The 57,143-nt window shown below is 74.8% G+C and carries 44 protein-coding genes (1 of these 44 running past the window's edge); 19 read left to right on the forward strand and 25 right to left on the reverse strand.

Annotated features, from left to right (window positions below; all coding sequences use genetic code 11):
• Together J5Y04_RS26930 and J5Y04_RS26935 are read right to left on the reverse strand one after the other, a co-directional pair.
• Positions 1-4,234 (reverse strand): non-ribosomal peptide synthetase (locus tag J5Y04_RS26930; protein ID WP_209414993.1); only part of this gene is annotated, 4,234 nt, incomplete at its 3' end.
• A complete protein-coding gene (locus J5Y04_RS26935; protein ID WP_209414994.1) occupies positions 4,231-9,219 on the reverse strand; it encodes a non-ribosomal peptide synthetase in 4,989 nt (1,662 codons plus the stop codon). The genes J5Y04_RS26935 and J5Y04_RS26930, both read right to left, overlap by 4 nt.
• 522 nt (positions 9,220-9,741) lie before the next feature.
• On the opposite strand from J5Y04_RS26935, the gene J5Y04_RS26940 reads away from it, so the two are divergent.
• Entirely contained in the window at positions 9,742-10,179 is a 438-nt protein-coding gene (locus J5Y04_RS26940; protein WP_209414995.1) for a YchJ family protein, read from the forward strand.
• Positions 10,180-10,224: 45 nt separating this feature from the next.
• Here J5Y04_RS26940 and J5Y04_RS26945 read toward each other — a convergent pair whose 3' ends face one another.
• Positions 10,225-11,193, reverse strand: coding sequence for a polysaccharide deacetylase family protein (locus J5Y04_RS26945; RefSeq protein ID WP_209415108.1), 969 nt, complete (start codon positions 11,191-11,193; stop codon positions 10,225-10,227).
• 249 nt (positions 11,194-11,442) lie between these two features.
• Here J5Y04_RS26945 and J5Y04_RS26950 point away from each other — a divergent pair, with 249 nt between their 5' ends.
• Positions 11,443-11,985 carry a GNAT family N-acetyltransferase gene (locus J5Y04_RS26950; RefSeq protein WP_209414996.1) on the forward strand — a complete coding sequence of 181 codons (543 nt, stop codon included), beginning with the start codon at positions 11,443-11,445 and terminating at the stop codon, positions 11,983-11,985.
• 74 nt (positions 11,986-12,059) lie between these two features.
• Here the strand turns inward: J5Y04_RS26950 and J5Y04_RS26955 are convergent, their stop codons facing one another.
• On the reverse strand, positions 12,060-13,307 hold the full coding sequence (locus J5Y04_RS26955; RefSeq protein ID WP_245205506.1) for an MFS transporter: 1,248 nt from the start codon (positions 13,305-13,307) through the stop codon (positions 12,060-12,062).
• Positions 13,308-13,364: 57 nt separating this feature from the next.
• On the opposite strand from J5Y04_RS26955, the gene J5Y04_RS26960 reads away from it, so the two are divergent.
• The 4 genes from J5Y04_RS26960 (at position 13,365) to J5Y04_RS26975 (ending at position 18,357) form a co-directional block, all read left to right on the forward strand.
• A complete protein-coding gene (locus J5Y04_RS26960) occupies positions 13,365-14,333 on the forward strand; it encodes a helix-turn-helix transcriptional regulator (protein ID WP_209414997.1) in 969 nt (322 codons plus the stop codon).
• A gap of 513 nt (positions 14,334-14,846) precedes the next feature.
• On the forward strand, positions 14,847-16,430 hold the full coding sequence (locus tag J5Y04_RS26965) for a M1 family metallopeptidase (protein WP_307853325.1): 1,584 nt from the start codon (positions 14,847-14,849) through the stop codon (positions 16,428-16,430).
• Between the two features lie 531 nt (positions 16,431-16,961).
• On the forward strand, positions 16,962-17,483 hold the full coding sequence (locus J5Y04_RS26970) for a SigE family RNA polymerase sigma factor (protein ID WP_209415110.1): 522 nt from the start codon (positions 16,962-16,964) through the stop codon (positions 17,481-17,483).
• Positions 17,470-18,357 carry a hypothetical protein gene (locus tag J5Y04_RS26975; protein WP_209414998.1) on the forward strand — a complete coding sequence of 296 codons (888 nt, stop codon included), beginning with the start codon at positions 17,470-17,472 and terminating at the stop codon, positions 18,355-18,357. The genes J5Y04_RS26970 and J5Y04_RS26975 overlap by 14 nt, the downstream gene beginning before the upstream one ends.
• A gap of 79 nt (positions 18,358-18,436) precedes the next feature.
• On the opposite strand, the gene J5Y04_RS43280 is transcribed toward J5Y04_RS26975, so the two are convergent.
• The 4 genes from J5Y04_RS43280 to J5Y04_RS26995 are packed head-to-tail and all read right to left on the reverse strand — an operon-like array spanning position 18,437 to position 27,066.
• Positions 18,437-22,465 (reverse strand): TIR-like protein FxsC, encoded by a 4,029-nt coding sequence (locus J5Y04_RS43280; protein ID WP_209414999.1) that lies wholly within the window; start codon positions 22,463-22,465, stop codon positions 18,437-18,439.
• Positions 22,462-23,580: a MoxR family ATPase gene (locus J5Y04_RS26985; RefSeq protein ID WP_209415000.1), complete on the reverse strand. Its 1,119-nt coding sequence runs from the start codon at positions 23,578-23,580 to the stop codon at positions 22,462-22,464. Before J5Y04_RS26985 ends, J5Y04_RS43280 begins: the two co-directional genes overlap by 4 nt.
• A 40-nt stretch (positions 23,581-23,620) precedes the next feature.
• Complete coding sequence (locus tag J5Y04_RS42180) at positions 23,621-25,735, reverse strand: caspase family protein (RefSeq protein ID WP_307853310.1); 2,115 nt, start codon at positions 25,733-25,735, stop codon at positions 23,621-23,623.
• Entirely contained in the window at positions 25,732-27,066 is a 1,335-nt protein-coding gene (locus J5Y04_RS26995) for a hypothetical protein (protein ID WP_209415001.1), read from the reverse strand. Before J5Y04_RS26995 ends, J5Y04_RS42180 begins: the two co-directional genes overlap by 4 nt.
• A gap of 343 nt (positions 27,067-27,409) precedes the next feature.
• Between J5Y04_RS26995 and J5Y04_RS27000 the strand changes: the two genes are divergently transcribed.
• Positions 27,410-27,835 (forward strand): hypothetical protein, encoded by a 426-nt coding sequence (locus J5Y04_RS27000; RefSeq protein WP_209415002.1) that lies wholly within the window; start codon positions 27,410-27,412, stop codon positions 27,833-27,835.
• Between the two features lie 52 nt (positions 27,836-27,887).
• On the opposite strand, the gene J5Y04_RS27005 is transcribed toward J5Y04_RS27000, so the two are convergent.
• Positions 27,888-28,988 carry a chemotaxis protein gene (locus J5Y04_RS27005; RefSeq protein WP_209415003.1) on the reverse strand — a complete coding sequence of 367 codons (1,101 nt, stop codon included), beginning with the start codon at positions 28,986-28,988 and terminating at the stop codon, positions 27,888-27,890.
• A gap of 257 nt (positions 28,989-29,245) precedes the next feature.
• On the opposite strand from J5Y04_RS27005, the gene J5Y04_RS27010 reads away from it, so the two are divergent.
• Positions 29,246-29,500: a hypothetical protein gene (locus J5Y04_RS27010; RefSeq protein WP_209415004.1), complete on the forward strand. Its 255-nt coding sequence runs from the start codon at positions 29,246-29,248 to the stop codon at positions 29,498-29,500.
• A 131-nt stretch (positions 29,501-29,631) separates the two neighbouring features.
• Here J5Y04_RS27010 and J5Y04_RS27015 read toward each other — a convergent pair whose 3' ends face one another.
• The 3 genes from J5Y04_RS27015 to J5Y04_RS27025 all read right to left on the reverse strand — a co-directional run bounded on the left by J5Y04_RS27015 (position 29,632) and on the right by J5Y04_RS27025 (position 33,346).
• On the reverse strand, positions 29,632-31,344 hold the full coding sequence (locus tag J5Y04_RS27015) for a sigma-70 family RNA polymerase sigma factor (protein WP_209415005.1): 1,713 nt from the start codon (positions 31,342-31,344) through the stop codon (positions 29,632-29,634).
• Positions 31,345-31,603: 259 nt separating this feature from the next.
• Positions 31,604-32,587 carry a CAP domain-containing protein gene (locus J5Y04_RS43645; RefSeq protein ID WP_209415006.1) on the reverse strand — a complete coding sequence of 328 codons (984 nt, stop codon included), beginning with the start codon at positions 32,585-32,587 and terminating at the stop codon, positions 31,604-31,606.
• 219 nt (positions 32,588-32,806) lie between these two features.
• Complete coding sequence (locus J5Y04_RS27025) at positions 32,807-33,346, reverse strand: GNAT family N-acetyltransferase (RefSeq protein ID WP_209415007.1); 540 nt, start codon at positions 33,344-33,346, stop codon at positions 32,807-32,809.
• 335 nt (positions 33,347-33,681) lie between these two features.
• Between J5Y04_RS27025 and J5Y04_RS27030 the strand changes: the two genes are divergently transcribed.
• Positions 33,682-35,226, forward strand: coding sequence for an ATP-dependent DNA ligase (locus tag J5Y04_RS27030; protein WP_209415008.1), 1,545 nt, complete (start codon positions 33,682-33,684; stop codon positions 35,224-35,226).
• An 81-nt stretch (positions 35,227-35,307) separates the two neighbouring features.
• Positions 35,308-35,820 (forward strand): hypothetical protein, encoded by a 513-nt coding sequence (locus J5Y04_RS27035; RefSeq protein ID WP_209415009.1) that lies wholly within the window; start codon positions 35,308-35,310, stop codon positions 35,818-35,820.
• Between the two features lie 132 nt (positions 35,821-35,952).
• On the opposite strand, the gene J5Y04_RS27040 is transcribed toward J5Y04_RS27035, so the two are convergent.
• A complete protein-coding gene (locus J5Y04_RS27040; RefSeq protein ID WP_209415010.1) occupies positions 35,953-36,564 on the reverse strand; it encodes a TetR/AcrR family transcriptional regulator in 612 nt (203 codons plus the stop codon).
• Positions 36,565-36,918: 354 nt separating this feature from the next.
• On the opposite strand from J5Y04_RS27040, the gene J5Y04_RS27045 reads away from it, so the two are divergent.
• Positions 36,919-37,860 (forward strand): alpha/beta fold hydrolase, encoded by a 942-nt coding sequence (locus J5Y04_RS27045; RefSeq protein WP_209415011.1) that lies wholly within the window; start codon positions 36,919-36,921, stop codon positions 37,858-37,860.
• Positions 37,861-37,965: 105 nt separating this feature from the next.
• Here the strand turns inward: J5Y04_RS27045 and J5Y04_RS27050 are convergent, their stop codons facing one another.
• Positions 37,966-39,183, reverse strand: a complete 1,218-nt coding sequence (locus tag J5Y04_RS27050; protein ID WP_209415012.1) for an erythromycin esterase family protein — start codon at positions 39,181-39,183, stop codon at positions 37,966-37,968.
• 58 nt (positions 39,184-39,241) lie between these two features.
• On the opposite strand from J5Y04_RS27050, the gene J5Y04_RS27055 reads away from it, so the two are divergent.
• Positions 39,242-40,093 (forward strand): TioE family transcriptional regulator, encoded by an 852-nt coding sequence (locus J5Y04_RS27055; protein ID WP_209415013.1) that lies wholly within the window; start codon positions 39,242-39,244, stop codon positions 40,091-40,093.
• Between the two features lie 43 nt (positions 40,094-40,136).
• Here the strand turns inward: J5Y04_RS27055 and J5Y04_RS27060 are convergent, their stop codons facing one another.
• Positions 40,137-40,670 (reverse strand): NUDIX domain-containing protein, encoded by a 534-nt coding sequence (locus J5Y04_RS27060; RefSeq protein WP_209415014.1) that lies wholly within the window; start codon positions 40,668-40,670, stop codon positions 40,137-40,139.
• A 532-nt stretch (positions 40,671-41,202) separates the two neighbouring features.
• On the opposite strand from J5Y04_RS27060, the gene J5Y04_RS27065 reads away from it, so the two are divergent.
• From J5Y04_RS27065 to J5Y04_RS27080, 4 genes are all read left to right on the forward strand, one after another.
• Positions 41,203-41,412, forward strand: coding sequence for a ferredoxin (locus tag J5Y04_RS27065; RefSeq protein ID WP_209415015.1), 210 nt, complete (start codon positions 41,203-41,205; stop codon positions 41,410-41,412).
• A 90-nt stretch (positions 41,413-41,502) separates the two neighbouring features.
• Positions 41,503-42,717, forward strand: coding sequence for a cytochrome P450 (locus J5Y04_RS27070; protein ID WP_374106112.1), 1,215 nt, complete (start codon positions 41,503-41,505; stop codon positions 42,715-42,717).
• A gap of 357 nt (positions 42,718-43,074) precedes the next feature.
• On the forward strand, positions 43,075-43,227 hold the full coding sequence (locus J5Y04_RS27075; RefSeq protein WP_209415016.1) for a hypothetical protein: 153 nt from the start codon (positions 43,075-43,077) through the stop codon (positions 43,225-43,227).
• Positions 43,228-43,407: 180 nt separating this feature from the next.
• On the forward strand, positions 43,408-43,692 hold the full coding sequence (locus J5Y04_RS27080; RefSeq protein WP_148647228.1) for a hypothetical protein: 285 nt from the start codon (positions 43,408-43,410) through the stop codon (positions 43,690-43,692).
• 378 nt (positions 43,693-44,070) lie between these two features.
• Here the strand turns inward: J5Y04_RS27080 and J5Y04_RS27085 are convergent, their stop codons facing one another.
• The 4 genes from J5Y04_RS27085 to J5Y04_RS27100 all read right to left on the reverse strand — a co-directional run bounded on the left by J5Y04_RS27085 (position 44,071) and on the right by J5Y04_RS27100 (position 45,892).
• Positions 44,071-44,955 carry a hypothetical protein gene (locus J5Y04_RS27085; RefSeq protein ID WP_209415017.1) on the reverse strand — a complete coding sequence of 295 codons (885 nt, stop codon included), beginning with the start codon at positions 44,953-44,955 and terminating at the stop codon, positions 44,071-44,073.
• Between the two features lie 36 nt (positions 44,956-44,991).
• Positions 44,992-45,276, reverse strand: coding sequence for a DUF427 domain-containing protein (locus J5Y04_RS27090; RefSeq protein WP_209415018.1), 285 nt, complete (start codon positions 45,274-45,276; stop codon positions 44,992-44,994).
• Between the two features lie 73 nt (positions 45,277-45,349).
• The gene (locus J5Y04_RS27095; protein WP_148646957.1) at positions 45,350-45,586 is read right to left on the reverse strand and encodes a DUF6296 family protein; all 237 of its coding nucleotides are present in this window, start codon (positions 45,584-45,586) and stop codon (positions 45,350-45,352) included.
• Positions 45,587-45,655: 69 nt separating this feature from the next.
• The gene (locus J5Y04_RS27100) at positions 45,656-45,892 is read right to left on the reverse strand and encodes a DUF2277 domain-containing protein (protein ID WP_209415019.1); all 237 of its coding nucleotides are present in this window, start codon (positions 45,890-45,892) and stop codon (positions 45,656-45,658) included.
• Between the two features lie 328 nt (positions 45,893-46,220).
• Here J5Y04_RS27100 and J5Y04_RS27105 point away from each other — a divergent pair, with 328 nt between their 5' ends.
• On the forward strand, positions 46,221-47,552 hold the full coding sequence (locus J5Y04_RS27105; RefSeq protein WP_209415020.1) for an MFS transporter: 1,332 nt from the start codon (positions 46,221-46,223) through the stop codon (positions 47,550-47,552).
• A gap of 82 nt (positions 47,553-47,634) precedes the next feature.
• Here J5Y04_RS27105 and J5Y04_RS27110 read toward each other — a convergent pair whose 3' ends face one another.
• The 3 genes from J5Y04_RS27110 to J5Y04_RS27120 form a co-directional block, all read right to left on the reverse strand.
• Positions 47,635-48,222: a gamma carbonic anhydrase family protein gene (locus J5Y04_RS27110; RefSeq protein ID WP_209415021.1), complete on the reverse strand. Its 588-nt coding sequence runs from the start codon at positions 48,220-48,222 to the stop codon at positions 47,635-47,637.
• 88 nt (positions 48,223-48,310) lie between these two features.
• On the reverse strand, positions 48,311-49,795 hold the full coding sequence (locus J5Y04_RS27115) for a serine hydrolase (protein WP_209415022.1): 1,485 nt from the start codon (positions 49,793-49,795) through the stop codon (positions 48,311-48,313).
• A gap of 472 nt (positions 49,796-50,267) precedes the next feature.
• Positions 50,268-50,834: a DJ-1/PfpI family protein gene (locus tag J5Y04_RS27120; protein ID WP_209415023.1), complete on the reverse strand. Its 567-nt coding sequence runs from the start codon at positions 50,832-50,834 to the stop codon at positions 50,268-50,270.
• A 262-nt stretch (positions 50,835-51,096) separates the two neighbouring features.
• Here J5Y04_RS27120 and J5Y04_RS27125 point away from each other — a divergent pair, with 262 nt between their 5' ends.
• Positions 51,097-51,645 carry an alpha/beta hydrolase gene (locus J5Y04_RS27125; RefSeq protein ID WP_209415024.1) on the forward strand — a complete coding sequence of 183 codons (549 nt, stop codon included), beginning with the start codon at positions 51,097-51,099 and terminating at the stop codon, positions 51,643-51,645.
• A gap of 204 nt (positions 51,646-51,849) precedes the next feature.
• On the opposite strand, the gene J5Y04_RS27130 is transcribed toward J5Y04_RS27125, so the two are convergent.
• A complete protein-coding gene (locus J5Y04_RS27130) occupies positions 51,850-52,284 on the reverse strand; it encodes a hypothetical protein (protein ID WP_209415025.1) in 435 nt (144 codons plus the stop codon).
• A gap of 423 nt (positions 52,285-52,707) precedes the next feature.
• Here J5Y04_RS27130 and J5Y04_RS27135 point away from each other — a divergent pair, with 423 nt between their 5' ends.
• Positions 52,708-53,976 (forward strand): glycerophosphodiester phosphodiesterase, encoded by a 1,269-nt coding sequence (locus J5Y04_RS27135; RefSeq protein ID WP_209415026.1) that lies wholly within the window; start codon positions 52,708-52,710, stop codon positions 53,974-53,976.
• Positions 53,977-54,057: 81 nt separating this feature from the next.
• Here the strand turns inward: J5Y04_RS27135 and J5Y04_RS27140 are convergent, their stop codons facing one another.
• Both J5Y04_RS27140 and J5Y04_RS27145 read right to left on the reverse strand, forming a co-directional pair.
• Positions 54,058-56,358 (reverse strand): transglycosylase domain-containing protein, encoded by a 2,301-nt coding sequence (locus tag J5Y04_RS27140; RefSeq protein WP_209415027.1) that lies wholly within the window; start codon positions 56,356-56,358, stop codon positions 54,058-54,060.
• Between the two features lie 184 nt (positions 56,359-56,542).
• Positions 56,543-57,143 carry the 3' portion of a hypothetical protein gene (locus tag J5Y04_RS27145; RefSeq protein ID WP_209415028.1) on the reverse strand. Its footprint extends 482 nt past the window's final position, so only the last 601 of its 1,083 coding nucleotides appear in the window; the start codon falls outside the window, past its right edge; the stop codon is at positions 56,543-56,545.

Consider the following 57,143-nt stretch of genomic DNA (forward strand, 5'->3'; position numbering starts at 1 on the left):
CCACCGAGATCATCGCGAAGTCGAAGGCGGAGCCGGTCTGCTGGTACACCCAGACGCCGAGCGCGAAGGTGGAGAGACTGGTGCCGATCATCGAGACGAACTGCCCGATCGCCACCTTCGCGAAGGTGCCCAGGTCGGCCCGGGCGGCCGGGCGCTTGGCCGCGACCTCCTCGGCCACCGTTCCACTGGCTGTGAACTCGGCTATCACCCGGGCGAGTTCGTTCGCCTGGTGCTTGAGGAAGTAGTGCCCGGCACGCGGGATGACCGCCAGGTCGACGGTCTCGCCGAAGTGCTCCCACTCGGCGTAGCGCTCCTCGTACAGCTGGGTGGCACGGTCCTTCTCGCCGACCACGCAGAGGATCGGCGCCGATATCCGGGCCGGGCGGGCGTCCCCGTACGCCCGGGTGTAGAACTCCTCGGCCTGCCGGACGTCGTGGCGCAGCGCCCGGACCAGGAAGTCCTGTTCCTCCTGGTCGTAGACGTCGGTGAAGCCGCCCATCGCCCGCAGGTAGTCGAGGTAGGAGCGGTTGGAGAGCATCCGGTCGCCGGGCAGGCGCTTGGCCATCCACTCGGCGAACCGGCCGGGGAGCCGGGCCGCGGGGAAGGTCCCACCGAGGGCGACGCCGCGCAGGTCGACGCCGGCCGCCTCCAGCCGGGCGCCGAGTGCGGTGGCGAGCGCACCGCCGAGGCAGTGTCCGTAGAGCACCACCGGGCCGTCGATGCGTTCGGTGATCTGCTCGGTCAACCGGTCTGCCAGGCCGTCGAGTTCGGCCAGTTCGTCGTCGGGGCGGCTCGGGTCGTGGCCGGGCAGTTCGACGGCGTAGAGCCGGTGGCCGGGGGGCAGGGCGTCGGCGAGCGGCTGGAAGGTGATCGGGCTGCCGCCGCCGTAGGGGACGCAGACCACGTTCACCTCGGCGGGCGCGTTGCCGCGGGTGAGCTTGTGCAAAAGGGTGCGCGGGCCCTCGTCCGCCGTGCCGCCGGCCCGGGCGTCGAGCAGGGTGGCGAGCTCGCGGACGGTCGGGTGCTGGAAGAGGTCGATCACCGAGAGCCCGCGGCCGATCAGCCGGACGGCGTGCACGGCGGAGAAGGAGTCGCCGCCGAGCGCGAAGAAGTCGTCCGCCGCGCCGATCTCGTCCACGACCAGGACCTGCCGGTAGGCGGCGGCCACCTCGTGCTCGGTTGCGGTCGTCAACTCACCGCCACCCGAGACCGGTTGGGCGGCCTCCGGCTCGGGCAAGGCGGCCCGGTCGACCTTGCCGTTGGCGTTGAGCGGCAGGGCGTCCAGCACGACCAGGGCGGCGGGCACCATGTAGTCGGGCAGCCGGGTGCGCAGCGCGGCCCGCAGCTCGCCCGGGTCCGGGGCGGCGGCCGGGTCGGCCGGCACCAGGTAGCCGGCCAGGGTGCGGGCCGCGCCCTCGCCCCGGGCGACCACCACGGCCTCGCGGATCTCCGGACGGCTCGTCAATTCGGCCTCCACCTCGCCGATCTCGACGCGGAAGCCGCGGATCTTGACCTGGTGGTCGACCCGGCCGAGGAACTCGATCGCGCCGTCCGGGCGGCGGCGGACCAGGTCGCCGGTGCGGTAGCTGCGCCGGTCGCCTACGACGGTGAACCGCTCGGCGGTGAGGTCGTCGCGGCCGAGGTAGCCGCGGGCGACGCCGCCGCCGGAGACGTACAGCTCGCCCGGGACGCCGACCGGCACCGGGCGCCGGCGGGCGTCCAGGACGTGCGCGCCGACGTTGCCGAACGGCCGGCCGAGCGGCGCGGTGGCGGCGTCCCCGAGGTCCTCCGGCACGGGCGCGCCGAGCATGGAGACGGTGGTCTCGGTCGGGCCGTAGTGGTTGTGCAGCAGCAGGTCGGGGCGGGCCGCGCGGATCCGGGCGACGAGGTCCGGCCGCAGGGCCTCACCGGCGCAGATCAGCAGCCGGCCGGGCAGGATCCCGCCGAGGCCCGCGCCGTGCGCGGCGAGGCCCTCCAGGTGGCTGGGGACCAGCTTCATGGCGTCGATCCGGTGCTCGGCCGTGTAGGCGGCGAAGGCGTCCGGGTCGGTGGCCTGCTCACGGGTGAGCAGGTGCAGGCAGCCGCCGGCGGTGAGGGCGCCGAACACGTTGGTGGTGCCGAGGTCGGCGGCGAAGGTGGAGACCAGCGCCCAGTTCCAGCCCTGCTGGTCGCCGCCGATCCGCTCGCGCAGGCCGTGCAGGTAGTTGCGGTAGTTGCGGTGCTCGACGGCGACGCCCTTGGGGGCGCCGGTGGAGCCCGAGGTGAAGATCAGGTAGCAGAGGTGGCCGGGGCGGACGTCCACCTCGGGGGCGTCGGCGGCGGCCGTGCCGTCCAGGACGACGACCGGCGCGGTGTCCGGGGTGGCGGCCGTGCGGGCGCGCAGGTCCTCGGTGGTGACCACGGCGGCCGCCCCGGAGGCGGTCAGCAGGGCGCGGATCCGCTCGTCCGGGTACAGCGGGTCGAGCGGCAGGTAGGCGCCGCCGGCCTTGAGGATGCCGAGCATGCCGACGACCAGCGCGGCCGAGCGCTCGACCAGCAGGCCGACCGGGGTGTCCGGGCCGACCCCGAGCGCGCGCAGCCGGTGGGCCAGCGCGTTGGCCCGGTGGTCGAGTTCGGCGTAGCTCAGGACGCCGTCGGCCCCGCGGACGGCCGGGGCGTCCGGTGTGCGGCGGGCCTGCTCCTCGACGAGGCCGTGCAGCGTGCCGTCGAGGTCCCAGCCGCGCAGGGTGTCGTCCCAGTCGGCGAGCAGGCGCTCCTCGGCGGGCGTGAGCAGCGGCAGGTCGGCCAGCGGGCGGTCCGGGCCGTCGGCCATCGCGTCGAGCACCGTGGTGAGGTGGCCGAAGACGCGGCGGACGGTCGGCTCGTCGTACAGCTCGGTGCGCCAGACGAGGTCGGCGGTGAGGTCCCCGCCCTGGTCGACCACGGCGACGGAGAGGTCGAACTTGGCGGTGTCGGTGCCGACGGGCTGCCAGTCCGCCTTCAGGCCGGGCAGGTCGAGGGCGGCCTCGGCCTGGTTGTGGACGTTGAGCATGACCTGGAAGAGCGGCGTGTGCGCGAGTTCCCGCTCCAGGCCGAGGGCGTCGATCAGCCGCTCGAACGGCAGGTCCTGGTGGCCGAAGGCGCCGAGCGTGCCCTCGCGGACGCGCTCCAGCAGCTGCCGCACGGTCGGGTCGCCGGAGAGGTCGGTGCGCATCGCCAGGGTGTTGACGAAGCAGCCGACCAGCGGTTCGGTCTCGCTGCGGGTGCGCCCGGCGACGGGCGTGCCGACCACCACGTCCTCGGCGCCGGTGTACCGGGAGAGCACGGTCTGCAGGCCGGCCAGCAGCACCATGTACGTGGTGGTGCCGGTCTGCTCGGCGAGCGCCCGGATCCGGTGGCTGCGTTCGGCGCCGAGGCCGACGGTGATCTTCTCGCCGCGGGTGCCGGCCAGGGCGGGCCGGGGCCGGTCGGTGGGCACGGTGACGGTGGCGGTGGCCCCGCGCAGCCGCTCCTGCCACCAGGTCTCCTGCCGGGTCAGTTCCTCGGCCAGTGCGGTCTGCTGCCAGTGCGCGACGTCGGCGTACTGGACGGGCAGCGGTGCGAAGGCGGGTGCACGGCCTGCGGACCGGGCCGCGTAGGCGGCGGCGAGGTCGGCGAAGAGCACGCCGATCGACCAGCCGTCGGCGGCGATGTGGTGCAGCACCAGGCCGAGCACGCTGGCGCCCCCGCCGGTGCGCAGCAGGGTGGCGCGCAGCGGCAGGTCGGCGGCGAGGTCGAACGGCCGCCGGGCCTCGGCCTCCAGGACGGCGTCCACGCGGTCGGCGGGGACGTCGGCGGTGGCGAGGGTGAAGGAGGCGGCGTCGCGGGTCTCGGGTCTGACGTCCCCTCCGTCGGCCCGGTAGACGGTGCGCAGGACTTCGTGCCGGTCGAGCACGTCGGTGAGCGCGGCGCCGAGCACGGCGGGGTCGGGCTCGCCGTCGAGGTGCAGGGCGAGCGGGATGTGGTAGGCGGCGCTGTCGGGCTCGTACTGGGTGAGGAACCACATCCGTCGCTGGGCGGAGGAGAGCGGCGCCGGGGTGCCCTCGGGGCGGGGCGTGATGCCGTGCGCCCCCGGGGCTCCGGCGTCCGCTCCGGCCCCGGCTGCCGCGTCCCTGGCCGCCTTCGCGGCCTTGGCCTTGGCGAGCCGTCGGCGGAGCAGTTCCTGGCGTCTGTCGTCCTGGTCGGGCCGGGGCCCGGTGGTGGGCTGGTCGGTCATGCGTTCTCCCCCGTCCGGGCGGCGGCGTCCTTGCCGTCGGGCCCGGCGTCGATCCGGTCGGTCTGGTCGGACTCGTCGAACTCGTCGAACTCGTCGAACTCGTCCGTGTCGTCGAGTTCTTCGAGGAGCTGGTCCTCGATCCGGCGCGCCATCGCGGCCAGGGTGCGGGCCTCGAAGACGGTGCGCAGCGGCAGGTCGGTGTCGAAGGTGTCGCGGATCCGGGCGGTCAGGCGGGTGGCGAGCAGGGAGTGGCCGCCGAGCGCGAAGAAGTCGTCGTCCCGGGAGACCTGCTCCAGGCCGAGGACCTCCTGCCAGAGGTCGGCGAGCAGTTCCTCGCAGTCGCCCTCGGGCGGCCGGCCGGCGCCGCCGAGCCGCGGCGCGGGCAGTGCGGCCCGGTCGACCTTGCCGGCGGGCGTCAGCGGCAGCGCGTCGAGCAGGACGAGCGCGGCGGGCACCATGTAGTCGGGCAGCCTGCCGGCGAGCGCGCTGCGCAGCGCGTCCTCGGTGAGCGTGCCGTCGGTGACGGCGTATCCGGCCAGGACGGGCCCGGCCGGGGTGCCGGCGAGGCGGGCGGCGCCCGCGGTGACGCCGGGGACGCCGGTGAGCGCGGCCTCGATCTCGCCCAGCTCGATCCGGAACCCGCGCAGCTTGACCTGGGCGTCGGTGCGGCCGTGGTACTCCAGCCGGCCGTCGGCGCGGCGGCAGGCGAGGTCGCCGGTGCGGTACATCAGCTCGCCCTCGGGGCCGCCGGGCTCGGGGACGAACCGTTCGGCGGTCAGGTCGGGGCGGCCGTGGTAGCCGAGCGCGACGCCGGCGCCGGCGATGCAGAGCTCGCCGATGCCGTTGACCGGTACGGGCCGGCCGGCGGCGTCGAGCAGGTGCAGCCGGGTGTTGGCGATGGGTGCGCCGAGTGCCACCACTCCGCCGTGGGCGGCGAGTTCGGGGGTCACCTGCTGGGCGGTGGACCAGACGGTGGTCTCGGTCGGCCCGTAGAGGTTCCAGAGCGCGCCGGTGCGCTTGATCAGGGCCTCGGCGAGGTCGGCGGTGAGCGCCTCGCCGCCGCAGAGGGCGGTCAGGCCGGGGCGGCCGGGCCAGTCGGCCTCCAGCAGCATCCGCCAGGTGGCGGGGGTGGCCTGGAGGTGGGTGATGCCGCGCCGCTCCAGCCAGCCGGCCAGGGCGTGGCCGTCGGTGGCGGTGGCGCGGTCGGCGATCTCCACCCGGGCACCGGTGACCAGCGGCAGCCAGAGTTCGAGCCCGGCGATGTCGAAGGTGACGGTGGTGACCGCGGCCATCACGTCCTGCTCGGTGAGGCCGGGTTCGCGGCCCATCGAGGTGAGGAAGTTGACGATCGCCCGGTGCGGTACGGCGACGCCCTTGGGGGTGCCGGTGGAGCCGGAGGTGTAGAGCAGGTAGGCGCGGTCCTCCGGGCCGACGGCGACGGCCGGGGCCTGCGGGGCCGTGGCGGCCTCCGGCCCGTCGATCAGGACGACGGCGCGGCCGTCGAGCAACTCGTCTCCCGCGGTGGCCTGTTCGGCGACCAGCAGGGTGACGCCGGCGTCCTCCAGCACCGCGCGGTTGCGGGCGAGCGGCTGGTCGACGTCGAGCGGCAGGTAGGCGGCGCCGCTGCGGAGCACGCCGAGCAGGGCGGCGGGCAGCAGCCGGCCGCGCCGGACGGCGACCGCGACCAGCGTGCCGGGGCCGGCCCCGCGCCCGGCCAGCAGGTGCGCCAGGCGGCCCGCGGTGGCGTCGAGTCCGGCGTAGTCGAGGACGCCGTCGGCGGCGGAGACGGCGACCGCCTCCGGGGTGCGGGCGGCCTGGGCGGCGACCAGTTCGTGGAGCCGGGCATCGGGCACCGGTTCCCCGGTCCGGTCGGCCGGTGCGCCGGCGGCCAGATCGGCGGCCGAGAGCATCGCCAACTCGCCGATCGGACGGTCGGGTTCGGCGACGGCGGCGGCGAGCAGCGCGACCAGGTGGCCGAGCGCGGCCTGCACCGACCGCTCGTCGTAGCGCGAGGTGCGGTACTCGGCGGAGAGCAGCGGCCCCTCGGCCGGGAACTCCAGGAACAGCGAAAGGTCGGTCTTGGCCCTGCCGTTGCACACCTCGGAGACGAACTGCATGCTGAGGCCGGGGAGTTCGATGCCGGCCACCGGGTGGTTCTGGACCGCGAGCAGCACCTGGGAGATCGGCGAGGCGGTCAGCCCGGCCGATCCGACGGCCCGGCGGGCGTGCTCCAGGAACGGGTAGCCGCTGTGCTCGGCGGCGTCCAGCACCACCGGGCGCACCCGGGCGACCAGTTGGCGGAAGGTGTCGGTGCCGGCCGCGTCGAAGCGCAGCGCGACGGTGTTGATCAGCGAGCCGAGGACCTGCTCCAGCTCCGGGACGGGCCGGACGGCGAACGGGCTGAGCACGGCGAGGTCGGTGCGGCCGGTGTAGCGGTGCAGCACGCCGCCGAGCGCGGCCAGCACGGCCATGTAGAGGCTGGCGCCCTCCTGTGCGGCCCAGCGCTCGGCCGAGCGGACCAGTCCGGCGTCGATCCGGCGGGCGGTGCGGCGGCCCGCGGTGTCGTGCGGGTTCGGGTGCGGGCGGTCGCCGGGCAGGTGCTGGTCGGCGTCCAGCCCGAGCAGCCCCTCGCCCCAGCGCAGCGCGTCCTCCCGGCCTGCCTCTTCGGCGCGCTCCTCCCAGCGGGCGACGTCGGACACCTGGAGCACGGGCTCGGCGAGCTCGCCGTCCTGCAGGGCGCGGCCCAGCTCGGCGAGGAACAGGCCGGCCGCCCAGCCGTCCATGGCGGCGTGGTGGACGGTGAACAGCAGCTCGTGCCGGCCGTCGCCGCTGCGCAGGGCGAGGGCGCGCAGCAGCCGGCCCCGGGCGAGGTCGAGCGGCCGGGCGGCCTCGGTGCGCAGCGCCGCGTCCAGCTCCTCCTCCCCCGCGCCGGTGAGGTCCAGCAACGGGACCTCGACCGGGTAGGGCGGGCGGACCTCCGCGACCACGTCGCCGTCCTGGCCGCCCAGCGCGGTGCGCAGCACCTCGTGGCGGCGGACCACCTCGGTCAGCGCCCGGCCGAGCGCGGCGAGGTCCAGCGCGCCGACGGCCCGGATCCGCAGCGGCACGTTGTAGAGCGCACTGCCGGGCTGGACGGACTCGTGCAGCCAGAGTTCGCGCTGGAAGGCGGTGGCGCGGGCGGGCAGTGCGGCCTCGCGGACGGGCGGGGCGACCGAGGGGCGACCGCCGCCGCCGTTGGCCACCCGGACGGCGAGCGCGGCGACGGTCGGCGCGGCGAAGAACTCGGCCAGCGGGACGCGGGTGCCGTACTCCCGCTCGATCCGGGCGAGCAGGCCGGCGGCCAGCAGCGAGTGACCGCCGAGGTCGAGGAAGACGTCGTGGACGCCGACCTCGGGGACGCCGAGCAGGCCGCGCCACAGCTCGGCGATCCGGGTCTCGACGGGGGTGCGCGGCGCGACGAACAGCTCCCCGCCTCCCCGGCTGCGGGCGACCGGCGGCAGCGCCTTGCGGTCGGTCTTGCCGTTGGGCGTGAGCGGCAGCCGGGCCAGGACGCCGACGGCCAGCGGCACCATGTAGCCGGGCAGCGCGGCGGCGCAGTGGGCGCGCAGTTCGGCGGCGGTCGGCTCGGCGGCGCCGGGCGCGGGCTGGACGAAGGCGGCCAGGTAGTCGCCGGCCTCGTCCTGCTGGACGACGGCGGCGGCGGCCTCGACGGCGGGGTGGGCGGCGAGCACCGCCTCGATCTCGCCCAGCTCGACCCGGAACCCGCGCACCTTCACCTGGTGGTCGATTCGGCCGTGGTACTCCAGGTTCCCGTCCGGCAGGCGGCGGACGAGGTCCCCGGTGCGGTAGCAGCGCTCGCCGCCGACGGTGACGAACCGCTCCGCGGTGAGGTCCGGGCGGCCGTGGTAGCCGCGGGCCAGGCCCTCGCCGGCGAGGTAGAGCTCGCCGATGCCGCCGTCCGGCACGGCGGTCCGCCGCTCGTCGAGGACGTGGCCGGTGGTGCCGGTCAGCGGGCGGCCGATCACGGGTTCGCCGCGCTCGTCGCGGCCGACCAGCGACCAGGTGGAGTAGACGGTGTCCTCGGTGGGCCCGTACAGGTTGTACAGGCGCTCGACCTGCGGCTGGGCGTAGACCTGGTCGGCCAGGTGGCGCGGGAGCGCCTCGCCCGCGAGGTTGACCACGCGTACGCCGCCCGGCAGACCCCCTCCGCCGGGCAGGCCGGCACCGCGCAGCAGTGCGGCCATCGCACTGGGCACGGTGTTGACCAGGGTCACGGCGTCACGGGCGGGCAGCTCGGGCAGCGCAAGGACGTTCTCGGCCACCACGACCGCGCCGCCGACGGCGAGCGGGAAGAACAGCTCGTACACCGAGATGTCGAAGCAGACCGAGGTGCCGAACAGCACGCCGGCCACGTCGGCGGCGCTGTAGGTCCCGGCGGCCCAGCGGAGCATGGCGTTGACGCCGCCGCAGGTCACCGCGACGCCCTTGGGGCGACCGGTGGAGCCGGAGGTGTAGAGCACGTAGGCGAGCGCGTCGGCCGTGTGGGCGGCCGGGGCGAGCGGTGCGGTGGGGCTGTCGCCGTCGGTGTACAGCAGGGTGGCGCCGGCACCGGCCAGCAGGTGCTCGTGCGCCCGGTCGGTGACCACGACGGGCGCCTGCGCGTCGCCGATCACCAGCTCCAGCCGGTCCTGCGGGTACGCCGGGTCCAGCGGCACGTACGCGCCGCCTGCGCGCAGTACCGCCAGCAGGGTGACCACGAGGTCCGCCGATCGCGGGAGGCAGACCCCCACCAGCGTCTCGGCGCGCACCCCGGCGCCGGCCAGCCGGCAGGCCAACGCGTCGACCGCGGAGTCCAGTTCCCGGTAGGTCAGGCTCCGCTCGCCGTCGATCACGGCGACGGCCTCGGGCGTCCGTCTGACCTGGGCGCCTAGCAGATCGGCCGGCGATGCGATCGGGTCGAACGGAGGAAGTCCCGTCGAACTCATCAACTCTCCTGAGGGATGGCCCTGCGCCGACTTGTGGTCGGCGAGAAATGGGCGGTGTGCCCTCGGAGATGGTGGGGTAAGGATCTTCGAATGGCCAGCACATTTCCCACACTCGTTCGATATGCCGGAAAGATCACCTCTTTCTCTGCGCTGAGCGGTACGCCTGGGTGACGGTTCGTCGGCCATCTTTCACGGACTGTCAGCACTGGTGACATCCGAACGCATTGGCGCTACCTTCATTCCAGCCACGGACCACTCCCGGCGCGCACCCCCTGCGCCCCGCCCGCCGCGATCTCTTGGCATTCCCTTTACCCTGCCTCGTCGTCGGCGCGCCGCCCCTGCCACTGCCTCCGCCTGCACCGTTGCCACTCCCGCCACCACAGTGGTGCCGGCCGGCACCGGAAGCCGTGCCCCCCGGACCCCCGCGACCCACCGGCAGGGCGCGGGTGCGCACCAGGACCCGGAGACCGCACTGCCCCGACCCGGAGCGCGGCACTCCCCCGAGGGGCCAGAATGGACGCCATGTCCCGACGCCGACCCGCGCCCCGCGCCGCCGCCCCCGCACCCCGGCTGCTGCCCTCCTCGCCCTGCCCGTGCGGCCTGTCCGCCTCCTACGGCGACTGCTGCGGCCGCTACCACCGCGGCCAGGCCGCGGCGCCGACCGCCGAGGCGCTGATGCGCTCGCGCTTCAGCGCCTTCGCCGCCCACGACGAGGCCTACCTGCTGCGCACCTGGCACCCCGACACCCGGCCCGCCACGGTCGATTTCGACCCCGGGCTGCGCTGGGTCCGCCTGGAGGTGCTCTCCGCCACGGACGGCGGGCGGTTCCACGCCGAGGGCACGGTCGCCTTCCGCGCCCACTACACCGAGGGCCGGGAGGAGGGCGTCCTGACCGAGCACAGCCGGTTCGTCCGCCACGAGGGCGCCTGGGTGTACCTCGACGCGCTCACCCTGGACTGACGGCCGCCCGGTCCCGGTGGCGGCCGTCCCCGGCGGCGGCCGCCGCTACAGGTAGTCGTCCAGGCGGGCGAGGGTGAACCCCTGTGCGGTGACCTCGTTCACGACCTTGCGGAGCAGGTCGGGCATCGTGCCGTTCCACAGGTCGGTGCCCCGGAAGTGGGTGAGGATGATGTCGCCGGGGTGCAGCCGCTGGTCCTCGTACCGGTACTCGACGTGGTCGGGGAACGCCTCCTCGTTCCAGAGCGGCACGGCCTCGATCCCGCAGGTGGCGGCGGCCCGCAGGGTGTCGTCGTTGTACTCGCCGTACGGGGGCCGGAACAGCCGGGGGCGGACGCCGATCTGCTGCTCCAGCTGGTCCTGCTGGCGGCAGACCTCGTCGCGCTGCGTGGCGTAGTCCAGCACCTTCAGGTTGCGGTGGTTGATGGTGTGGTTGTTCACCGCGTCGCCCTGGGCGGCGAGCCCCCGGAAGTAGCCGTAGTCCGAGCGGGCCAGGTAGTCGGCGACGAAGGTGCTGAGCGGAACCCCGAGCTCGTCCGCCATCCGGGAGAAGTCCGGGTCCTTCTCGGCCCCGTCGTCGACGGTCAGGAAGACGATCTTCCGGTCGGTCGGAACGCGGTACACCACCGGGGGCAGCCCCTCCTGGAGCTTCACCCCCTGCACCGGCTTCAGTTCCGGCTTCACCAGGGGCGGCTGCGGCGCCCGCGGCGGCAGCTGCTCCAGCCCCCACCGGTGCGCGGTCTCCAGCCCGGCGCGCACAGCCGCCTCCCGCCGGGCCACCGCCTCGCCACTGCTCTCCTCCTCGGCGCGGGCCAGCCCCGGCAGGGCCAGCGGCGCGGCCGGCGGCCTGGGCACGCCCCGGTCCGCGGCCGCACCGGCCCCCGAGGACGGACCGCCCTGCCCCTTCTCCGGCCGGCCGTCCGCACCGGCCCGCGCGGCGCTGACGCCGGCTCCCGAGGACGGGCCGCCCGTCCCGCCCGGCACGGCGCAGCCGGCGACCGCCGCGGCCAGGCACATCACCGCCACGAGACCGCTCCCGGCCCGGCGGCCGCTCCACTGTCCTCCCCTCAGGCCCCCATTAATACGATGATCTGATGGTGTGTCCATGGAGCACTGCTCCCCCGACACACCCGGCCGTCAATCCCCCCGTCACCCGCCCGGCCCACCTCCCCGGCCCCTCGCCATCGACGGGGTGGCGCGGGCGCCGCGAGCCCGGTGGTCGAAAATCACTGGTGACGACGGCGTCCGGGCGCCGATAATGCGCGCATGACAGCCGGCACGCAGCGCACGACCGATTCCTGGACCGTCTCCCGGGCCGATGTCGGCTCCGCGGAGGCGCAGGTGTTGCTGCGCGAGTACTACATCGACGTCGCCAACCGGTACTACCGGCTGCACCTGGGGCGGGACGGGACCGACGAGGAGATCGAGACCGGCCTGGCCGACTCACCGAGCGACGACCTCGCCGGGCCGACCGGCGTCTTCCTGCTCGGCCGGTACGGCGGCGAGGCGCAGTCCTGCGCGGGGCTGCGGATCCTCGACGACCGCACCGTCGAGCTGACCAGGGTGTTCGTCCGGCACGCCGCGCGCGGCACCGGCGGCGGCGGCCGCCTGCTGGCCGCCGTCGACGAGGCGGCCCGCTCCCTCGGCGCCGAGCGGATCGTCCTCGACACCCGGCTCGACCTGGTCGAGGCGCGCGCGCTCTACGCCCGCCACGGCTACCGCGAGATACCGGCCTACAGCAGCGGCCCGTACGCCCAGGTCTGGTACGGAAAGGACGTCAACGCCCCGGAGCACGCCGCCGCGCGTTGAACCGGCAGACCCGACCACCGCGCACCGCCTGCGACCACCGCCCGAACCCGCGCCCGCCGCGCACACCTGACGCCTCAACACGCGGGCCCACCGGTCTCCAGCCCCTTCCCACGGGCGCCCACCGGGAAGGGCGCGTCACCCGGCGCACCGGCCGCGGACGGTCCTCCGTCGGCTCGAAGACCGGGCGCCAGTAGCAGGGTGACGCCCAGGGAGGCCGCCGCCGTCACGGCCATCCCCACCGACGGCGAGGTGCACTGGGCGACGCCGCCCGCCAGGGCGGCGCCCGCGCCCTGCACGGCCAGCATCCCCGAGGAGTGCAGTCCGAGGGCGTGTCCGCCGAGCGCGTCCGGGGTCAGGGCCATCAGGCGCTCCTGGAGCAGCAGGCCCGCCGAATAGCCGACGGTGGCGAGCACGACCGCCGCCGCTGCGAGCGGCAACGGCGGGTGGACGGCGAAGACCAGGTAGGGGGCGGCCAGCAGGAGGCAGAGCGGGACGGCGAGGCGTTGACGGAACCGCCGCGGGACGAACCGTCCGGCCAGGAGGTCGCCCGCCAGCATGCCCGCGGCGCCGCAGGCGAAGAGGAATCCGGCGTGCCGGGGCGCGTACGGGATGTACAGGGATTCGCAGCCGACGATCAGGCCGTTCGGCACCCAGAGCGCGAGATAGACCCGGCGGCGGGGCTTCGACGACCACAACAGGGCGTTGTTCCGCCAGGTCTCCCGGACCGACGGCCGCCCGGCGGACCGCGGCGGACGGCGGCCGAGCCCGAACCGGGCCACCACGGCCGCCACGAGGTGCAGCGCGGCGCCGGCGAGCAGGGTCCCGCGCGGCGACAGTGCGGTCACCAGGGCGCCACCGAGCGCGAAGCCACCGATCTGCACCGCTCCGGCGGACATGTTGAACACGGAGCGGCCCAGCAGGTACCCGTCCTTGGCGAGGAGTTCGTTGAGCAGCCCGTACCGCACTCCGCCGCCCAGCGCGGAGACCGCGCCGAGGACGAGGACGACGGCGAGGACCGCCGGCACGGGCAGGCCGGGAACGGCCTGGACGGCGGTGCCGAGGGTGAACAGCAGGGAGAGTCCGGCCAGCGCGGTGCGCGGTGGCAGCCGGTCGGCCGCCGCCAGCAGCGTCGTCGCCCCGACCACCTGGGCGAGGGAGGGGCCGAACATCGCGAGGGCGGAGAGCAGGGGCGAGCCCGTCGCGGTGAAGACCAGCGTACCCAGGGCGAGCCCGCTCACCGTCTGGGCCGCCGCCTGTGCGGCGGAGGCCAGAGAGAGCGGAGTGAACTCCTGGGTGCGGAAGAGGTCCCGGTAGGTGCGCATGACCGGAGTCTCGGGGCGCCGGCGGCGAGCCGTTACTGTTTCGCGGGGAGGCGAAACATGGGCTGGTGGCAGGTGAACGCCGACACGCTGGCGGAGAGCCGGTTCGTCGTCTCGCCCCTGGCCGAGGCCGTCGCGGGCCTGAAGCTCCTGGAACGGGGCACCGCCGCCCACCCGGGCGAGCGCGTCTGGCTGGACGCCCACCTGCCGGCCTACCGGGAGCGGAAGGCCGAGGACCCGGTCACGTCGCTGCTCCTCCACGCCGCCCTGAGGCCCGCCTGGAACGCGACCTTCCTCACGCCCACACCGACGGGCGCGGGCGAGCGGACCTTCGAGGAGGAGCTGCTGCGGATACGGCGGACCCCGCCCGGGACCGCCCGCACCGACCTGGAGGAGGCACTGGACGGACCTCTCCCCACCCGGCTGGACCGGCCCGACCTCCCGGAGCTCGCCGCCGGCCTCCTGGAGTGGGTCTGGACACGGACGGTGGCACCCGACTGGCCGAGGCGGCGGCGCATCATCGAGGCGGACGTCGTCGCGCGGACGGCCCGGCTCGGCCAGGACGGCTGGGCCGGAGCGCTGGACGGCATGCGTGCCGGAATGCGCTGGCTCGGGCAGAGCCGCCTGCAGATCACCGCCCACGACCACCCCCCGCAGAAGACCGCCGGGGCGCAGCTGATGTTCGTTCCCGTCACTCCCCGGCAGAGCTGGCTCTGCTGGGAGTCCGGCCGGTACGCCGTGGTCTACCCGTGTTCGGGCGTCCTGGCGGACACCGGCCGGGCACCCGCCCCCGAAGCCCTGCGCGCACTGCTCGGGCCCGCGCGGGCGACCGTCCTCGTGCTCCTCGACCGGCCGAAGAGCACGACGCAGCTGGTGGCCCTGACCGGGCAGGGGCTGGGATCGGTCGGCCGCCACCTGAAGGTGCTGCTCGACGCCCGCCTGGTCCAACGGCGCCGGGCCGGACGCTCGGTCCTCTACTACCGGACCGCGGCCGGTGAGGTTCTCGTCGAGGCCCAGGGCGACGGCTGACGTCAACCGCTGGGGGGGTAACGCCGAGGGCGACGGCTGGAAATAACGGCTGGGAGTAACGGCTGGGAGTGACCGCTGAGGGCGACGGCCGAGGCGGCCGTCCGGCACCCGTGCCGCCCGACCGACCCGCCTGCCCGCGCCCCGCCCGGGCTTCCGGGTGCCGGGCAGGGCGCGGGCACAAAGGACGGCCGCCGGACCTGGCCAGGTTCTCCGACGGCCGTGGCCCCGTCCGTCAGGGGGCGGAGCACTTCGAACGTTATGACACTCCGCGCCCGCCCGGCCACCACACGCGTCCGTCCGGGGGATGCCGCGTGTCGCGCGGGCCGCCCGGGCTGTCGGACCCCTCGGCTACGATCCGTACACACATGCTCACAGAGGGGCCGGCGCTGAGCCGCGCGGACCCGACCGGCCCGGGGAGACGGGGGAAACAGCAGCACGGGCCCCGCAGGAGACCGCGCGAAGGCCCGTGCGAAGGACCACGCGAAGAACCACTCGGAGGACGACGTGAAAGCGGTGCTCACCCTGTTCGGGCCCCGTCCCGGCCTTGCCGTCGCGGCCGCCCTCGGCGCGCTGCTCCTCGGGGCCGCCGTGCCCGCAGCTGCCACGCCGTCCGGCACTCCGCCCCGCACTCCTGACGACGCCACGGGCGCGGGCGGCGTCGGCGACCCGGTCTTCCCCGCACTCGGCAACGCGGGCTACGACGTGCTCGCCTACGACCTCGGCTTCCGCTACCGGCCGGACGGCAATCGGCCGGAGAGCCGGAGTGTCGACGCCACCGCCGCGCTGACCGCCCGTGCGCTCACCGCGCTGCCGGGGCTGGAGCTGGACGCCGCCGGCCTGGACGTCCACGGCGTCCGGGTCGACGGGCGGCCGGCGCGGTACCGGGCGCACGACGAGAAGCTGACGGTCGTCCCGGCGCGGGCGGTACGCCGGGGTGCCGTGCTGCGGATCGAGGTCACGTACTCGGCCACTCCGCGGGCGAGGCCGCCGCACAGCGGGTGGGTGTCGACGCCCGACGGCTTCGCGGTGGCCGGCCAGCCCGACCACGCGCACACCGTGTTCCCGTGCAACGACCACCCGGGCGACAAGGCCCGGTTCACCATCGACGTCACCGCGCCGGACGGCCTGCTCGGCGTGGCGAACGGCCGCCTCACCGCGACCGACCACCCGGAACGCGGGCTCACCAGGCGGCGGTACGAGTCGCGCGAGCCGATGGCGACGGAGTTGGTGCAGGTCTCCGTCGGCGACTACACCGTGCGCGAGCGGACCGGCCCCGGCGGGCTCCCGCTGCGCGACGTCGTCCCCGCCGCCCGCGCCGCCGCCCTGGAGCCCGCGCTCGCGCTCACCCCCGGTCAGCTGAGGTGGGCCGAGCAGCACCTCGGCCCGTTCCCGTTCGAGACGTACGGGCTGCTGCCCGTCAACACCGACGACCCGGACGCCTTCGAATTCACCGGCCTGGAGACGCAGACCCTGACGCTCTACAAGCCGGGCTTCCTGCTCCAGCCGGAACCGCAGATCGGCTCGCACATGATGCACGAGCTGGTGCACTCGTGGTTCGGGAACAGCGTCTCGCCGCGCACCTGGGCCGACCTCTGGCTGAACGAGGGGCATGCCGACCTCTACGGCCTGATGTACCGCTACGACCGCGGCTGGCCCGACTCGGCGGGCTTCACCACCCTCACCGACCGGATGCGCGACGTCTACGCCATGGGCGACCAGTGGCGGCACGACTCCGGGCCGGTGGCCGCGCCGACGGCGGCGGCCCTCTTCGACAGCCAGCGGTACACGGGCGGCGCCCTGGTGCTGTTCGCGCTGCGCGAGCGGGTCGGGGCGGGCGCCTTCGACCGGATCGAACGGGCCTTCCTCCAGCGGTACCGGTACGGCACGGCCACCACCGCGGACTACATCCGCACCGCCTCGGAGGTCTCCGGGCAGGACGTCACCGGTCTCCTCACCGACTGGTTGTACGGCGAGCGCACCCCGCCCATGCCGGGCCACCCGGACTGGACGGTCACCCCTCCCACCGCCTCCACCACCGGGAACGGCCTGGCGGGCCGCGGGCCGACCGCCGCGCCACGCGGTTCCGGGACGCTCTGACCGGACGCCGGCCGCCTGCGCGGGCCGTGGGTGCCGCGTCCTGTGGGGCAGCGCGCGTTGGGCGCCGCGTCCTGTGAGGCAGCGGGCGTTGGGCGTACGGCCGGTGCGCCGGTCCGGTGCGCTCGGGCGCCTGCCGCGCGCCCCTGGACCGTGGGTGCCCACGGGCGCATCGTGGTGCCACGGCCCGCCCGCCGCCCGGCCGAGTTCCGGCCGGCTCGCGGGCCGTCCAACGCCTGCGGGCGCAGCCCCGGTCGTGCCGCGATCCGTGCCCCGATCCGCTGTCCGCACCGCGCCCGGGCCACTTCCGGCCGGCTCCCCTGGGGGCTCCCCCGTCGGCCCCTGGTGGCACCCCGGAGAATGTCCCGAGAAAACCGCCGTCACCAGGCAACCCGTACCGGCTCCCACCGCGTTCAGCTGCCGTGAGACGAACACGGACGACACCGAGGACGCGGCCGCAACGGCCGGACCGTCCGACGGACGCGGCGGGAACGACAGGAACACCGATGGGAACACCATGGCGGGGGCAGGATGATGAGGGACGCGACACCGGACTTCGAGGAGTTCGTCGCCGCCCGCAGCCCGCGTCTGCTGCGCGTCGCGTGGCTGCTGACCGGCGACCCGCACCTGGCGGAGGACCTCTTGCAGACGGCGCTCGCCAAGGTCTGGCCGAAGTGGGAGAAGATCTCCATCGAGCACCCGGAGGCGTACGTCCGGCGTGTGCTGGTGAACGCGCACGTCTCCTGGTGGCGGCGCCGCTGGCACGGGGAGCTGCCGCACGGCGAGCTGCCGGAACCGCCGACGGACGCGGACCCGTTCGAGGACGTGGTACTCGGCCAGGTGGTGGCCGCCGCCGTCCGGGCGCTGCCGCCGCGTCAACGGGCGGTCGTGGTGCTGCGCTACTTCGAGGACCTCAGCGTCGAGGAGACGGCGGAGGCCCTGGGCTGCAGCACGGGCACGGTCAAGAGCCAGACGCACCGGGCGCTGCTGGCACTGCGCGGCAAGCTGCCCGCCCGGGAGCTGCTGCTGGAGGGGGCACGCCGTGAGCTGGTCTGACACCGGCGGCCGCGGTGACGTGTCCGGCCACGGCCTGGGCGAACGCCCGGTCGACTCCGAGGCGGAGCACGAGCTGCGCGTCCTCCTCCAACGCGCCGCACCGCACCTCCCGGCGCCCGCCGACCGGATGGACCGGATCCGCGAGCGCGCCGACCGGACCCGTCGGCGGCGGCGGACCGCCGCGCTGGCGGCCGGGCTGACCACCGGTCTGGTCGCCGCCGCCCTGGCCGCGGCCCCCGCCCTCGCACCCGGCCGGCCCGCCACCGCCCTGCAGCCCGCGACCGCCGTACCGCCGCTGCCCGGAGCCCCGGCCGCGAGCGCACCGACCCCGGCCGCGGGCTCCCCCAGCGTCGTGCCGAGTGCCTCGCCGAGCACGTCCTTGCCCCCCGGCACGCGGCCGCTGTGGTTCCCGGACATCGGCGGGGTGATCGTCGACGTGCCGGCCGGCTGGTCGAGCACGGTCATCCCGTCCACCAAACCACTCGCCTCCACCGGGTACGCGGCGAGTGAACCGCTCGGCACCAAGGCGTCCTGCCCGCCCCAGCAGGCCGACTGCGGACCGCTCGGCCGGATCGCCGAGGGCGGTGCGCTGGTCACCATCACGTTGGTCGACAACCTGAACCCGTCCGGGAAGCCGTCGGCCGGGATGGCCGAGGTCGAAACCGACATCGACAAGACGTGCGGCCTGCGCGGCGGTACGCGCGAGCTGGTGGGCCATCGGATCGTCCTCGTGGCCGAGACGGTGGCCACGGTCGAGCTGATCGGCTGTATGAACCGGCCGGCCGAGGAGACCGTGCAGCTCGTGCAGCAGCTCTTCGAGACGGTCCGCACGACCGGTGTCGCCTCGGCCGCGCCCGGCAGCACCCGTCGCTGACGGCCCCGCTGCCGGCGGCGGTTGCGCCGGGCCCGTGCCCGTCGTGCCGTCGCGGGTGCGGCGCCGCCGGAGGGGGCGGCTACTCGTCCCGGAAGGTCCTGCGCGCCCGGCCCATCTGCTCGTCGAACACGCGGGCGGCCCTCCGCACGGCGTCGGGCAGGGCGTCCTCGAACGCCGCCAGGTCGGCGAGGGGCGCGGGCGCCGATACAGAGTGCTTTTGCTGGGCCCACAACTGGCCGTACAGCAGCGCCGCAGTAGTCATGCCGCGCTCGCCGAGCAAGCGGGCTTCCGCCTGGTCGCTGCTGCTCCACGGTTCCAGGACGCTCATCCACCCGGAGTTGCGCGTGCCCACCTGAATCAGCCGTCCCTTCCGACGTGTGTCCAGCAGCACCCAACGGTCCAGCAGGAGCAGGGTCGGGGCGGGCCACGCCTGGCGCAGGAGGATCCGTTCGGACTCCGTGTCGAAGTCGTGCACCGTGGCCTGGAACCCCTGCCGGCGGGCGAGCTCGGCCGCATGCTCCGCCAGCGGCCCGCCCAGCTCGCCCGGGTAGGGGTTCCAGTCAGTACTGGCCTGGCCGTAGCTGTCGGGACTGCGGCCGGCCGGCAGTTCGTCCCGCCGGTAGGCGTACACCAGCACCCGCAGTTCCCTCGCCGGTTCGGGCTGCCCGGACTTGTCGGGTTGGGCGTCCCGGGTCGACTGCTGCTCGAACGCGCTCGGCAGGGCGTCGAGGTCCAGTGGCTGCCCGACCGGAATGTCCGTCTCCTGTGCCACCGCCACGATCCGCCTGGCCAGCCTGTGCACGGCCAGCTCGTAGGCGGGCTGGTGGTAGCTGAGCTTCATCAGCGTCAGCAGGCCCTCGGTGTCGTAGTCCGGGCCGAAGTCTGCGGTGTCGGCCTGGAGCCGGGTGGCCGCCTCGGGCGGGCGGTAGCGCTCCATCGGGATCCACTTCACCGGCACGATGCCCGTGCTGAACCCCGCGCCCGGACTCCGTGGGGCAACCGGCCGTCGGGTGAAGGCCTCCCACTCGCGGCCGCACCGTTGGCTCTGGAAGTACCGCCGGGCGTACAGGGGGACGAAGACCCGGCAGGACGCCAACGCCAGTGCGGCCTGCTCGGTCGAGACCTGTCCCCCGTTTATGAAGCCGACCGGCACTCCCCGGGGGACGTCGGTGATCTCCAGGATCGCCTCGCTGAGATCCTGGAAGAGTCTGCTTACCCAGATGGCGTCGGCACCGGAGTGACTGAGGCAGAAGTACGGCCGGAGGTCCGGTTCCGCATTCCTCCCCGGCGGCCCGGTCGGCAAGTAGCTGTCCGCCAGGGCCTCGAACTCCTCCGCCAACCTTCGCCATCCCCGGTCACCGGCGCCCTGGGCCATGCGTCGCAGATCGCCACGGTCACCGTGGTCGAGCAGGCCCCGCCGGAGCTGGTGCGGCAGCTCGGCCCCCGGCCTGAGGCCGTGCAGCCAGGGCACGACGAGCGGATGCAAGGTGTAGAACACCGTTCCGGTCGCGTCCTCCGACACCCCCCGAGCCCACTGGGCGAACAGTCCGACACCGCCTTCTCCCCGTTCCGTCGCATAGGCCATCGCGGGGGCGAACCACCCCTGCCGCATCCGGAGGCGCTGTTCCGGCGTCAGGTATCCGGGCGCCGCCGCCTCCAGCAGGGCGCCGCTCAGGGCCGGACCGTGCCCCAGTGCCAGCGCGTCCGCCGCCGTGGCCAGCACGGCCTGCACTTCCTCCGGTGCCCCGTCCAGCCGCTCCCGCAACCCTGCCGCAACGAGGAGCAGTTGGACGATTCGGTAGTCGCTCACGACCCGGGCGGCCTCGGCGAGTCTGACGTCGCCGTGTACGGCCTGCTCGGCCTCCTGCGGGGTGAACCGCTCGGGCACCTCAATGATGAGCACGTGCTCCGATGTTCGCCTTTCCAGGGCCCTCCTGATGACGGGACCGATCAGGGAGCCGGAGCGGAGCGTACCCAGGAGAAGGACCGGGCGCCCGCCCCGGCCGAGCCGCTCGGCCAGCAACTCGGCCCGTACCGCGGGGAGACCGTCCTCCTCCCCGGGGGAGGTCAGCACGTCATCGGCCCGGTCCAGCCAGACGACCGTGCGCGGGCCCACCTCCTGGGCCCGGTGCCCATCTCCTAGCAGGCTCTTCGCCCGCAGGACCGTCCAGTCGGGGGGCAGCCCGCGGAGCACCTCGAAGCAGGCCCGGGTCTTGCCGACCGCCGGGCCACCGAAGAAGAGCCCGGCCGCGGTCTCGCCGTCCACGGCCAGCTCGGCTAGCGACTGGCCGGCCACGTCCACCTCGCGCCGGACATAGGGGGTGAGGGCGGGCAGGCCCGGCCTCTGCTCGGCGGGCCGGACGCCGAGCAGCTCGGGCCGCTCCAGCGCCTCGGCGACGGACATCACCGTCCAGTCCGTCTGCCCGCTGCCACCAGGCTGCTCGTGGGCGTTCTGCGCCTCGAAACCGCCCGCGGACCCGGCACCGCCCTGCGACTCGGCGAACGGCAGCGCTCCCGGCGCGACCGCGCGGGCGTGCGTGCCGTCGGCGACGTGGCCCGCCAGGAAGTCGGCGGCGGTGCGGCGGGACCGCAGGTAGGCGGCGACCTGGTGGCGGACGGTCCGGCGGATCTCGGCGACGTCCTCACGGCGCTGGGCACCGAGCAGGGCGTCCCGGACGCCGGGGAGGAAGTCGAACTCGAAGCCGTCCGGGTCGGTGCCGGGCGCCGGGGCCTCCCAGGGGGCGAGCAGGCCGCCGAGCAGGACCTCCGCCAGGTGGCCGTGGTCGGCGTCCGGGAGCATCGCCCGGCGGACGAGGGTCATCACGGGGAGGACGAGCGGCACGGCGGACAGGTGGCCGGCCAGCTCCTGCGCCAGCGGGGAGGCGGTCTCGCGGAACTGCTTGAGCGCCGGTTCGGCCGTGAGCGGCGCCGCGGCGGCACCGGCGGCCTCTGCGGCGGGCGGGACGGCCGAGTCCGCGCCCGCCGCCGGCCCGGGTCCGCCGGCCAGCAGGCAGCTGAGCCGGCTGCGGCGGCCGCCGCCGGAGACCAGGGCGGCGAGGGCGGCCAGTGAGGACGGGCTCGGATCCACCACCGGTACCGGCAGTGGCCGGCCGACCGGGTCCGCCAGGTCGCCGGCGTCGGCCCGCAGCCGCCGGTGGGAGCGCCCGCGCGGGCGGGTGGCGGCGGCCTCCCAGCGGGCGTTGGGGGCGGCCGGACCGGTGGCGCGCAGCCAGAGCGGGGTGGGACGGACGGCGCCGCGGGACCAGAGGCGTTCGGGCAGCACGTTGAGCACGGCGACCGAGCCGTGCCGGCCCCACCCGCGCAGCACCGCGTCCAGGGCCGGCCCGCCCCAGCCTCCGCCGACGGTGTCGGTGACCACCAGGACCAGGCGGCGGCCGGAGGGGTCGGCGATCTCCTGCGGCCGGCGGGGCGCCCCGCCGGGGCGGGCCGCGAGGCCGGGGAGTCCACCCGCTTCGGTGCCGCCGAGGTACCAGGTGCGGACGTCCCGGAAGACACCGGTCTGGGCGATCACCCTGCGCAGCTCGGCGACCAGGTCGTGCCAGAGGGCCATCGAGCGGTGGGTGTCGATGACCAGGGCGAGGTCGAGCCAGCGGCCGGGGGTGGGGCGCAGGACGGGCACCAGCAGCCGCTGCTCGACGCCCGCGCTGACGGTGGCCTCCTCGTCCAGCTCGGTCTCACTGCGGCTGTGGGCCAGGGTGCGGCGACCGAGCGGGCGCAGGGCACGCATGACGGCGAGCGGGTCGGCGAGGGCGGCGGCGCGGGCGACCCGGACGAGGTCGCCGCGGCGGGCGTCCGGGGCCGGCTCGGTGCTGCCGGGGGCGGCCAGGTCGGCGGTGGCGTAGTGCTGTTCGAGCCTGCCGCCGGTGGAGCCGGGGGCGGGGTCCGGGTCCGGGTCGTCGGCTGCGTCGGGGCCTGGGGGCGGGTCGGCCTCGGGGGCGGCCGGGTGCTCGGGCTGCTGCGGCCGCTCGCGGGGGGCTCCGCCGAGGCAGCCGGCCAGCCAGAGGATGTCCGCCAGCTCCTCCGCGCCGAGGCCGGCCGCGGAGGCGGCGTCGGCCTCGGCAAGGGCGCGCAGCAACCGGTCCGTCACGGCGAGGCCGGTCCGGTGAGCTTCTGCAGGACGGTGTGCAGGAAGGCCTCGCGTTCGGTGTCGTCCGACCAGGCGCCGCTGAGCCGGAGCTGGACGGCGTTGAGGAGCTGGTCGGTGGCGAGGTCGCCCTCGGCCCGCCGCTCGTCGAAGGCGTGGATCAGTCCGAGGACGAGGTCGCGGCGCCGGTCGTCGAGGTCGGCGGGGAGGCGGAGCCGCTGTCTGACGATCTGTTCGAGCCGGGCCGGGCCGGGCGGCTGGACGTGCAGGCGGATGCAGCGGCGGAGGAAGGGCGGCGGGAAGTCGCGCTCGTTGTTGCTGGTGAGGACGACGATCGGGAAGGCCCGGCACTGGACGCGGCCCCGGTCGACGGCGACGGTGGCGTCCTGGGCCTCCGGAACTTCCGGGGCCTCGTGGCCGGCCGCGGCCTCGCGGGTGCCGGGGGTGTCATCGGTGCCCGGGGTGTCGTCGGTGCCGATCCGCACGCGCGGTTCGCGGGCGGCGATCCGGGCGAGCTCCGGAATCTCGAAGCCGCCGTCCTCGAAGACGGTGAGCAGGTCGCCGGGCAGGTCGATGTCGCTCTTGTCGATCTCGTCCACGAGCAGGACGCGGGGGCGGTCCTGCGGGATCAGCGCGGTGCCCAGCGGGCCGAGCCGCAGGTAGGGGGCGATCGAGCGGTCGGGTGCCGAAGTGACCGGTGGACCACCGTGCAGTTGCTGGAGGTTGGCGTCGTGCAGGCGGCTGATCGCGTCGTAGCGGTAGAGCCCGTCGCGCAGGGTGCTGCGGCTGGTGACCGGCCAGTGCAGGACCGGGCCGAGGCCCAGGTCGGTGGCGATGCTGTAGGCGAGGGTGGACTTGCCGACGCCCGGCTTGCCGGTGACGAGCAGCGGGCGGCTCAGGAGGAGGGCGGTGTTGACGGCGTCGATCTCGGTCTCGTCGGCGACGTAGCCGGTGCCGCGCCGGGTGGTGCGCTCCCAGGCGTGTCCGGAGGGACCGGGCGCCCGGTACTGCGGGTCCGGCGTGCCGTCGAAGTCGCGCCAGGGCGGCTGCTTGCCGGCCAGCCGGGCCAGCCGGTCGCCCGGGGTGCCCTCGCCCTGGTAGATCCACCAGTCCTTCATGTGCTGCTTCCTTCCCTTCCAGGCCGGAGGGCGATCCCCGTCAGGACAGTGATCTGGTCCGGGGCCGGTGCTCGGGGTCGTCCCAGAGCAGTCCGAGGCGCGGGCCGGCCGGGCAGCCCGCGCACCCGCCCGGGGCGGCTGCGATGCGTAACAGCCTTACGGTGTCGGGCAGTCGGTCGAGGTCGAGGCCGGGGTCAGGGTCGGGGCCGCGGGCGGGGTCGCCGGCCCGGTCGGTCGCGGGGCCGGCACGGGAGGCGAGCAGGGCGGCGAGGCCGTCGGGCCGGGTGCAGCAGTCCGTCGTCGCGCCGGGCCGCACCCAGACCGCGATCGGCAGGCCGGCGTCCAGGACCGTCTCCAGCCGGTCGGCCGGCGGTGCGGGGTGCCGGTCGAGGAGGGCGCAGACCGGGTGGTCCTCGGCGCCGAGCCGGTCGGCCAGGCCGGGGTCGGGCGGGGTGTCCCCGGCGAGCGTGCGGACCGCGTCCGGGTGGCGGCCGCCGTGCTCGCGGTACCAGGCCCACTTGCGCCGCCACCGGTGGCCGGACTGGTGGGTGCGCTCGTCCGGGCAGCGCACCAGCACCTCGTACTCGGCGCCGAGTTCGGCCGTGCGGCGGGCGCGGATGGGCAGCGGCCAGCGCTCGAACTCCTCGTCGAGCAGCGGTTCGGGGACGTGGAACTCGATCCGCCGCAGCTCGGGGCCGACGGCGGCGCCGAACACCTGCCGGGCCAGCTCCTCCCGCACCGCGGCCAGGGTGATCGGGCGGGCGGACTCCCAGAGCGCCTCGAAGCCCCGCCGGTGCAGCCACATCCGGACCAGGTAGGCGTCCTCGCCACTGGACTCGGTGAGCTGGACGTGCAGTTCGGTGCGGCCGTCCCGCTCGCGCGCCGGGGGCACGGGGACGGCGTCGGCGCCGAGCCGGCGGCCGGTGCGCCGGACCCAGTCGACCAGCCGCTCGGCCCGGTCCCGGTCGTCCTCGCGGGCGGCGAGGTAGCGGACGAAGGCCAGCGGGAGCGGGAGGCGGCGGGAACCGGCGCCGAGCCGGTGGTCGAGGTCGCGCACCACGGCCATCGGCTCGGCGGCGGGCAGCACCGGCCCGGGCGGGGCGCAGCCGGCCGCCTCGAAGGCCCACCGGTAGGCACGGTAGGCGTCCGGCGGCAGGCCGGGACCGGGGAAGAGGCCGTCCAGCTCGGCCCAGGCCTGGTCGTCGAGCCTGGGCGCGCCGGGCTGCTCCGGCGGCCAGCCGTCGTCGGTGAGCGGGTTGCCGTCCCAGCCGCTGATGCGCCACTGGATCTGCTGCCAGGCCTGGCCGCGGTCGGCGAGTGCGGCGAGGTCGGCGTGGACCTCGCGCGCGATGTCGGGCAGGCGGCGCAGGTTCTCGTCCAGGCTGCGACTGTCCAGCCGGGCGAGCAGGGTGTCCGTGAGCCGGCCGGCGCTGCCGATGTTCTGGGCGGGCAGTCCGGGCCGGGTGGCGTAGAGGACGAAGGTGCTGCGGCTGCGCACCAGCGTGCCCTCGCCGTATTCGACCCGGCCGAAGGTGGGGACGGCCCCGGTGCGGACGTCGAGGCGGCAGGCGTCGCCGATCGAGACCACCCGGCGGAACCGCCGGTTGACCTTGTTGGAGCTCCAGAACCGGAGGGCGGAGTCGAGGTCGAGGTGACGGATCGGCGGGGCGGAGGCGTCGGCGAACGGCAGCAGCAACTGGTCGTGGTCGCCCGCGAAGCCGTGACCGGCCCAGTAGATGAGGAGCAGGTCGCCGTCGCACTTGGGCAGTTCGCGCAGCAACGCGTCCTCGATCTCGTTGCCGGTGGCGGGGCGGTGGGCGGGCAGCCCGGGCGGGGCCGTGAGCGCGGCGGGCGCGGTGCCGGCGGCTGCGGGCGGCGGCGCGACGGTGGTTGGTGCTCCGCCGGGCGGGGCGGCGGCGGGCGGCGCGACGGCGGGGGCCACGACGGGTGCGGGCAGCGGGGAGAGGAAGAGCCGGACGTTGGCGGCGGGCACGCCGGCCGGGCCGGTCAGCCACTCGGCGATGCGGACGGCGTCCCGGGCGGGGCCGCGGAGGTCCCAGTCGGCGCCCACCCCGTACGACTCGATGCCGACGACCAGGGCGAAGACGCGTTCGGGCGCGAGGTACTGGGCGTCGTCGACCAGGAGGTGTCTCACCCGGCGGCCCCGGCGGCCGGCACCACGGGCGCGTCCCCGGCCAGTGCCGCGGCGATCCGGTCGTAGAGGGCGGGGAGCTTGAAGTAGGCGCTGTGGCAGTACGGGAACGGCTGGCGGCTGCTCACCTCGTGGTCGGTGACGCGCGGGTCGCCGGGGAAGACGGGCCCGGCCCGGTAGCCGAGGACGTCCCCGGGGTCGTAGACGTTCAGCCAGTCCGGGAACCCGGCCGGCAGGGCCGCGCCCGGTTCCAGACCGCTGAGCGCGCCGAGTTCGTGCAGGAACGGCGCCTGTGAGCCGACGGTGACCAGCAGCCGGACCCCGGCCGGGGGCTCATGGCGGGCGGCGGCGAGGGCCAGGCAGTCGACCAGGGCGATGCCACCGAGGCTGTGGCCGATCAGTACGGTCGGCCCGGGTGCGGCGGCGATCCGTTCGGCCAGGAACGCCCGGAGCGGGCCACCGCGCGCCTGGTAGCGGAGGATGTCGCCGAGTGCGGGGGTGGCGCCGACGGTCAGGGCGCCGCGGTGGCGGTCCAGCATCCGCTGGCCGCCGATCCGCATGCTGAGCCTGCCGAGTACCCCGGCCGCCCGGCCGAGCGGCCCACGGGCGGCGCCACCGAGGCGGTCGCCGAGGAGTTCGACCAGACGGTCACGCTCGTCGGCGGTGCAGAGCGCCTCGGGGCCGGCCGCGGTGAGGAGTTCGGCGGTCAGCGCGCGGGCGGCGAGGGCGATCAGCTCGGCGCCGGTTACCGGGTCCACGGCGCGGTCGCAGGCTTCGGTGAACTCCTCGGCCCCGGCCAGCCGGTCGAGGGCGGCCGGCAGGTGCGGGCCGAGCCCGGTGGCGGCCAACAGGGCGTCCAGCTCGGCGTCTTCGGCCGTGGGGCTGTCCGCTCCGGCGGGCGCGAGCACCGCCAGTTTTCCGGCGACGGTCTCGCCGGGCGTCCGGACCCCGGGGGCGCCGAAGCCCTCGTCCTCGACGGGCAGTCGGGCGAGCACCCGCAGCTCGCAGAGCGGGTCGACCAGCAGCAGCGCCCAGCCGCCGTCCGCCCCGCCGCCGTCCGCCCCGCCGGCCGAAGCCCCCGGCCGTGCCGCCGCCGTCTGGGCCGGCAGGGCCCTCGGGGCCGGCAGGAACACCGGCGCCGCCCCCGGCCGGCCGGCGAACCCCGGGATCGAGGCGCCGCCCGCGGCCAGTGTGGCGCCGTGGTCGTCGCCCCAGTAGCAGGGCGCCACCTCGGCGTCCGGGAACCGGGCCGTCAACTCCCGGGCGACCAGCTCGAACAGCGGGTCGTAGCCCGCGCGCCGCACGCCGGTGCCGTGCACGAAAAGGAATCGCATGCCGCCCCCACGCCCTCCGCCGAGTCCGCGGACTCCCCGAGCCCCGGATGCTCCGGTCAGCACCCTAGCGCCGCACTTCGGCGCGCGGCAGCGGTCCGCCGCAAATCAGCGCGCGGCGGGGGCGGCACCACCGGACAGCTCGCTCGGAAAGGGGCTCCGTGGCAGGTTCCCTGACGCTCCGACAGGACCGCTCCGCCTTGCTTCTCCGGCACCGGGGAGGGCGCCGGCCGAGGCGGCGAGGAGCACCGGGGAGACGCTGCGATCTGACGCACCATCGACTGTCAGTCCCCCTTGCTACAGTCGCGAGCGTTCGACAAACGGTTACACACCATGGGGGGCCTGAATGAACGAGGAACTGCGGCGGTTCGGCGTCGAGGCGTACGACCGCTGGACGGCGATGTGGAACGGCGACACGGGCCTGGCGGCGGAGATCATGGCCCCTGAGTTCACCCTGCGCTACGCCCAGGCGAACACCGAGGCCTTCGACGAGGCCCGCACCCCCGACCAGCTCGCCGAGCTCGTCGCCGGGTGGCACCGGTACCGGTCCGGGATCAAGTTCGAGGCCCAGGGGACGGCGGTGGTCGACCTCACGCTGGTCGACGGCCGTCCGTCCGGGCTGGTCGCCCGCCCCTACCTCGCCACCTTCGCGGACGACCAGGGCAGGCCGGTGGCCCGCAGCGGGACGGACATCCTGCGGATCACCGACGGCCTGATCAGCGAGGTCTGGTCGGTCTCCTCGGGCGCCGCCGGGCGGACGTTCTACCGCTGACGCACCGGGGCCCGGTCGCCTTCCCGCGGCCGGGCCCCCGCCGTGACGGCGGTCAGTACCGCAGCGCCGCGGCGATCCGGCCGTGGGCGGCGAGCTCCCCGGCGGGGACGAACTGCACGGTGGCTCCAGTGTCCAGCGCCCGCTCGACGATCTCGTCCACCATGTCCTCGCGGACGTCCGGCTCGCCGTCGGGGGCGGGCACCAGGTGGTTGTCCGTCACCTTGACGCGCTCCCAGTAGTTCTCCTCCACCGCCAGCACGGCGACCCGGCCCTCGGTGACGTTCTGCCAGACCTCGTCCATGCCGCTGGCCAGCGCCCTGACGCCGAGCGACTGGTCGAGCCGCCGGTGCAGTTCGGCGACGGCCTGCCGTGCCTGCTGCTCGACCGTGGGCCGGGCGGCCTCGACGACGACGGCGGGCGCCGCGTGGCCGAGGCCGCCCCGCGGTACCTGGGCGGCGGCGCGCTTGACCGCGGTGCCGACCTCGCCCAGCAGGGAGAGCGCGGCGGCCTCGCCGAGCACGTAGAGCGGGCGCGGGTCGGCGTCCAGCACGGCGCCGAGCGCGGTGTCCGCCTCGCGCAGGAAGCGCCTGGTCTCCTCGTCGCGGAACGTGCTGGGCACGTCGCCGATCCGCTCCTTGCGCTCCACGTCCCAGTCCGGGCCGACGTGGTCCAGCGGGAAGCCGCCCGCCGTGTGCTCCGCCAGCCTCGCCCCGGTACCACCGAACAGGGCGACCCGGTCGGCGGCGACCGTCAGCACCCAGTGGGGCGCACTGGCCGTGTAGGCGGAGACCAGATTGCGGGTCAGGAAGGTCTCCGAGAACACCACCCGGGCCGGCACGGTGCGCGGCAGCGACCAGACCTGGTGCTCACCGGGCGCCGCGAAGATCACCAGACCGTCCTCGGCGTGCACCAGGTCGACCTCCCGCAGGGCCAGGTCCAGCTGCCCCACCACGTCCAGCCGGTCGGCCCGGGAGAGTGCCTCGTCCGCGTGCAGCCGGTTCTTGGCCTCCGCGATCAGGTTGCGCAGGCGCACCGGGTCCTGGGTCTTGTCGGGCTCGCTGCGGTGCGTCGGCAACAGGACGGAGACGGCCGGGTAGCGCCGGGGGCGGCGCAGCTCGGCGAGGACGGCTGGCGTGAGCTCCGCTGTGTGCATCGGATGCCCTTCTTGTCGCGGTTGGCGTGGGCGCAGTCGGAATGTTCGGCTTTGCCGGATTCCCCCCACCCCTCCCCATCCCACGGCCCTCCTAAGCCGCCCGTCACCGGGAACCGCGCTCTCCGACCGCGGCCTGTCCGGGCCCGTGGACGATCCGTCCGCCCCCGTCCACCCGTCTGTCCACCGCACGTCCACGCGCACGTCCACCGGCCGGATCCGGCCCGTAACCCGTGCGGCGGAGCGTCGTTGGACAGCGCATGAAGAAGCGCAGCATGCTCGCCGTCGCCTCGCTCGCCGTGGGTGTCGTGGCCTCCCTGACCGCTCCCAGTGCGCACGCGAGTGCGGTCGGCGGGCAGGGTGACCTGACCGGCCCGCTCCAGCAGGGCGGGGCGCTCACCACGGCACCGGCCGCCGTCCAGGGGCAGGTCGGGGACGCCGGCGGCGTGACGGGTGACGCGACGGGCTATGTGACGGGCCAGGCGAACGGCCTGGTCGGGATGCCCGCCGTCTGACCGCCCGCGGCCTCGCCCGACCCCGCCTGGTTCCATCTGACCGCCCGTGACCACCCTTGACCGCTCGGGGGCAGGCGACTGTCGACTCCCGGCCGGACACGGTCGGCCGGGAGTGCCCGCCCCGGCACGGCTCAGCCGAGTGGGGCGCCGAGGTCCTGGGTCCAGTAGAGGCCCGCGGGCCCGGTGGCGACGCCGACACCGACGTCCTTGAAGGCGCAGTCCAGCATGTTGGACTGGTGGATCCCGCCGTCCATCCAGCGGGAGAACACGGTGGCGGGGGCGCTCGTCCCCCGGTCGAGGTTCTCGCCCCACTGCGACCAGCGGTAGCCGGCGGCGGTCAGCCGGGCGTCGGCGCGGGCGCCGTCCGGGTTGACGTGGTCGAAGAAGTTGCGGGCCACCATGTCGTCCGCGTGCTTCTGGGCCGCCGCGTGCAGCTTCGGGTCGATCCGCAGCGGGCCGCAACCGGCCTTGGCGCGTTCGGCGTTGACCAGGTCCACCAGCTGGCGCTCCGGGCCGGGCGGGGTGGCCGTCGGACGGGCTGCGGTCGGTGACGGCGTGGGGGTGGCGGTGGCGGGCGGCTCGGTGGGCAGCGGCGCCGCCGTCGCGCTCGCGGTCACCGGAGGCGTGGGGACCGCGGACGGCTCCGGGGCGGGCGGCACGGGTATCGCGGCGGCCGGGGCTATGTCGGGCGCGGCGGCGGCCGGGGCGGTCGGTTCGGGCCCGGCCGGCTCGGGCTGCGGGTGGTGCGGCCAGACCAGGGCAAGGGTCGCGACGGCGAGCACCGTCGCCGTGCCGCCGGCCACGGCCGCCTTCCCCCGGGTGAGGGCGCTCCACGGACCGCTCCCGCCCCCGGTGGGGTCGGCCGGAGTGCCGGCGGCGCCGTGCGCCGCTCCGCCGTGCGCCGCTCCGCCGTGCGCCGCTCCGCCGTGCGCCGCTCCGCCGCTGGCACCGCCGTCGGTGGCACCGGCGTGCGCGGCACCACCGTGCGCGGCACCACCGCTGGCGCCTCCGCCCGTGGCACTGCCCGGCGTCGCCGTTGCGGCCGTGGCCTGGAACGACAACGCCACCGGCGAGTCCAGCGGAATCGGCACCAGGGCCAGGCCGGCCAGCAGTCCCTCGGCGGGGAAGAGGTCACGGCCGAGCCCGTCGCAGGCGGCGCAGCTGCGGATGTGCCGGGCGATGCGCTTGCGCCAGACCGAGTTCGGGGTGCCGTCCCAGCCCGTCGTCACCTCGGCCAGCTCCGGGCAGCGCGGGTAGGCCGTGAGCGCCCGGACGACGACCCGGCCGGCCTCCAGCTGCTTCTTCATCCGCTGCACCCGGACCGCCGTGTGCTGCGGGGACAGGTCGAGCGCCTCGGCCAGCTCGGCCCGGGTGAGGTCCCCGCAGGCCTCAAGCCACCAGAGGGAGAGCAGCTCGCGGTCGTCCGGGTCCAGCCAACGGGTCGCCTCGGCCACCTCGCGCCGCTGCCCGGAGAGTCCGAGGCGCAGGATGGTGAGGTCGGTGAAGTCGGCCCTGGGGTCGGCCAGCTCCCACGCCTCGTCGAGGCCGCCGACGGTGCTCTGCTGCTGGCCGGTGCAGCGGCGGCGGACCTGGTTCATGGTGATCGCGACCAGCCAGGAACGGAACGACTCCGGGTCGCGCAGCCCGTCCAGGCCGTCCAGCGCACGGATCATCGTCTCCTGCGCGACGTCGTCCACGTCGGCATGGCCGTTCAGCGCGCGCCCGGCCACGTTGTACACCAGCGGCAGCCAGGTGGCGACCAGCGCCTCCTGGGCCTGCCGGTCGCCAGCCTGAGCCGCCAGCACCAGGGTCGTCCCGGTCCGGTTCTGCACGTCAACGTTCATGGGTCCGCACTCCGTCTTGCCGTCATCCGTCCGCCGCTGCCTCCTCGGAGACCTCGGCGAAGTGCTCAGATAACAACAATTCGCGCGGATTCGGAAAACGGGGCTCGGGGACGCCTCCCGGCGGGGGTTCGGCCGGACCGTCCGGCGGGGTCGGCCGAGGGGCCGGCCCGGGGTTGTGACGTGGTCCCGGCACGGGGTTGTGACGAGGTCTCGGTGGGGTCGGCCCGGGGTGCCGGTGGTTCCGGCCGGGCCCGGCGGGTCAGGACGGCGAGGCGAACACCTGCGTCCACCAGGGGCCGCCGGAGCCGGTCTTCACGCCGACGCCGATCTGCTTGAACGAGCAGTTGAGGATGTTGGCGCGGTGGCCCGGGCTGTTCATCCAGGCGTCCATCACCGCGGCCGGGTCCTTCTGGCCCCGCGCGATGTTCTCGCCCCAGGCGCTCCAGCGGTAGCCGGTCTCCTCTATCCGGTGGTCGGCGTGGTAGCCCTCGGGGCTGGCGTGGTCGAAGTAGTTGCGGGCCGCCATGTCCTCGCTGTGGCCCTGGGCGGCGGTCGCCAGCCGGGGTTCGGCGGTCAGCGGGCCGCAGCCGTTCTGGGCGCGCTGCGCGTTCACCAGGTCCACGACCTGCTGGGCGTACTCGGCCGCGGTGCCGCTCGCCGCGGTGGCCGGAGCCGGGCCGCCGCCCCGGGCGGAGGCCGTGGTGCTCGCGGACGCCTTGGCAGGGGCACCCGCCGAGGCGCCGGAGCTCGCCTTGGCCGACCCGGCCGGGCTCGAACCCGTCGCGGTGGGCTTGGCCGGGCCCGTGGCCGAGGGGGTCGCAGCGGCCGTGGTCGCAGCGGTGGCCGACGGGGTCACGGGGGCGGCGTGAGCCTCGTCGGTGGCGGTCGGGCTGCCACCGGCCGCGGCCGGCGTCGCGTCGAAGCCGCCGGCGCCGGGGACCTGGATGCCGTCGTGGTCGCCGGCCTCCGCCGCGATCTGCGGCTCCAGCGCCACCGCGGCCCCACCGTCCCGGTCACTCCCGGCCCCGCCGTACGCGGCGTACCCGGCTCCGACGAGCGCCGCGAGCACCCCGGTGCCGGCCACCGCGGCCACCACGGCCGCCACCGGGCCGGCGCCCCGGCCGCGGCTCCGGCGGCCCCGCCCACGACGCCGGTCTGCGGCACGACGCGCGGAACGGCCGCCGTCCGCGGCGCGGCGGCCGGAGGCGGCGGGGAGGATGGTCGTCCTGTCTTCGCTGTTCACCTGGGCACGCTTCCTGTGTCGGGTCGGCCGGTACGGGTGCCGACAACTGGGAGACCTCGCGGCGGCGCGTCGATAACAGAAAACACGAACGAATTTCCGAGTCCCGACCGGGGGGTCCTCCGGCACGCCCCGGGCCGGGCACGGACGTGGGGCCGGCCGCAGCCCGGGGACCGGAGAAGGACGAGGGCCGGGACAAGGACCGGGGCCGGGGCTGCGTGGTCAGCCCGCGTCCGGCGCCATGTCGTAGGTGACGAACATGGTCCGGGTGGCGACCTGGTCGTACTTGCTCCGCGCCCGGTGGTTGTTGTCGGAGGTGATCCACCGCACCACGTTCCAGCCGCGCTCGGCGGCGATCTCCCGCAGCCGGGCCAGCAGCGCGTCCACCGCACCACCGCCGCGCGCGTCCGGGCTCACGAACAGGTCGTCCAGGAAGCCGCCGACGGCCCCGTGCAGCGGCCGGGAGAAGGGGCGGTAGTGGGCCAGCCCGACCGGCGTACCGCCGGCGTCGCGGACCAGCAGGCCGTCCAGCTCGTGCGCCGGATCGTTCAACCAGGACCAGACCAGTTCGGCCTTCTCCTCCGGCATCGGAACGCGGTAGAACGCGCAGTAGCCGGCGAAGAGCTCGCGCCAGGCGGTGTAGTCACCGCTCCCGGGCGCGTCGACGGTCCAGCGAGTGGCGGGCTCCGTCGTGATGACGGTGGCTGCCTCGGTGACGGTGGCTGCCTCGGTGGCGGGGGCGCCGGCGGTCTGGGGAGTCATCTCGGCCTCCAGGGGTCGGGTGGACCACGGTTCTCGCGCGGCGGTGCACCGCGCGCGGTATCGCGCCAGCATGACGGCCCGTCGGGTCGCCACAGATGGACGGGGTGGACAAGAGCGCCCTGGGGCCCGCTCCAGAGCGGCGCAGCCCTCCGGCCGTCGCGAAGGCGTGTCCTGCGGTCCGCGACGGACCCGGTCGCGGATGCTGGAGCCCCCGCCCGCCCCGGCGTGCCCCCGGCCGCACCGCCCCCGGCACGTCCGACGCCCGTACGTCCGCCGGCTGCCCGGTAGGTCCGCCAACTGCCCTGCCCGGCCTGGCCCGGCCCCGAGGAGTTCACATGCTGCTCCGTCACCTGGCCCAGACCTCCCGCGCCGTGGCGGCCGAGTCCGGCCGCCGGGCGAAGATCACGCTGCTGGCCGACTGCCTTCGCGAACTCGGCCCGGCCGAGGCCCCCGCCGCGGTGGCGCTGCTCTCCGGCGAGTCGCACCGGCTGCGCACCGGCGTCGGGCCGGCCGCACTGCGGGACCTGCCGCCGCCCGCCGCCGAGCCCTCACTGGGCGTCCGGGAGGCCGAGGGGTTGCTGGAGGCCATCGCCGAGGTGCACGGCACCGGTGCGCAGGCCGGGCGCCGTCGACTGCTGGCCGGGCTGTTCGAACGGGCCACCGGCGTCGAGCAGGCGTTCCTGCGGGCGGTGCTGGTCGGCGAGTTGCGCCAAGGCGCGTTGGACGCGGTGGTGGCGGACGCCGTCGCCCGGGCTGCCGGGGTGCCTGCGGCGGCGGTGCGGCGGGCGCTGATGTTCCGCGGCTCGGCCCGTGCGGTCGCCGAGGCTGCGCTGACCGGCGGGGCGCCGGCGCTGGACGCCTTCCGGCTGGAGGTCGGCCGCCCGGTGCGACCGATGCTGGCCGCCTCGGCGCCGGACGTCGGCTCCGCCCTCGACCGGATCGGCCCCGCCGCACTGGAGTGGAAGCTCGACGGCATCCGGGTCCAGGTGCACCGGGACGGCCGGGACGTCGCGGTGTTCACCCGGAGCCTGGACGACATCACCGCCCGGGTGCCCGAGGTGACGGAGGCCGCCCTCACCCTGCCGGTCCGCTCGGCGGTGCTGGACGGCGAGGCGATCGCGCTCGGCCCGGACGGCCGCCCCCGCCCGTTCCAGGAGACCGCCGCGCGGACCGCCTCCCGGCGGGACCCGGAGCGGCTGCGGGCCGAAGTCCCGCTCAGCGCCTACTTCTTCGACCTGTTGCACCGCGACGGCGAGGACCTGGTGGACCGGCCGGGCCGGGAGCGCTGGGCCGCCCTGGCCGGGTCGGTGCCCGCCGGCCTGCGGGTCGCGCGCACCGAGACGGACGACCGGGACCAGGCGCTGGCCTTCTTCCGGGAGACGCTGGCGCTCGGTCACGAAGGCGTGCTGGCCAAGGATCCGACGGCGGGCTACGCGGCCGGCCGGCGCGGCGCCGGGTGGATCAAGGTCAAACCCCGCCACACCCTGGACCTGGTGGTGCTGGCCGCCGAGTGGGGCAGCGGCCGCCGGCGCGGTTTCCTCAGCAACCTCCACCTCGGCGCCCGGGCCGCCGGCGAACCGGGCCTCGGCCCCTGGGTGATGCTCGGCAAGACCTTCAAGGGCCTGACCGACGAGACGCTCGCCTGGCAGACCACGGAACTCCTCACCCGCGAGGTCGAACGGGACGCGTACACCGTGCGGGTACGGCCGGAACTGGTCGTGGAGATCGCCTTCGACGGCGTCCAGCGCAGCCCCCGCTACCCCGCCGGGCTCGCCCTCCGGTTCGCCCGGGTGGTCCGTTACCGGCCCGACAAGAACGCCGCCGATGCCGACACCGTGGCCACGGTCCGGGAGTGCGCGACCTCCCACGAGTTCTCCTGAGCCCTGCTGAACCCCTTTGGACCCGGACGGTCCGCGGGAATCCGATGGACCCGACCGCCCCCGTGAGGCGGTCATGAAGAGATGTCGTCCACCGAATCCGCAGCCCACGAGCTCCAGGACCACGCCGTTCTCCGGAGCATCGGCGAGATCCGGTCTCACGATGTCGTCACCGCAGCCTGCGATGCACTCGTTGCCGGACTCGACAGCCCTGCCTTGCGGGCCCTGGCCGTCTGCACACGCGCCGAAGCGGACTACGACGTGCCCGGGATCCTCCCCTCGGCGCTCGGCGAGCTCGGCCTGACCTTCCATCCGGTCGGCAGCACCGCCGGCCGGGAAGCCGCCGCACGGGCACTCGCGACCCTGCTGCTGGCCGGCCGGCTGACTCCTCCGGAGCTCGCCTTCCAGATCCACCAGCGCTCTGGACACGAGCTGCCCCTGGCCGAACGGCTCACCGAGCTCGACGACGAGTACGGCATGCTGGACTTCGGGGGCGGCAGGGCACCGTCGGAGGTCGACGACGAGGTCGTGGCCGAGGCGCACCGACTGGCACAGCGCCCTCGCGTCTCACCCGATCCCACGAACACACCGACCTGACGCACACCGATTGACCCGTCGGTTCGTGCCGGACCGGCTTCGGGCAAGACCGGCTTCGGGCACGACCCGGATACGCCCGATGCACCCGGGACCCGCCAGGGGATGATCTCGGCTTCCGGGCGTGCGCCACGGTCAGTGCGGCTGCCGGAGTCCAGCGACGAGGAGCGCGACCAGTCGGCGTGCGTCGTAGCGGGGGTCGCTGTCTGCGCCGATGCAGAGGTTTCCGATGCCGCGCATGAGTTGGTAGGCGTCGAGGTCGGCCCGGATCTCGCCGGAGGCGGCGGCGGCGTCGAGGAGTTCGGTGCACACCGGCAGGAGACGGTCGAGGAAGTAGGCGTGCAGCGTCTCGAAGCCGGCGCTGTCGTTCTGCATCGCGGCGGCCAGGCCGTGTTTGGTGACCAGGAAGCCGACGAAGAGGTCGGCCCACCGCCCCAGGGCGGCATGGGGGGTCGGGCTGGACGCCAGCAGGGCCGGGCCGGCTTCGGCACAGGCGTCGACCTGGTGGCGGTAGACGGCGATCACGAGGTCCGCCCGGGTGGGGAAGTGGCGGTAGATCGTACCCGTCCCGACTCCGGCCCTGGCCGCGATGTCGCGCACCGGCGCCTCCACGCCCGAGGCGACGAAGGCCTCCGCGGCCGCGTCCAGCAGGGCCTGCTGGTTCCTCCGGGCGTCCTTGCGGTTGGACCTGGCCGAACTTCCCGCACCCTGGCCGTCGTTGCTCACCGCGATCTCCCTCCATGGCATTGCAAAGCGGAACCGAGTTCCGTATCGTAATCGGAACAAGGTTCCGTTTCATTCATGATGGCAGACCGGCGGGCGGTCGGCCAGATCGCCGCCGCGCCTCCGCTCCGGCCCCGGTCGGGGGAGCGCGCGACCCTCGGCCCGGCATTGATGTCTCCGGGCACGAGAAGCGCTCGATCCCCGCTCCCGGCCCGCCCCTTGCTGCCCTGTCCCGTCCTGCCCTGTCCCGTCCTGCCCTGTCCCGTCCTGCCCCGTCCTGCCCCGTCCCTTGGCTGCCCTGCCCTTCCCGGCTTGCGCTCCACCGACCGCCGGCCGCACCGCACCACGACTGCGAAGAACCGAACGGAAGGCACTTCCATGTCCGACTCGAACACCACGAACGCTCAGAAGACCGCGGGCGCGCCCACCCTGGTGGTGTCCGCGAAACCGGTCGTCCTGTCCGCCCCGGACCGGGGCGAGGACCTCCAGGTCCGCATCTCCGCCCCCGCGACCGGCGGCGATCTGCCCGTCATCGTCTTCTCCCACGGCTTCGGCTCGTCGATGAACGGCTACGCCCCGCTGGCGGACTTCTGGGCCGCCCACGGCTTCGTGGTCCTGCAGCCCACCCACCTCGACTCCAGGACGCTCGGCCTCCCCGCCGAGGATCCCCGGACACCGCGGATCTGGCGCTTCCGCATCGAGGACCTCAAGCGCGTGCTGGACGGACTCGACGTCCTGGAAGCCTCCGTGCCGGGCCTCGCCGGGCGCCTCGACCGCGAACGCATCGCCGTGGCAGGCCACTCCTGGGGAGCCCAGTCGGCGAGCACGCTGCTGGGTGCCCGTGTCCTCGACTCCGACGCCGTACCCGGCGAGGACCTGTCCGACCCCCGCGTCAAGGCGGGCGTGCTGCTCGCCCTGACCGGCCTCGGCGACGATCTGACCCCGTTCGCCGCCGAGCACTTCCCCTTCATGAAGCCGTCCTTCGACACCATGGCCGCACCGGCTCTCATCGTCGCCGGGGACAACGACCAGTCGCACCTGTCCACGCGCGGACCGGACTGGTTCACCGACCCCTACACCTACAGCCCGGGAAACAAGAGCCTGCTCACGCTGTTCGGGGCCGAGCACTCGCTCGGAGGAATCCCCGGGTACGAGGCCGCCGAGACGACGGATGAGAACCCCGCCCGCGTCGGCCTGGTCCAGCGACTCACCACGGCCTTCCTGCGCAGCGCCCTCCATCCCGAGGACACCGGATGGAAGGCGGCGGCCACCGCACTGGAGGAAAGCCCCGACCCGCTGGGGAAGCTGCAGAGCAAGTAGGCGCCCCTCACCAGGGCCGTCGCAGGCGGACGCATCCGCCGTTGACCCCCGGGGCGCCTCTCACGTGTCCGAGGCGCCCCGGGGGCCGGACGGCCGGTGTCGGCGTCAACCCGGCAGGACGTCCTTCACGAACACCATCCCGTCGCTATTGGCCAGGTGGGCCGGGTCGAACGGGGCGTAGCCGAACCAGCCGGACACGCGGGGCGCGAGCTGCCTGTCGCCGAGGGCTGCGGCCAGCCGCGGGGCGTCGACGACGCAGCGGTCCTCCGGGAGCGCGTACAGGTGTCCTTCGACGGTGTCCGGCGGCGGCGTGTCCACCCCCTGGTGCCGGATCGTCCCGAGGGCCGTGGCCACGAAGCCGTACTCCCCGCCGAGCCGGGCGTTCACCAGCGCACCGGCGCTCCACCACTCCACCCGCCCCTGCCACATCTGCACCGAGCTCTTCTCCCGCTGGAGATGGGCGTTCTGGGCGTGGACGAGCGCCGGGCCCCGGGCGGCGAGGGCCAGGAGGTTCTGGGACATCATCAAGTCCCGCAGCGCGCACAGCCGGGTCATGCGGGCCGGCGACGTGTCGGCCATCCAGTGGTGGTAGCGGAGCAGGCCGGTCGCGGTGCGTCCGTACAGACGAGCCCTGTCCAAGTCGTCGGGCGAGGTCGCCGCGAGCAGGTGCGGCGTCTGCGCGTCGAGCAGGGCGACCAAGTCGTCGGCGAGCAGTCGCAGTTGCCCGGCCTCGGCCGACCGCCCCACGGACTGGGCCGGGTCGGTCATCGCGGCCGGGTCGGTCCACCGGTCGTCGGCGCCGAGGAGGCGGTCGACCGTCTCCGCGGTGCAGGGGAGCAGGTCGGCGTCGACCTCGCGCGAGAGGTAGCCGTGGAGCGCGGTGAGGGCCTGCCGGGGGCTCGCCGCGCCGGTGATCTCCAGCGGGCCGTCGAAGCCGGCGAAGCGGAGCCGCTCCGACGCCGGCCGGCCGTCGTGGTCGGCGCGGGCGTTGTGGGCGCGCATCCAGCGCACGAGCTCGCGGTTGGCCGCGGAGGCACCCCAGCCGTGACTGAATCCGTGCTCCATCACCGCGTCGAGCGAGCCCGTGCCCGAGGTGACGTAGTCGTCGACGAGCAGGCCCGTCATGCAGTCGCTCTCGATCGCGATCGTCCGGTAGCCCTCCTGCTCCACGAGTTGCCGGAAGAGCTCGTTGCGCAGGTCGAGCAGCGAGTCCTCGCCGTGGGTGGGCTCGCCCAGCGCGAGCAGCCGGGGCCTGGCCGGGAACAGCCCCATGACGGCGGCTGCCTCGACGGCACGGACGGTGTCCTTGATGTCAGTAGCCATGCCTTCAACGCTATCGTTGAACCTTCGGTGGAAACTTTTCCGCGATACCGTCGGCCTCATGGGGAAAAACCTTCAAAGCGGTGATCGGCTCAGGCCGGTTGATCTGGCACGCGGGCACGGTCTGTCCACGCAGGCGGTCAGGAACTACGAGGAGGCCGGCATCCTTCCGGCCGCCGACCGCACACCCCACGGCTACCGCACCTACACCTCGCTGCACGCACGGGCCCTGCGCGCGTTTCTCGCCCTGGTGCCCGGTCACGGCCACCAGACGGCGACGGCGATCATGCGGGCGGTGAACCAGGACTCGGCCGAGGAGGCGTTCCGCCTCATCGACGAGAGCCACGCCCAGCTCCTCGACGACCGGCGGACCCTCCAGGCCGTGGAGAGCGCCCTCCGCGACCTGGAGCCCTACACGGCGTCCGGGTCCGGACCCGGTGCACGGTCCGGGCCGGCGGCGGGACGGGGGTCGGCCGCGAGGTCCCGGCCGGAGGCGGGGTCCGGGTCCGGGTCCGGGTCCGGGTCCGGGTCCGGGTCCGGGTCCGGGTCCGGGTCCGGGTCCGGGTCCAGCAGCACGTTCATCGGACCGCTGGCAGGGAAGCTCGGCATCCGGCCCGCGACGCTGCGCAAGTGGGAGCACGCCGGGCTGGTGCGCCCGGGCCGCGACCCGCGGACCGGGTACCGCGTCTACGACGAGGCCGACGTCCGGGATGCCCGGCTGGCCCACCAACTCAGGCGGGGCGGTTACCTTCTGGAGCAGATCGCCCCACTGATCACCCAGGTGCGGGCGGCCGGCGGGCTGGAGCCGCTGGAGGCCGCACTGCTCGACTGGCACACCCGGCTCTCCACCCGCGGTCGGGCGATGCTGAGCGGGGCCGCCGAGCTGGAGGCGTACCTCGGCGCGCGCGGATGAGACTTCGGTCGCCGGCCGAAGGGATCAAGGCCAGGCGGCCCGGTCACGCTCCCCGGAGCCGGTCGGACTGCGCTGCGAACCGTGCCGCATGTTGGCGCATTCGAGCCCGGTCCGCGGCAAACCAGCCGTCCCACTCCTCCTCCAGGCCCACCCACCTCGCCGGCTGCCCCGTCTCCGCGACGAGCGGCACATCCGCATCGACGACCACGGCATACGACAGCCCGAACGTGACGGGAGCACCCGACTGATAGGAACGGACGGTTGCCAGAGCCGGCTCCCGGAACAGCTCCGCCCGGATTCCGGTCTCCTCGAACAGCTCGCGCCCTGCAGCCTCGCGGGGAGTCTCGCCGGGTTCCACCTGCCCACCGGGCGGGACCAGCCCCCGCCACCGGTGCTGCACCAGCAAGACCCGGGACAACGATTCATCGAACACCCAGACCTCCGCCGCGAGCGGGCGCACCAACTCGGGCCCGGCGGCGGCCAGCCACTGACGTGCCCCATCGAGCTCCACCACCGCCAGAGCCGCATCTGCCGTCGCCGCTTCGTGGGCCCGCTGTCCGATCGTCTCTCCAGTCATCGGGCCACCGAACGAAGTCCCACCGACACCGACGGATCTCTCGGGACCAGGCCTGTCAGGACGGGCTCCCCGGGACGGGCGCGCCAGGACGGGCTCCCCAAACCGAGCCTGTCGGGACGGACTTGCCGGGACGGACTTGTCGGGACGGACGGCTACGACGGTAACGGAGCGTCGTCCCGGAGGACTTCCGTACCCGGGCGCACCCGAGCTCACAGTCTCGGCGATCCACCCGGCGAGACGTTCGCCTTCCGGGCGGGTGAGCATCTCGGCAAAGGAGGACCGGGCCGGCGGCGGTGTCCCGCCGCCACTGCGGAGGCACTCCCCCGCCCCAGCCGCCGACCCGCACAGGTGTTCTGACGAAGCCTCAAACATCTTTCACTCCTTGGACTTTGACCATCAGAGTGGAATCGGCCATTTTGCCCGAAAGCGGCGAACCACTCTTCGTGTGCGACAGAACGACGGTTAGGTTGACATCAGCGGGGGGCGGCCGGCCCGGGTGAACCGGTGCCACACCACGGAGAGGTGTCCGTACATGCAGGTGAGCGTCGACCCGTCCCGCTGCTGTAGCTCCGGCCAGTGCGTCCTGACCGTGCCGGAGGTCTTCGAACAGGGCGACCACGACGGCCTGGTGAGACTCCGCCTGACCGTCCTGCCGCCGGCGCAGTACGCCGACGTGCGACTCGCCTCCGCGCTCTGCCCCGGCGGCGCGATCACCGTCACCGAGGACGACGGCGGCGCGTAGCAGCCGCGCGCTCACGCGCTCCGTCATCCGCCCGGTTCCGGCCGTCACCAGCTGCCGGCTGTCACCCCCCCCACGCAAGGAGATCCCACCTTGACGAGCACACCCACCGCCCCCGCCATGCTGCTCCCCGCACCTCACGACAGCCGCTGCCCCTTCAGCCCGCCGCCCGTCTACACCGCGGCGGCCCGGGCCGGCTCCGTCAGCCGTGCCGAGCTGCTGGACGGCTCCTCGTGCTGGCTGGTGACCGGCTACCGCGAGGTCCGCACGGTGCTCTCCGACCACCGCTTCAGCGCGGACGCCCGCCGGCCCGAGTTCCCCAGCCTCGTCCCCGGGCGGCGCGAGATCGCCGCCGCCAACCCGAGCTTCCTGCGCCTCGACGACCCCGAACACTCCCGGCTGCGCCGCATGGTCACCGGGGACTTCCTGGTCAAGCGGGTGGAGGCGATGCGGCCCGGTATCCAGCAGATCGTCGACGAGGCCATCGACGACATGACCGGGACCGGCGGGCCCGCCGACCTGGTCGCCCGGTTCGCCCTGCCGGTGCCCTCGCTGGTGATCTGCCTGCTGCTCGGTGTCCCCTACGAGGACCGGCAGCTGTTCCAGGACCTCAGCCGGGCACTGATCAGCACCACGACCGCCCAGGAGGAGGCCGCGCGGGCCCAGGACGAGATGCTGGACTACCTCGGCGGCCTCGCCGCGCGGAAGCGGCGGCAGCCCGATGACGACATCCTCAGCCGGCTGGCCGCCCGCGACGACCTCTCGCTCCGGGAGATCGCCTCCACCGGCATGCTGCTGCTGTTCGCCGGGCACGAGACCACCGCCAACATGATCGGGCTCTCCACCCTCCTGCTGCTCCGCGATCCCGGGCAGGCCGCCCGGCTGGCCGACCCGGCCGCGCTCCCCGGGGCCGTCGAGGAACTCCTGCGCCACCTCACGATCGTCCACACCGGCCTGCCCAGGCTCGCCCTGGAGGACGTGGAGCTGGGCGGCACCCTGATCCGGGCCGGCGAGGGGGTGATCGCGATGCTCTCCACCGCCAACCAGGACGAGGAGCTGTTCGGCACCCCGGGCAACCGACCCGTCGACGAGCTGGACGTGGACCGGGACGCCCGGCGCCATCTGGCCTTCGGCTTCGGCGTCCACCAGTGCCTCGGCCAGCCGCTGGCCCGGGCCGAGCTCCAGATCGCGCTCGCCACGCTCTTCCGCCGACTGCCCGGGCTGCGGCTCGCGGCACCGGACGACCAGCCGGCCTTCCGCACCGATTCGCTCATCCACGGGCTGTTGGAGCTTCCGGTCACCTGGTGAGCCGGGGCGGGCCCCACGGCCGGCGGACGGCGGACGGCGGACGGCGGACAGCGGACGGCGGACAGCGGACGGCGGACAGCGGTCGGCGGACAGCGGTCGGCGGACAGCGGTCGGCGGACAGCGGCTCTCGGCCCGTGTGGTCACCGGACGGCGCGGGGCACGTGGCGGACGGCGGACGGGCCGCGCTACCCGCGGTGGCAATGTTCCCGGGCCCCGGTTGGCCTCGGGGCGGGCTCGGGGGCAGGCTGGAAGGGCGAGACAGAGACCCCGGTCCGGCGTCCGCCCGGCGCCACCCGTCCACGGTGCACTCGGACGTGCCCGGGTCCGGCCGAGGAGACGGAGCCCACGATGACCGACATGAGCGCACGGTCCGAGGTGAGCGTCGACCGCGAGGAGGACGTCCGCGCCGCCGACCCCGAGGAGGGCATCACCTCGATGCAGAACCTGCACGCGCAGGACACCTCGCAGGCGGAGGGCGAGCCCCGGGACGAACCCGAGGCGCGCGGCTGACCGTCCGCGACGAACGAATTCCACGAGGCCGCCCGGCGCACGGGCGGCCTCCGCGACCGCTGGTGTCGCTGCCGCATCGGCGGCGGACCGGCGGGGGAGGATTGGCGCATGAGCGAGCAGCAGCAGGGCGCAGCAGCGGCGCAGGGCGGTCGGCCGACCGGGCCTCCGGGGGATCCCCGGATGTCATGGGCCACCTGGACCACCCAGTCGATCATCAGTGGCCCCGGCGGTGTCACCACCGCGGAGGTCGGCCCGATCTCGGGGGACCTCACCGTACACACCACGTGGGTGGACGGCGAGGCCCGGCTGACCGTGCAGTACACCGGCGCACTGGACTGGTACACCGTGTCCGGCAGCCCCGTGCCGGCGGCGGACGAGATCACCGCGCGGGCGATCCACCAGGCCATGGTGAACGCCGTCAAGGCCGGCCGCGGAGCCGCCGCCCCGCAGGCACCCGGCGTCTGACCCGGGCCTGCGCAGCGGCCGGCCAGGGCGGCGGCCGGTCGATGCGGCAGCCGTCCCGGCCGTCCCCTGCAGCGGTCGGCCCGTGCGGCGGCGTGCCCGTGCGGCGCCCGTCCCCGTCAGCGGTCGGCCCATGCGGCGGTGTGCCCGTGCGGCGGTCGGCCGGTGCAGCGGTCGGCCCGCGCGACGCTCAGTCCGTGCGACACCGGACCCGCGCCGGGGGGCGTGGGCTGCCCAGGGACCTCCCGCGGACCACTCCCCCGGGCCCGAGGCCCGGGGCCCTTCCGGCTGCCCCGGGCCGGCCTGACTCTCCCCGGGTCCTCCCCGGTGAGCCGGCCGGCCTGACCCTCCCGTCGGCACCCGGCTGGTGCGGGTCCTCCTTCAGGGGGCCGTTTCCCCCTGCACGGCCGGGGCCGCGGCGGACCAGTAGGCGCCGTCGGCGGGGCGGCGGGAGCGCAGGTCCTTGTGGACCGCCCGGCCCACCTTGCGGGTGTCGCGGCGATTGATGGTGGCGCCGAGGCCCGCGCCGACCAACAGCGGGATCATCGTCGGCAGGCGGCGCAACGTGCTGCGGGTGAGCCGTTTGCGGACCTGCTGGCGGACCTCGCCCCCGAGCGCCATCGCGGCGAACCCGGCCGGCTTCACCAGCGTCGTCGCGTTGATTCCCCGCCGGCCCGCCCAGGCGCCGAGGTAGGCCGACGCCCGGTGGGTGGCGGTGCCCTGGGCGGGGACGCCGTAGACCTCGTGCAGTTCGGCGATCAGTTTGATCTCTACGGCCGCCACGGCGAGCGTCTCGGCGGCGATCTCCACCGGCATCGCGGGCGGAACCGGCAGCATCGCCGCCGCCCCGACTCCGGCGCCGAGCGCGGCGGACGCGCGGGCTGCACCGAGGATCAGCAGCTTGGCCAGCGCGTCGGGATCGGCCGCCGTCGGGTGCTGGGACCGGAGGGTGGCGAGGTTCCGGATCGGGATGCGCGGAGCCGCCTGGATCAGCTGGTCGGCCAGGGTCCGGCCGCCGCGCGCGGCGCCCTTCGCGGCGGACCGGCTGCCGGTGCCGAGCCGTCTGGCGACCGAGGCGATCAGCTCCGCGGCCCGGCGGCGTCCGCGCTCGGCCCCGTACTCGGCGACCCGCCAGTCCGCGCCGCCCTCGGCCGGTCCCGGGTCGGGCTTCTCCATCTCCTCGACCAGCTCGGCCAGCTCGTCGGCAATGTGTCCCGGGGCGGGGTCCGGCTCTCCGGAGCGCCTCGGCCTTCTGAATATTGCCATGCCCTGCCGTTACCCGGTCGGGCGCCACGGTACGCGCTACCCGGTGACCTCCACCCCGCGCCAGAAGGCGATCCGGCCGCGGACGTGCGCCGCCTCGGGCTCGGGGTCGGCGTAGTACCAGGCCGCGTCGGCATTGACCTCGCCGTCGACGTGGAGGGTGTAGTACTCGGCGGTGCCCTTCCAGCCGCAGACCGTGGTGGTGTCGGAGGGCCGCAGGTACTCGGTGCGGACCGACTCGGCCGGGAAGTAGTGGTTGCCCTCGACGACGGTGGTGTCATCGCTCTCGGCGATGACCGTGCCCTGCCAGCGCGCTGTGGTCATGCGGCGATTCTGCCGGACGGCGGTGCGCCACGGGAGCGAACCACCGAAGGTGCGGACCGGAGTGGGGCACCGGTCACGGGAGCGGTTGGGCGTGCACCGGGAAGTGCGGCGACTGGTGGCCGCCGCTGGCGAGCATCCGGACCTCGCCCGCGTCACTGATCTCCGCCCGCACGATACCGCTGGCGTCCTCGTAGACGGGATGCCCGCCGGGACCGGTCGTGCTGGTCCGCGTCACGACGACGACGTCCTGCGGGGCCTGGGTACCGGGCGTGCCCGGGAAGGTGAGTGCGTAACGGTCCGCCGGACTCATCGCCGACCTCCTGTTCCTACTGGTGAGGACCGGCCGTGTCGCGGCCGACCGCTTCCTGTCGCCGTCCGGTCAGGCGGAGGCCTGCGCGGTCCGGGCGGACGCGCCACGGACCTCCAGCTCCTCCAGCAGCCTGGCGGTCGCCTCGGTGACGGCGTCAACGGCCCGGTCGAAGGCCTCCCGGTTGTGCGCCGCCGGTGCCCGGAACCCGGACACCTTCCGCACGTACTGCAGCGCGGCCGCCCGGAAGTCCTCCTCGGAGGCGTCGGGCGTCACGGGTGGTCTCAACGTCTTGATACTGCGGCACATGCCCCCAGTCTCGCGCGCGGGGGCGTGGCTGGCGACCCCCGCCCGTCACCGTTGCGACATGGGGACAACGCGGGAGCGTCATCCGATCGGATTAGGATTTCGGACGAACTAATCCCTTTCGCCCTTGCTCCCGCGTCCTCTCCCGCCCTCGCATCCTCCCGCGCTCTCGCCCTCCTGCTTCGGCCCCACCCTCCGACGTCCCTCGCGTCTCCCGCCACGCTCCCGCGTCATTTCGTCCTCCCGTCATCCCCTCGTCCCGTCGGCCCGACGACCGTGCCGACGACCGCTCAGCCCTGCCCTCGTGCGGGCGTCACCCCGGAGTTCCGCCTTGCCACTCGCGCTGGTCGCCCTGGCCGTCACCGCGTTCGCCATCGGCACCACCGAATTCGCCGCCATGGGGCTGCTCCCCCAGGTGGCCGACAACCTCCACGTCTCCATCCCGCAGGCGGGGTGGCTGATCTCCGCCTACGCCATCGGCGTGGTGATCGGCGCCCCGCTGCTCACCGCGCTCGCCGCCGGCCGGCCCCGCAAGGCGGTGCTGGTCGCGCTGGCCGGACTGTTCGCGGCCGGCAACCTGTTGTGCGCGGTCGCGCCCGACTTCTGGTCGCTGGCCGTGGCGCGGCTGATCACCGGCCTTCCGCACGGGGCGTTCTTCGGCGCCGGGGCCGTGGCGGCCGCCGAGCTCGTCGCGCCGCACCGGCGGGCCCGGGCCGTCGCCGTGATGTTCTCGGGCCTGACCGTCGCCAACATCGTCGGGGTGCCCGCCGCCACCCTGCTCGGCCAGCACCTCGGCTGGCGGGCCACCATGCTGGTGGTGGTCGCGATCGCGGCGGCCGGCACGGTCGCCATCGCCCGGCTGGTGCCGGAGCTCCCCTCCCCCGCGCAGTCCGGGCTCCGGCACGAGCTGAGCGCCTTCCGCAGCGGTCAGCTCTGGCTGGCACTGGCCACGGTGGTGTTCGGCTGCGGCGGGTTCTTCGCCTGCTACAGCTACATCACCCCGCTGCTCACCGAGGTCTCCGGGTACGCGACAGGCTCGGTGACGCTGGTGCTGGCGCTGTTCGGTGTGGGGATGACGATCGGCAACGTGCTGGGCGGGTTCGCCGCCGACCGTGCGCTGCGGCCGACCGTCTGCGCCGCCTTCCTCCTCTCCGCCGCCACCCTGGCGCTCTTCGCGGTGACCGCCCACGCCGCGTGGTCGGCCGCCGTCACGGTGGTGCTGATCGGGCTGTTCGGCTTCGCGATCGTCCCGGCCGTGCAGACCCTGGTGCTGCAGAAGGCACGCAGCGCGCCGACGCTGGCCTCCGCGACCGTGCAGGGGGCGTTCAACCTGGCCAACGCCCAGGGCGCCTACTTCGGCGGGCTCGCCCTGGACGCCGGGCTCGGCTGGACCTCGCCCACGCTGGTCGGCTCCGGGCTGGCCGCGTCCGGGGCGGCCATCGCGCTGGTCGCGTGGGCCGCCGACCGTCGGCGCCCTGGTGCTGCGGGAGACCCGGGAGGCGCGGGGCACGAGCCGACCGGGGTGGCAGGAGCGGCTGGGGTGGCAGGGGTGGCTGGGGTGACAGGGGTGGCTGGGGTGACAGGGGTGGCCGGGCCGGGTACCGCCCCTCTGCCGGAGCCGGCCGGGCGGGCGGACCACACAGGGGCGGGTGCGCCCGCCTGATCCCCCGCCCACCGCGCCGCCGCCCCGCCGATGACGATCGGGGAGGGCGGCGGCGTGCCGGCTCACTGTGCCTCCGTCACCGCTACTCGGCCGGGAGGTCGGCCTGCCCGGTCTGCCCGACCGGTCCGGCCAGGGCAACCGGGGCAACCGGGGCGATCTCCCGGTGCCCGTCGGCCAGCAGACGGTAGCCCTCGCCGTTGATCTTGATCCCGGCCCGCTCCTCCTCCGTCAACTCGCGCCGGACCTTCGCCGGGACGCCGGCCACCAGCGATCCGGGCGGCACCTGCATGCCCTGCGGTACCACCGCACCCGCCGCCACCAACGAACCGGCACCGATCCGGGCGCCGTTGAGCACCGTCGAGTTCATCCCCACCAGAACGTCGTCCTCGACCGTGCAGCCGTGCAGGACGGCGTTGTGCCCGACCGAGATCCGCTCGCCGATCACCAACGGGAAGCCCAGGTCGGCGTGGAGGGTGCAGTTGTCCTGGATGTTGCTCCCCGCGCCGACCGTGATCGACTCGGCGTCGCCCCGGATCACCGCGCCGTACCAGACGCTCGCCCCGGCGGCGACCGTCACGTCGCCCACCACGACCGCGTTGGGCGCGACGAAGGCCGTCGGGTCGACGGACGGCACCCGGCCCCCGACTGCGGCGATCAGCGGCTCTGCCATGTCTCGTCCATACCTTTCTTCCTCCTGTTGACGTCCGGCCATCACGTGCCGGTCATGATCGCACCCGGGCGCTCGGCGCGACCACCCCTCAGCCGAGCAGGAGCGGGGCCGGGCCGGCGGCCGACGGTATGGCGGCCGTGGCGGGCGGCGCGAGCGGCCCTGCGGCGGCCGGCGGGCGGCCGCCGCAGGTGCCTGTCGCGACCAGGGTCTCGAACGCGGCGTTGGTCGCGGGCAGGTCGGACATGTCGTAGGGGTTGACCGAGGCCGCGAACTGCCGGCCCCCGTCGGCGGTGCCGTACAGCAGGGTGTTGTAGCCGGGGATGCCGCCGCCGTGGCCCCAGAACTCGCCGCAGGGGGTCGTCGTCCGCTGGAGGCCCAGGCCGTACTCGGCGGGCCCGCTCTGGGGGGTGGTCCGCTTCATCTCGGCGAGCTCGGCCGGGCCGAGCAGCCGCCCGCCGAGCAGGGCGGAGACGAACCTGGTGAGGTCGGCGGTGGTCGAGATCCCGGCGCCCGCGGCGCCGCCCATGCTCGGGTTGAGCAGGGTGGCGTCCGCCGGGCCGGTGGCGAGCTTGTAGTAGCCGTGCGCGTGCGGGCCGGGGATGAAGGGCGAGTCGACCGGCATCGAGGTGCCGGTCAGGCCGAGGGGGCGGATGATCCGGCGCTCCACCTCCTCCCCCCAGGTGCGGCCGGTGAGCCGCTCCACCAGCAGCCCGGCGACGATGTAGTTGGTGTTCGAGTAGTGCCACCCCTGCCCGGGGGCGAAGTACGGCGGGTACTTGGCGGCGATGGCGATCAGTTCCTGCGGCCGGTAGGAGCGCCAGCGGCCGGTGCTGAGCCACTGCTGCAGGGTGCCGGTGTCCTCCTCGAACGAGAAGGCCGGGTCGTCGGTGTAGTTGGCGAGACCGCTGGTGTGATTGAGCAGCTGACGCACGGTGATCTGCCCGCCGTTGGGCACCAGGCCGGGCAGGTGGCGCTCGACCGGGTCGTCGAGGCCGAGCCGGTGCTCGGCGACGAGCTGGAGCAGCACCGTCGCGACGAAGGTCTTGGTGACGCTGCCGATCCGGAACCGGCCGTCGGCCGAGGCCCGGGCGCTGGTGGCGAGGTCGGCGGTACCGGCCGCGCCCTTCCAGACGGTGCGGCCCCGCTCGCTGACCCGCCCGAGCGTGGCGGAGGCGCCACCGGGGCTCACCAGGCCGCGCACGGCGGCGTCCAGGGCTGCCGGGTCGACGCCGCCCCGGCCGGCTCCTCGGTCGACGTCCCGGCCGGCGTCGGCCACGGCATCCGCTCCGCCGGCCGGCGCGCCCGCTCCGCCGCTGACCGCCTCGCCGGTGACGTCGCCGCCCGCGCCGCTCGCCACCGTCAACCCGTAGGAGGACGGCGGTGCGCCGTGGGCGGCGGCCACCGGGGCGAGAGCGCCCACCAGGCCCACGCCCGCGAGGACGGCCGCCGCGGTGCGCAGCGCCGGCCCGCGCCGTCGCCGCACCCGCACGCTCCCACCCGCGGACTCGCGCGCGGTCCCACCCGCGCGCTCCCCTACCGTGCGTCCCGCCTGCTCGTGTGCCGATCCGGACATGCCGCCACCCCTTCCGTGTTCGAAACGGGCGGCCTCCCCACAACTACCGCCCTGCTCCTGACAGCTGACACTCTGGCAGTCGGACGCAAAGCAGTCGTCGGCCCCAGGTCCGGAACGCCTCAGACCCAGGTCTCATCATTTTCCGTCGGTTCCCTCCCCCTCAGGTCGAACGCGACCCTGAGAACCCCCGAGAACCCCCGGGGTGCCGCGAACGCCGTGCCCCGCTCCCGCAGGCCGGGGAGCGGGGCACGGAAGGCTCACCTGCAAAACGGGGGCCGGCCGGATCAGGCAGGCCCGGTCGGGCTGGCCGGGGCACGTCGGGCCAGGTCATATCCGGTCACGCCAGGCCGGGGCACGCCGGGCCAGGTCATATCCGGTCACGCCAGGCCGGGGCACGCCGGGCCAGGTCATATCCGGTCACGCCAGGCCGGGGCACGCCGGGCCAGGTCATATCCGGTCACGCCGGGTCGACTCAGGAGAGCGGGGCCTTCACCCGCAGCACCTCGACGAACGCCCGGAGCCACGCCGGGTGGTCGGGCCAGGCGCGGGCCGAGACGACCACGCCGTCGACGACCGCCTCGCCGTCCACGAACTCCGCGCCGGCGGCGGCCACGTCCGGCGCCAGTGCCGGGTAGGCGGCGCTGCGCCGGCCGGAGAGCACCCCGGCGGCGGCGCTGACGAGCGGGCCGTGGCAGATCTGCGCGACCGGCTTGTCGGCCTCGAAGAAGTGCCGGACGATCCGCTGCATGTCCGGGTTGTTCCGCAGGTACTCCGGCGCGCGGCCGCCGGGGATCACCAGCGCGACGTACTCGGCCGGGTCGACGTCCGCGAGGGCGAGGTCGGCGGGCCAGGTGTAGCCGGGCTTCTCGGTGTAGGTGTCGAAGCCGTCCACGAAGTCGTGGACCACGAACTGGAGGCGCTTCTTGGCCGGTGCCGCGATGTCGACCTGGTAGCCCTCCTCGCGCAGTCGCTGGTAGGGGTAGAACACCTCCAGCGACTCCGCGGCGTCACCGGTGACGAGCAGGATCTTCGATGCCATCGCCGACATCCCTCCATATGATCGACCGTCAGACATGGTGCGGGCCCGCCTCGGTGGCGACCGGTGCGGGCCGGGGAACAACCTCCCGCACCCGGCGGCGCCGACGCAACAGGGCGCACCGGGCGCGCCGCAGCGCACGAGCGCCCGCGCGCGCCGGGCCCGGGCGCGTGCGCTGTCGCACGACCACGCGCGCCCCCTTGCCGGGCCGGGCCCTAAACTCCAGGTGCCCAGGTCACCGCCCATCCGAAGGGAGTCCGCACCCATGGCGGACCGCGTCACCTACCTCGTCCTGCCCGGCTACGAGAGCTCGGGCCCCGAGCACTGGCAGACCCGCTGGGAGGAGGCCGACCCGGCTGCGTTCCGGCGCGTCCAGCAAGAGGACTGGGACCACCCGGAGCCGAAGGCCTGGGTGGCCGCCGTCGACGCCGCGGTCGCCGCGGCGGCGGCCGACGGTCCGGTGGTCCTGGTCGCGCACAGCCTCGGCTGCGCCACGGTGGCCCGCTGGGTGGCCTCGGTTCCGGCCGAGCGGACCGCCGTCGTGCGGGGCGCGCTGCTGGTCGCGCCCGCCGACATCGACAACGCCGACGTCCCCGAGCTGTTCGGGTTCCGGCCGGTGGCCCGGGAGCCGTTCCCGTTCCCGGCCGTGGTGGTCAACAGCCCGGACGACCCCTGGGTCACCCCGGAGCGCGGCCGGGGCTTCGCCGAGGCGTGGGGCGCGCAGTACGTCGAGACCGGCCCGCACGGGCACCTCAACTCCGCGTCCGGCCTCGGGGACTGGCCGGAGGGCCGGAAGCTGCTGGCCGGGCTCTGACCGGCCGCGGGCCGGGTGCGCCTCGGGAGGCTTCTGACCAGACGCGCCTCGGGAGGCTTCGGACCGGGCCCACCCCGGGACGCCGTCTACCGGGCGCACGTCGGGGCGCCGCGGACCGGGCCCACCCCGGGGCGGCCGACGGCCCGGCCCGGGGGAGGCCGCGGGCACCCCGGCAACGGCGGGACGGAGGGGCCCCGGGCGAGGTCAGCCCCGGCTGAACAGGAGCCCGTCCGCCCCGGACGACTTCAGCCTCGGAGTCCCCTGGGCCGTGAAGGCGCTCAGGTCCAGCACGCACGGCTGCGCGCGGCCCTCGACCGACACCTCGACGCCGTAGTGGGAGTTCCTGCGGTACTCCTGCCACGTCCCCTCGGCCGGCCGCACGCCCGCCCCGGAACCCGGCACGGAGCCCGGCACGGGCGTCTCCCCGCCGCAGAGCGTGGCCGGCAGGAACGAGGCGCCCAGCCGCCCGCCCTCCTCCAGGACCAGCACCGCCGAACCGCTCGTCCACCGCCCGACCGGGCTGGCCGGCTTCTGCCCCGTGCTGCCCACCACGACGGCCGCGATCGTCGCACCGACGACCACCACCAGCCCCGCGATCGCCACCCGCGAACCCCCCTGCCCTGCTCCCCCGTTGCGCATGGCCCACAGCATAGGGAGCGCCGGTCACGGGGCCGCGGAACCCGGCGGCGTTCCCACACGGGCGACCCACGCGGGCGACCTGGGCCCGCGACCTGGGCCGGCAGCCGCTCCGCGCGGGCCGACCGTGCGCGCGGGGCGCCGGGCGCCGGGCAGCCGTACGGGCACCGGAGCTCCGACGGCCGCCGCAACGCACCCGCATGCATGCACGCACGCACGCGCACGAACCCGGCGGCGCCCGGCCGTGGAACCCCGCGGCCGCGCGGAGGAACGACGCGAATTTATCCGCAGTTCGCCCGTCGGCCACCCGGCCGCGGGTCACTGCTCCTAGTCTGCGGGCGACGAGCACCGCCGCGACCGGCAGCACCGCGGCCGCCACCATCCCGGCCACCACCGCCGCGCCATCAGCGCGGGCAAGGAGCACTCATGACGTACCGTCCGCTCGACGGCAGCACCCCGGCAGCACCCGTGCAGGGCGCCGACTCCTCCCGCCGCCGGTTCCTGCGCGCGACCGGCGTCGCCGGCCTGGGCGCGGCCGCGCTGGCCGCCGGCGCCGGCGAGGCGTTCGCCGCGCCCGGCGAGGACCAGCCTGAGGCCTCCGACGAGCGGGCGGCCGTCGCCGCGCCGGCCGGGACCCGCGCGCCGGTGCGCACCGGAACCGGTCTGGACCGGCTGCCGCACCCGCTGGTCATCGGCCACCGCGGCGCCCCCGGCTACCGTCCGGAGGAGACCCTGGGCTCCTACGAGCTGGCGCTGGAGCTGGGCGCGGACGTCATCGAGCCGGACCTGGTGCCCACCAAGGACGGCCACCTGGTGATCCGGCACGAGAACAACATCGCCGAGACCACCGACGTCGCCGACCACCCCGAGTTCGCGGGGCGCAAGACCACCAAGACCATCGACGGTGCACCGCTCACCGGCTGGTTCACCGAGGACTTCACGCTCGCCGAGCTGAAGACGCTGCGGGCCAAGGAGCGCCTCCCGCAGCAGCGCCAGCGCAACACGCTGTACGACGGCCGCTGGCAGATCCTCACCTTCCGCGAGCTGGCCGACTTCGCGCGCAAGCGCGGGCGCGAGCTGGGCCGCGACGTCTGGCTCTACCCGGAGACCAAGCACCCGAGCTACTTCCGCTCGATCGGCCTGCCGCTGGAGGAGCGCCTCGCGGACGAGTTGCGCCGCACCGGCCTGGCGGGCAAGCGCGGGCGGGCGATCCTGCAGTCCTTCGAGCCGAGCAGCCTCCAGCGGCTGGCGAAGCTGGTCGACAATCCGCGGATCCAGCTGCTCAGCGGCCCGACCAGCCAGCCGTACGACTTCGTGCTCTCCGGCGACAAGCGGACCGTGGCCGACCTGGTGACGCCGGAGGGGCTGCGCTGGATAGCCTCGTTCGCGCACGGCATCGGCCCGACCACGCAGCTGATCGCGCCGGTCGACGCGAGCGGCAAGCTCCTGCCGCCGACCACGCTGGTGCGCGACGCGCACGCGGCCAAGCTGCTGCTGCACCCGTACACCGTGCGCAACGAGAACGGCTTCCTGCCGCTGGACTACCGCCGCGGCACCGACCCCAACGCGTACGGCGACGCCATCGGCTGGGCCAGGTACCTCTACGAGCAGGGCGTGGACGGCTTCTTCACCGACCAGACCGACACCACGATCCTGGCCCGGCAGGACTTCTGGGCCGCCAAGGGCGTCAACTGAACAGCCGCTGAGCGTGCCTGACGACCGTGCCCCGGACCGCGAGAGCGGGTGGTCCGGGGCACGGTCGTCGGCGGGTGCGCGTCAGTTGTCGTCGGTGTGGTCGGTCGGCGGGGCGCTGCGCGGGCGTCCGGGTGCGGGCGTCCGGCCGCCGCCGGTCCGGCCCGGCGCCGTCTCGGGCCGGCTGCCGCCCGGATCGACGGTGCCGCTCGGACCGGAGCCGCCCGGGCTCGCGCTCGGGTCCTTCTTGGGCGGCGGGTCCGGGATGTAGACGGTCTGGAAGGTCTCCTCCGGCATCCCCTTGACCGCCTGGTTCATCGCCATCTCCCAGATCGGTCCGGGGCCGGTGGCGCCGAAGATCTCCTCGAAGTACTTGCCGCCGATCCGGATGTCCTTCATCGGCACGCCCTTGGCCGGTCCGCCGAGCCAGACCGACGCCGCCAGCGACGGGGTGTAGCCACTGAACCAGGCGGCCTTCTTCTCGTCGGCGGTACCGGTCTTGCCGGCGATCTGGCGGCCGTCGTCCAGCCCCAGGTCGCGGGCGGTGCCCTTCTCGGTCACCCCGAGCAGCACGGTGTTGATGACGTCGGCGGTGTTCTCGGAGATCGCCTGGCCGCACTTGACCGGGGTGACGGGCACGTCCCGGCCGTCCACGGTGGTGATCTTGTTGATCGCGACCGGCGTGCAGTAGGTGCCCCGGGCGGCGAAGGTGGCGTACACGTTCGCCATGACCAGCGGGCTGACCTCCTGGGTGCCGAGGCCGAGTGCGGGCAGCTCCTGGAGCGGGTCGCCGCTGGCCTTGGTCGCGATGCCCAGCTTGTTGGCCATCTGCTTGACCGGACAGAGGCCGATCTCCTGCTCCATCTGCACGAAGTAGGTGTTGACCGAGAGCGCCATCGCCTGCTTCAGCTGGTACGGGCCGACCTCACTGGCCGACTCGTTGGGGACGGAGCCCTCCTTACGGCCCTTCTGCAGGTTCTTCCAGTTGCCCGAGCAGGTGGACATCGTGGGCCAGTCCATCCGGTTCGGCGACGGGTACTGCTGGGTGGGCGGGAGCCCGGCCTCCAGCGCGGCGGCGGCCACGATCGGCTTGAAGTTGGAGCCCGGCTGGAAGCCGTTGCCGCCGCCCATCCCCGCGTCCACGTTGTAGTTGACGACGGTCTCGTTCTTTGCCGGGTCCAGGCCGTACGGGCGGGTCTGGGCCATCGCCAGGATCTTGCCGGTGCCCGGCTCGACCATCGTCATCGCCGCCGAGACCGGGTCGGAGACGAACACCTTCTTGGTCACCGCGGCCTGCGCGGCGGCCTGCTTCTGCGGGTCCAGCGTGGTGTAGATGTTGAGACCGCCCTGGTCCCACAGCTTCTTCCGCTCGGCGGCGGTCTTGCCGAACACCGGATCCTGCTTGACCACGTGGCGCACGTAGTCGCAGAAGAAGCCCATGCCCGCGTTGGCGGTGATGCAGCCGTTCTGCGGCTCCTTGTAGCGCAGGCCGAGCGGGGCCGCCTTCGCCTCCTTGGCCTGGGCCGCCGTGAGGTGCTTGTTCTCCACCATCTTGTCGATGACGGTGTCGCGCCGCTTCTGGGCGGCGACCGGGTGCGTCTTGGGGTCGTACTGGGACGGGTTCTGCACCAGGCCGGCGAGCGTGGCCGCCTCGGGGAGGGTCAGGTCCTTGGCGTCCTTGCTGAAGTACCGCTGGGCGGCGGCCTGGATGCCGTAGGCCTGGTGACCGTAGAAGGTGATGTTCAGATAGTTGGAGAGGATCTGGTCCTTCGTCAGCTCCTCTTCGAGCTTGATGGCGTACTTGAGTTCCTGGATCTTGCGGCCGATCGTCTTGCGCTGCGCCTCGCGGACGGCGGCCTGGTCGTCGCCGGCCTTCTCGACGTTGACGTTCTTCACGTACTGCTGGGTCAGCGTCGAGGCGCCCTGGACGGCCGTGCCGCTCTCGGCGTTCTTGGTGACGGCCCGGAGCACACCCTTGAGGTCGACCGCGCCGTGCTCGTAGAAGCGCGCGTCCTCGATGTCCACCTGGGCCTGGCGTATCAGGGGAGACATCTGGTCGGCGGGTATGACCGTGCGGTCGCGCTCGTAGACCTTGGCGATCAGCACGCCCTGGGCGTCGAAGATCTGGGAGGCCTGGCTCAGCGGCGGGGTCTTGAAGTCGTCGGGAATGCTGTCGAAGCTGTCCGCCGTGCTCTTGGCGGACAGTCCGAGCGCGCCCGCCGCCGGCAGGGCCACCCCCGCCAGCAGGACGCCGGCCAGCGTGCTGTAGCCGAGGAACTTCACCGCATGGCCCAGCAGGCCGAGCGGCGTCTCGCGGCGCCGGGGACGCGGGATCCAGGTGTCGCCCTGATCCGGGGGGGCGATGCGGCGGCTCTTCCGTGACATAGCCGGAACACTACGTCCACGAAAACCCCCCGTGGGGCGGGTGTTGGCCATGCAATGTCACAAGTCTGCGACAGATTCGCCTCATTCCGGCCGGTCGGTCACGCCGTCGCCGCAACCCCGCGCACCGACAAGGATCGTTCGCCCACGCCCGTTCGGGCCGCCCGACCGGATTGATGAGCGCACGTCAGTCTGACCGGCGCTTCTTCCGCAGCCCGAGCACCGCACCCACCACGGCGAGGACGGCCACCACGCCCACGGCGCTGTCCGACGGACCGTCCGCGGAGCCGGACGAGCCGGACGAGCCGGCCGCGGAACCCGCCGAGGGCGAGGCGCCGGGGGCCCGGCCGGGGGGCGCCCCGGCCCCGCCCGACGGCGGGGCGGACGGCAGCGGCTTGACGGTGTCGGGGAGTTGGCCGTCGTCCAGCGGCTCCCGCCAGACCGGACTGTCCTTGCCCTCGGTGCCGTAGAGCACCGACCGGCCGTCCGCCGTGAAGGTCACCGACTCGCCCTGGCGCTGCAGCGGCGCGGCGAGCGGGCCGAGTTCGGTGGGCGCACCGTCCTTCCAGCGGTACAGCCCGGCGGAGAGGTAGCCGCGCAGGACGAGCCGGGTGCCGTCCGGCGAGAAGGCGCCGTCGGTGACCCACGGGACGTCGCCGATCCGGCGGAAGGTGTTGATGCCGGCGGTGGAGAGCTTCTCCGGGCCCTCGTAGAGGCCGCCCCCGCCCTGCTTCTTGCTGGCGATGTACGCCCGGCCGGTGACCGGGTGGACCATCAGCGCCTCGGCG

Origin of the sequence: Kitasatospora sp. RG8, assembly GCF_017813315.1 — a bacterium.
In the GTDB taxonomy this organism is placed as follows: Bacteria; Actinomycetota; Actinomycetes; order Streptomycetales; family Streptomycetaceae; genus Kitasatospora.

Bases quoted from the DNA above. Each gene is read 5' to 3' on its own strand.
- J5Y04_RS27010 (WP_209415004.1), top strand. From the start codon at position 29,246: ATGAAGAAGCGCAGCATGCTCGCCGTCGCCTCGCTCGCCGTGGGTGTC.
- J5Y04_RS27080 (WP_148647228.1), top strand. From the start codon at position 43,408: ATGTCATGGGCCACCTGGACCACCCAGTCGATCATCAGTGGCCCCGGC.
- J5Y04_RS26945 (WP_209415108.1), bottom strand. From the start codon at position 11,193: ATGTGCCTGGCCGCGGCGGTCGCCGGCTGCGCCGTGCCGGGCGGGACG.
- J5Y04_RS27035 (WP_209415009.1), top strand. From the start codon at position 35,308: ATGTCGTCCACCGAATCCGCAGCCCACGAGCTCCAGGACCACGCCGTT.
- J5Y04_RS26935 (WP_209414994.1), bottom strand. From the start codon at position 9,219: ATGAGTTCGACGGGACTTCCTCCGTTCGACCCGATCGCATCGCCGGCC.
- J5Y04_RS27100 (WP_209415019.1), bottom strand. From the start codon at position 45,892: ATGTGCCGCAGTATCAAGACGTTGAGACCACCCGTGACGCCCGACGCC.
- J5Y04_RS27050 (WP_209415012.1), bottom strand. From the start codon at position 39,183: ATGGCTACTGACATCAAGGACACCGTCCGTGCCGTCGAGGCAGCCGCC.
- J5Y04_RS27025 (WP_209415007.1), bottom strand. From the start codon at position 33,346: ATGACTCCCCAGACCGCCGGCGCCCCCGCCACCGAGGCAGCCACCGTC.
- J5Y04_RS26970 (WP_209415110.1), top strand. From the start codon at position 16,962: ATGAGGGACGCGACACCGGACTTCGAGGAGTTCGTCGCCGCCCGCAGC.
- J5Y04_RS27135 (WP_209415026.1), top strand. From the start codon at position 52,708: ATGACGTACCGTCCGCTCGACGGCAGCACCCCGGCAGCACCCGTGCAG.
- J5Y04_RS26955 (WP_245205506.1), bottom strand. From the start codon at position 13,307: ATGCGCACCTACCGGGACCTCTTCCGCACCCAGGAGTTCACTCCGCTC.
- J5Y04_RS26950 (WP_209414996.1), top strand. From the start codon at position 11,443: ATGACAGCCGGCACGCAGCGCACGACCGATTCCTGGACCGTCTCCCGG.
- J5Y04_RS27125 (WP_209415024.1), top strand. From the start codon at position 51,097: ATGGCGGACCGCGTCACCTACCTCGTCCTGCCCGGCTACGAGAGCTCG.
- J5Y04_RS27055 (WP_209415013.1), top strand. From the start codon at position 39,242: ATGGGGAAAAACCTTCAAAGCGGTGATCGGCTCAGGCCGGTTGATCTG.
- J5Y04_RS27040 (WP_209415010.1), bottom strand. From the start codon at position 36,564: ATGCCATGGAGGGAGATCGCGGTGAGCAACGACGGCCAGGGTGCGGGA.
- J5Y04_RS27000 (WP_209415002.1), top strand. From the start codon at position 27,410: ATGAACGAGGAACTGCGGCGGTTCGGCGTCGAGGCGTACGACCGCTGG.
- J5Y04_RS26940 (WP_209414995.1), top strand. From the start codon at position 9,742: ATGTCCCGACGCCGACCCGCGCCCCGCGCCGCCGCCCCCGCACCCCGG.
- J5Y04_RS27005 (WP_209415003.1), bottom strand. From the start codon at position 28,988: ATGCACACAGCGGAGCTCACGCCAGCCGTCCTCGCCGAGCTGCGCCGC.
- J5Y04_RS27085 (WP_209415017.1), bottom strand. From the start codon at position 44,955: ATGGCAATATTCAGAAGGCCGAGGCGCTCCGGAGAGCCGGACCCCGCC.
- J5Y04_RS27110 (WP_209415021.1), bottom strand. From the start codon at position 48,222: ATGGCAGAGCCGCTGATCGCCGCAGTCGGGGGCCGGGTGCCGTCCGTC.
- J5Y04_RS27060 (WP_209415014.1), bottom strand. From the start codon at position 40,670: ATGACTGGAGAGACGATCGGACAGCGGGCCCACGAAGCGGCGACGGCA.
- J5Y04_RS27095 (WP_148646957.1), bottom strand. From the start codon at position 45,586: ATGAGTCCGGCGGACCGTTACGCACTCACCTTCCCGGGCACGCCCGGT.
- J5Y04_RS27115 (WP_209415022.1), bottom strand. From the start codon at position 49,795: ATGTCCGGATCGGCACACGAGCAGGCGGGACGCACGGTAGGGGAGCGC.
- J5Y04_RS27140 (WP_209415027.1), bottom strand. From the start codon at position 56,358: ATGTCACGGAAGAGCCGCCGCATCGCCCCCCCGGATCAGGGCGACACC.
- J5Y04_RS27120 (WP_209415023.1), bottom strand. From the start codon at position 50,834: ATGGCATCGAAGATCCTGCTCGTCACCGGTGACGCCGCGGAGTCGCTG.
- J5Y04_RS27065 (WP_209415015.1), top strand. From the start codon at position 41,203: ATGCAGGTGAGCGTCGACCCGTCCCGCTGCTGTAGCTCCGGCCAGTGC.
- J5Y04_RS27075 (WP_209415016.1), top strand. From the start codon at position 43,075: ATGAGCGCACGGTCCGAGGTGAGCGTCGACCGCGAGGAGGACGTCCGC.
- J5Y04_RS26960 (WP_209414997.1), top strand. From the start codon at position 13,365: ATGGGCTGGTGGCAGGTGAACGCCGACACGCTGGCGGAGAGCCGGTTC.
- J5Y04_RS27090 (WP_209415018.1), bottom strand. From the start codon at position 45,276: ATGACCACAGCGCGCTGGCAGGGCACGGTCATCGCCGAGAGCGATGAC.
- J5Y04_RS27030 (WP_209415008.1), top strand. From the start codon at position 33,682: ATGCTGCTCCGTCACCTGGCCCAGACCTCCCGCGCCGTGGCGGCCGAG.
- J5Y04_RS26985 (WP_209415000.1), bottom strand. From the start codon at position 23,580: ATGAAGGACTGGTGGATCTACCAGGGCGAGGGCACCCCGGGCGACCGG.
- J5Y04_RS27045 (WP_209415011.1), top strand. From the start codon at position 36,919: ATGTCCGACTCGAACACCACGAACGCTCAGAAGACCGCGGGCGCGCCC.
- J5Y04_RS27015 (WP_209415005.1), bottom strand. From the start codon at position 31,344: ATGAACGTTGACGTGCAGAACCGGACCGGGACGACCCTGGTGCTGGCG.
- J5Y04_RS27130 (WP_209415025.1), bottom strand. From the start codon at position 52,284: ATGCGCAACGGGGGAGCAGGGCAGGGGGGTTCGCGGGTGGCGATCGCG.
- J5Y04_RS26995 (WP_209415001.1), bottom strand. From the start codon at position 27,066: ATGCGATTCCTTTTCGTGCACGGCACCGGCGTGCGGCGCGCGGGCTAC.